Source organism: Acidaminococcus nyctereutis, assembly GCF_052216985.1.
GTDB lineage: Bacteria > Bacillota > Negativicutes > Acidaminococcales > Acidaminococcaceae > Acidaminococcus > Acidaminococcus fermentans_A.
On sequence record NZ_JBQOUY010000002.1, the window covers coordinates 1 to 57,166 of the forward strand.

The 57,166-nt window shown below is 54.3% G+C and carries 54 protein-coding genes, 1 tRNA gene, 1 pseudogene and 1 riboswitch (1 of these 57 cut by a window edge); of the genes and pseudogenes, 41 read left to right on the plus strand and 15 right to left on the minus strand.

Features of this window, described 5'->3' with window-relative positions; translation table 11 throughout:
• Positions 1–217: 217 nt before the first annotated feature.
• The 8 genes from ACTUHY_RS01440 to ACTUHY_RS01475 all read left to right on the plus strand — a co-directional run bounded on the left by ACTUHY_RS01440 (position 218) and on the right by ACTUHY_RS01475 (position 6,866).
• Complete coding sequence (locus tag ACTUHY_RS01440) at positions 218–1,351, plus strand: cation diffusion facilitator family transporter (protein WP_442826327.1); 1,134 nt, start codon at positions 218–220, stop codon at positions 1,349–1,351.
• 159 nt (positions 1,352–1,510) lie between these two features.
• Entirely contained in the window at positions 1,511–1,894 is a 384-nt protein-coding gene (locus tag ACTUHY_RS01445; RefSeq protein ID WP_442826328.1) for a metal-dependent transcriptional regulator, read from the plus strand.
• A gap of 68 nt (positions 1,895–1,962) precedes the next feature.
• Positions 1,963–2,382 carry a GNAT family N-acetyltransferase gene (locus ACTUHY_RS01450; protein ID WP_442826329.1) on the plus strand — a complete coding sequence of 140 codons (420 nt, stop codon included), beginning with the start codon at positions 1,963–1,965 and terminating at the stop codon, positions 2,380–2,382.
• Positions 2,383–2,457: 75 nt separating this feature from the next.
• Positions 2,458–2,532: transfer RNA gene (locus tag ACTUHY_RS01455), tRNA-Asn, on the plus strand.
• 94 nt (positions 2,533–2,626) lie between these two features.
• Positions 2,627–3,448, plus strand: coding sequence for a nitroreductase family protein (locus ACTUHY_RS01460; protein ID WP_442826330.1), 822 nt, complete (start codon positions 2,627–2,629; stop codon positions 3,446–3,448).
• A 15-nt stretch (positions 3,449–3,463) separates the two neighbouring features.
• Complete coding sequence (locus ACTUHY_RS01465) at positions 3,464–3,895, plus strand: Asp23/Gls24 family envelope stress response protein (RefSeq protein ID WP_442826331.1); 432 nt, start codon at positions 3,464–3,466, stop codon at positions 3,893–3,895.
• A 228-nt stretch (positions 3,896–4,123) separates the two neighbouring features.
• Positions 4,124–5,692, plus strand: coding sequence for an AbgT family transporter (locus ACTUHY_RS01470; RefSeq protein WP_442826332.1), 1,569 nt, complete (start codon positions 4,124–4,126; stop codon positions 5,690–5,692).
• A gap of 79 nt (positions 5,693–5,771) precedes the next feature.
• Positions 5,772–6,866, plus strand: coding sequence for an amidohydrolase family protein (locus tag ACTUHY_RS01475; protein ID WP_442826333.1), 1,095 nt, complete (start codon positions 5,772–5,774; stop codon positions 6,864–6,866).
• Between the two features lie 51 nt (positions 6,867–6,917).
• Here the strand turns inward: ACTUHY_RS01475 and ACTUHY_RS01480 are convergent, their stop codons facing one another.
• The 3 genes from ACTUHY_RS01480 to ACTUHY_RS01490 form a co-directional block, all read right to left on the minus strand.
• Positions 6,918–7,928: an oxidoreductase gene (locus ACTUHY_RS01480; protein ID WP_442826334.1), complete on the minus strand. Its 1,011-nt coding sequence runs from the start codon at positions 7,926–7,928 to the stop codon at positions 6,918–6,920.
• 101 nt (positions 7,929–8,029) lie between these two features.
• On the minus strand, positions 8,030–9,217 hold the full coding sequence (locus tag ACTUHY_RS01485) for a sodium/glutamate symporter (RefSeq protein WP_442826335.1): 1,188 nt from the start codon (positions 9,215–9,217) through the stop codon (positions 8,030–8,032).
• Positions 9,207–9,905 carry an RraA family protein gene (locus ACTUHY_RS01490; RefSeq protein ID WP_442826336.1) on the minus strand — a complete coding sequence of 233 codons (699 nt, stop codon included), beginning with the start codon at positions 9,903–9,905 and terminating at the stop codon, positions 9,207–9,209. The genes ACTUHY_RS01485 and ACTUHY_RS01490 overlap by 11 nt, the downstream gene beginning before the upstream one ends.
• A gap of 132 nt (positions 9,906–10,037) precedes the next feature.
• On the opposite strand from ACTUHY_RS01490, the gene ACTUHY_RS01495 reads away from it, so the two are divergent.
• The gene (locus ACTUHY_RS01495) at positions 10,038–10,958 is read left to right on the plus strand and encodes a LysR family transcriptional regulator (protein WP_442826337.1); all 921 of its coding nucleotides are present in this window, start codon (positions 10,038–10,040) and stop codon (positions 10,956–10,958) included.
• 90 nt (positions 10,959–11,048) lie between these two features.
• On the opposite strand, the gene ACTUHY_RS01500 is transcribed toward ACTUHY_RS01495, so the two are convergent.
• The 7 genes from ACTUHY_RS01500 to ACTUHY_RS01530 form a co-directional block, all read right to left on the minus strand.
• Positions 11,049–11,810: a sugar phosphate isomerase/epimerase family protein gene (locus tag ACTUHY_RS01500; protein WP_442826338.1), complete on the minus strand. Its 762-nt coding sequence runs from the start codon at positions 11,808–11,810 to the stop codon at positions 11,049–11,051.
• Entirely contained in the window at positions 11,807–12,379 is a 573-nt protein-coding gene (locus ACTUHY_RS01505) for an ABC transporter ATP-binding protein (RefSeq protein ID WP_442826339.1), read from the minus strand. The genes ACTUHY_RS01500 and ACTUHY_RS01505 overlap by 4 nt, the downstream gene beginning before the upstream one ends.
• Positions 12,380–12,383: 4 nt before the next feature.
• Positions 12,384–12,509, minus strand: a complete 126-nt coding sequence (locus ACTUHY_RS01510; protein WP_442826340.1) for an ATP-binding cassette domain-containing protein — start codon at positions 12,507–12,509, stop codon at positions 12,384–12,386.
• Entirely contained in the window at positions 12,482–12,874 is a 393-nt protein-coding gene (locus ACTUHY_RS01515; protein ID WP_442826341.1) for an ATP-binding cassette domain-containing protein, read from the minus strand. The genes ACTUHY_RS01510 and ACTUHY_RS01515 overlap by 28 nt, the downstream gene beginning before the upstream one ends.
• Before the next feature lie 12 nt (positions 12,875–12,886).
• A complete protein-coding gene (locus ACTUHY_RS01520; protein WP_442826342.1) occupies positions 12,887–13,726 on the minus strand; it encodes a carbohydrate ABC transporter permease in 840 nt (279 codons plus the stop codon).
• Between the two features lie 12 nt (positions 13,727–13,738).
• On the minus strand, positions 13,739–14,638 hold the full coding sequence (locus tag ACTUHY_RS01525) for a carbohydrate ABC transporter permease (protein ID WP_442826343.1): 900 nt from the start codon (positions 14,636–14,638) through the stop codon (positions 13,739–13,741).
• Positions 14,639–14,779: 141 nt separating this feature from the next.
• Positions 14,780–16,075 (minus strand): ABC transporter substrate-binding protein, encoded by a 1,296-nt coding sequence (locus ACTUHY_RS01530; protein WP_442826344.1) that lies wholly within the window; start codon positions 16,073–16,075, stop codon positions 14,780–14,782.
• A 340-nt stretch (positions 16,076–16,415) separates the two neighbouring features.
• Between ACTUHY_RS01530 and ACTUHY_RS01535 the strand changes: the two genes are divergently transcribed.
• Positions 16,416–17,882 (plus strand): C69 family dipeptidase, encoded by a 1,467-nt coding sequence (locus tag ACTUHY_RS01535; protein ID WP_442826345.1) that lies wholly within the window; start codon positions 16,416–16,418, stop codon positions 17,880–17,882.
• 153 nt (positions 17,883–18,035) lie between these two features.
• Entirely contained in the window at positions 18,036–18,422 is a 387-nt protein-coding gene (locus ACTUHY_RS01540; RefSeq protein ID WP_278674353.1) for an ArsR/SmtB family transcription factor, read from the plus strand.
• A 4-nt stretch (positions 18,423–18,426) separates the two neighbouring features.
• Here the strand turns inward: ACTUHY_RS01540 and ACTUHY_RS01545 are convergent, their stop codons facing one another.
• The gene (locus ACTUHY_RS01545) at positions 18,427–19,323 is read right to left on the minus strand and encodes an AraC family transcriptional regulator (RefSeq protein WP_442826346.1); all 897 of its coding nucleotides are present in this window, start codon (positions 19,321–19,323) and stop codon (positions 18,427–18,429) included.
• A 164-nt stretch (positions 19,324–19,487) separates the two neighbouring features.
• Between ACTUHY_RS01545 and ACTUHY_RS01550 the strand changes: the two genes are divergently transcribed.
• Genes ACTUHY_RS01550 through dpaL form a run of 4 tightly spaced genes read left to right on the plus strand, consistent with a single transcriptional unit; the run spans position 19,488 to position 24,509 of the window.
• Positions 19,488–20,708: a Zn-dependent hydrolase gene (locus ACTUHY_RS01550; protein ID WP_442826347.1), complete on the plus strand. Its 1,221-nt coding sequence runs from the start codon at positions 19,488–19,490 to the stop codon at positions 20,706–20,708.
• A gap of 18 nt (positions 20,709–20,726) precedes the next feature.
• Complete coding sequence (locus tag ACTUHY_RS01555; protein WP_442826348.1) at positions 20,727–22,127, plus strand: alanine/glycine:cation symporter family protein; 1,401 nt, start codon at positions 20,727–20,729, stop codon at positions 22,125–22,127.
• A 21-nt stretch (positions 22,128–22,148) separates the two neighbouring features.
• A complete protein-coding gene (locus ACTUHY_RS01560) occupies positions 22,149–23,297 on the plus strand; it encodes an amidohydrolase (protein ID WP_442826349.1) in 1,149 nt (382 codons plus the stop codon).
• Between the two features lie 15 nt (positions 23,298–23,312).
• Positions 23,313–24,509, plus strand: a complete 1,197-nt coding sequence (gene dpaL, locus ACTUHY_RS01565; protein ID WP_442826462.1) for a diaminopropionate ammonia-lyase — start codon at positions 23,313–23,315, stop codon at positions 24,507–24,509.
• Here the strand turns inward: dpaL and ACTUHY_RS01570 are convergent.
• Entirely contained in the window at positions 24,467–26,062 is a 1,596-nt protein-coding gene (locus ACTUHY_RS01570; RefSeq protein ID WP_442826350.1) for a hypothetical protein, read from the minus strand. The genes dpaL and ACTUHY_RS01570 overlap by 43 nt on opposite strands.
• Before the next feature lie 164 nt (positions 26,063–26,226).
• On the opposite strand from ACTUHY_RS01570, the gene ACTUHY_RS01575 reads away from it, so the two are divergent.
• On the plus strand, positions 26,227–27,024 hold the full coding sequence (locus ACTUHY_RS01575; protein WP_442826351.1) for a hypothetical protein: 798 nt from the start codon (positions 26,227–26,229) through the stop codon (positions 27,022–27,024).
• 133 nt (positions 27,025–27,157) lie between these two features.
• On the opposite strand, the gene ACTUHY_RS01580 is transcribed toward ACTUHY_RS01575, so the two are convergent.
• On the minus strand, positions 27,158–27,820 hold the full coding sequence (locus ACTUHY_RS01580) for a methionine ABC transporter permease (protein WP_278674345.1): 663 nt from the start codon (positions 27,818–27,820) through the stop codon (positions 27,158–27,160).
• Complete coding sequence (locus tag ACTUHY_RS01585; RefSeq protein WP_442826352.1) at positions 27,810–28,847, minus strand: methionine ABC transporter ATP-binding protein; 1,038 nt, start codon at positions 28,845–28,847, stop codon at positions 27,810–27,812. Before ACTUHY_RS01585 ends, ACTUHY_RS01580 begins: the two co-directional genes overlap by 11 nt.
• Before the next feature lie 71 nt (positions 28,848–28,918).
• Positions 28,919–29,028, minus strand: a riboswitch (SAM riboswitch).
• Between the two features lie 236 nt (positions 29,029–29,264).
• Here ACTUHY_RS01585 and ACTUHY_RS01590 point away from each other — a divergent pair.
• The 18 genes from ACTUHY_RS01590 (at position 29,265) to ACTUHY_RS01675 (ending at position 49,488) form a co-directional block, all read left to right on the plus strand.
• On the plus strand, positions 29,265–29,567 hold the full coding sequence (locus tag ACTUHY_RS01590) for a YerC/YecD family TrpR-related protein (RefSeq protein ID WP_075580470.1): 303 nt from the start codon (positions 29,265–29,267) through the stop codon (positions 29,565–29,567).
• Positions 29,564–30,739, plus strand: a complete 1,176-nt coding sequence (hisZ, locus tag ACTUHY_RS01595) for an ATP phosphoribosyltransferase regulatory subunit (protein ID WP_442826353.1) — start codon at positions 29,564–29,566, stop codon at positions 30,737–30,739. The genes ACTUHY_RS01590 and hisZ overlap by 4 nt, the downstream gene beginning before the upstream one ends.
• 13 nt (positions 30,740–30,752) lie before the next feature.
• The gene (hisG, locus tag ACTUHY_RS01600) at positions 30,753–31,403 is read left to right on the plus strand and encodes an ATP phosphoribosyltransferase (RefSeq protein ID WP_075580468.1); all 651 of its coding nucleotides are present in this window, start codon (positions 30,753–30,755) and stop codon (positions 31,401–31,403) included.
• Positions 31,400–32,749 carry a histidinol dehydrogenase gene (hisD, locus tag ACTUHY_RS01605; protein WP_442826354.1) on the plus strand — a complete coding sequence of 450 codons (1,350 nt, stop codon included), beginning with the start codon at positions 31,400–31,402 and terminating at the stop codon, positions 32,747–32,749. Before hisG ends, hisD begins: the two co-directional genes overlap by 4 nt.
• Positions 32,750–32,881: 132 nt before the next feature.
• Positions 32,882–34,033, plus strand: coding sequence for a pyridoxal phosphate-dependent aminotransferase (locus ACTUHY_RS01610; RefSeq protein ID WP_442826355.1), 1,152 nt, complete (start codon positions 32,882–32,884; stop codon positions 34,031–34,033).
• A gap of 19 nt (positions 34,034–34,052) precedes the next feature.
• Entirely contained in the window at positions 34,053–34,640 is a 588-nt protein-coding gene (gene hisB / locus ACTUHY_RS01615) for an imidazoleglycerol-phosphate dehydratase HisB (protein WP_442826356.1), read from the plus strand.
• 1 nt (position 34,641) lies between these two features.
• Positions 34,642–35,256, plus strand: coding sequence for an imidazole glycerol phosphate synthase subunit HisH (hisH, locus tag ACTUHY_RS01620; protein WP_442826357.1), 615 nt, complete (start codon positions 34,642–34,644; stop codon positions 35,254–35,256).
• The gene (hisA, locus tag ACTUHY_RS01625) at positions 35,253–35,981 is read left to right on the plus strand and encodes a 1-(5-phosphoribosyl)-5-[(5-phosphoribosylamino)methylideneamino]imidazole-4-carboxamide isomerase (RefSeq protein WP_442826358.1); all 729 of its coding nucleotides are present in this window, start codon (positions 35,253–35,255) and stop codon (positions 35,979–35,981) included. The genes hisH and hisA overlap by 4 nt, the downstream gene beginning before the upstream one ends.
• Positions 35,982–35,985: 4 nt before the next feature.
• Positions 35,986–36,744, plus strand: coding sequence for an imidazole glycerol phosphate synthase subunit HisF (hisF, locus tag ACTUHY_RS01630; protein ID WP_442826359.1), 759 nt, complete (start codon positions 35,986–35,988; stop codon positions 36,742–36,744).
• Entirely contained in the window at positions 36,741–37,391 is a 651-nt protein-coding gene (hisIE, locus tag ACTUHY_RS01635; RefSeq protein ID WP_442826360.1) for a bifunctional phosphoribosyl-AMP cyclohydrolase/phosphoribosyl-ATP diphosphatase HisIE, read from the plus strand. Before hisF ends, hisIE begins: the two co-directional genes overlap by 4 nt.
• A gap of 33 nt (positions 37,392–37,424) precedes the next feature.
• Positions 37,425–38,768, plus strand: a complete 1,344-nt coding sequence (gene glmM / locus ACTUHY_RS01640) for a phosphoglucosamine mutase (RefSeq protein ID WP_442826361.1) — start codon at positions 37,425–37,427, stop codon at positions 38,766–38,768.
• Positions 38,769–39,105: 337 nt separating this feature from the next.
• Positions 39,106–40,935 (plus strand): glutamine--fructose-6-phosphate transaminase (isomerizing), encoded by a 1,830-nt coding sequence (glmS, locus tag ACTUHY_RS01645; protein ID WP_442826362.1) that lies wholly within the window; start codon positions 39,106–39,108, stop codon positions 40,933–40,935.
• 240 nt (positions 40,936–41,175) lie between these two features.
• On the plus strand, positions 41,176–42,081 hold the full coding sequence (nadA, locus tag ACTUHY_RS01650) for a quinolinate synthase NadA (RefSeq protein WP_442826363.1): 906 nt from the start codon (positions 41,176–41,178) through the stop codon (positions 42,079–42,081).
• A gap of 157 nt (positions 42,082–42,238) precedes the next feature.
• Positions 42,239–43,858: an L-aspartate oxidase gene (gene nadB / locus ACTUHY_RS01655; protein WP_442826364.1), complete on the plus strand. Its 1,620-nt coding sequence runs from the start codon at positions 42,239–42,241 to the stop codon at positions 43,856–43,858.
• On the plus strand, positions 43,836–44,675 hold the full coding sequence (nadC, locus tag ACTUHY_RS01660; RefSeq protein WP_442826365.1) for a carboxylating nicotinate-nucleotide diphosphorylase: 840 nt from the start codon (positions 43,836–43,838) through the stop codon (positions 44,673–44,675). The genes nadB and nadC overlap by 23 nt, the downstream gene beginning before the upstream one ends.
• 122 nt (positions 44,676–44,797) lie before the next feature.
• Positions 44,798–45,967, plus strand: a complete 1,170-nt coding sequence (locus ACTUHY_RS01665) for a pyridoxal phosphate-dependent aminotransferase (RefSeq protein WP_442826366.1) — start codon at positions 44,798–44,800, stop codon at positions 45,965–45,967.
• Between the two features lie 130 nt (positions 45,968–46,097).
• Positions 46,098–47,858 carry an ABC transporter ATP-binding protein gene (locus ACTUHY_RS01670; protein WP_442826367.1) on the plus strand — a complete coding sequence of 587 codons (1,761 nt, stop codon included), beginning with the start codon at positions 46,098–46,100 and terminating at the stop codon, positions 47,856–47,858.
• Entirely contained in the window at positions 47,848–49,488 is a 1,641-nt protein-coding gene (locus ACTUHY_RS01675) for an ABC transporter ATP-binding protein (protein WP_442826368.1), read from the plus strand. Before ACTUHY_RS01670 ends, ACTUHY_RS01675 begins: the two co-directional genes overlap by 11 nt.
• Positions 49,489–49,673: 185 nt before the next feature.
• Here ACTUHY_RS01675 and ACTUHY_RS01680 read toward each other — a convergent pair whose 3' ends face one another.
• Positions 49,674–50,690 (minus strand): hypothetical protein, encoded by a 1,017-nt coding sequence (locus ACTUHY_RS01680; protein WP_442826369.1) that lies wholly within the window; start codon positions 50,688–50,690, stop codon positions 49,674–49,676.
• A 288-nt stretch (positions 50,691–50,978) separates the two neighbouring features.
• Here ACTUHY_RS01680 and wbaP point away from each other — a divergent pair, with 288 nt between their 5' ends.
• The 7 genes and pseudogenes from wbaP to ACTUHY_RS01715 form a co-directional block, all read left to right on the plus strand.
• A complete protein-coding gene (wbaP, locus tag ACTUHY_RS01685) occupies positions 50,979–52,430 on the plus strand; it encodes an undecaprenyl-phosphate galactose phosphotransferase WbaP (RefSeq protein ID WP_442826370.1) in 1,452 nt (483 codons plus the stop codon).
• Positions 52,431–52,660: 230 nt separating this feature from the next.
• Positions 52,661–53,782, plus strand: a complete 1,122-nt coding sequence (gene glf, locus ACTUHY_RS01690; protein WP_442826371.1) for a UDP-galactopyranose mutase — start codon at positions 52,661–52,663, stop codon at positions 53,780–53,782.
• 153 nt (positions 53,783–53,935) lie between these two features.
• A complete protein-coding gene (locus tag ACTUHY_RS01695) occupies positions 53,936–54,250 on the plus strand; it encodes a four helix bundle protein (RefSeq protein WP_442826372.1) in 315 nt (104 codons plus the stop codon).
• A gap of 143 nt (positions 54,251–54,393) precedes the next feature.
• The gene (locus ACTUHY_RS01700) at positions 54,394–55,164 is read left to right on the plus strand and encodes a DUF4422 domain-containing protein (protein ID WP_442826373.1); all 771 of its coding nucleotides are present in this window, start codon (positions 54,394–54,396) and stop codon (positions 55,162–55,164) included.
• A 175-nt stretch (positions 55,165–55,339) separates the two neighbouring features.
• Positions 55,340–55,876 carry a type IV toxin-antitoxin system AbiEi family antitoxin domain-containing protein gene (locus ACTUHY_RS01705; RefSeq protein ID WP_442826374.1) on the plus strand — a complete coding sequence of 179 codons (537 nt, stop codon included), beginning with the start codon at positions 55,340–55,342 and terminating at the stop codon, positions 55,874–55,876.
• Positions 55,877–56,366: 490 nt separating this feature from the next.
• Positions 56,367–56,657: pseudogene (locus tag ACTUHY_RS01710) on the plus strand (AlbA family DNA-binding domain-containing protein); the annotation flags it as partial.
• Between the two features lie 381 nt (positions 56,658–57,038).
• A protein-coding gene (locus ACTUHY_RS01715) for an ATP-binding protein (RefSeq protein WP_442826463.1) crosses the window boundary here: on the plus strand, positions 57,039–57,166 show its 5' end (the start). Its footprint extends 601 nt past the window's final position; 128 of the gene's 729 nt are visible here — the first part of the coding sequence; the start codon lies at positions 57,039–57,041; the stop codon falls past the right edge of the window.

The following is a 57,166-nucleotide window of genomic DNA, read 5'->3' on the forward strand; positions in this document are numbered from 1 at the left end:
AGCTTTTTTCGATAAAATGAAAGAAAGACATATCTATTCTCCTTTCAGTTCTTCGTGGTGGTTGAGGTGAAATGTAGCTTAGATATGTCTTTATTTTATCGTAAGACAAGGGGTCTTGTGAACAGGAATGTCCACAAGACCCCAACATTTATTATAGAACCTTTTTTTTCATTTTGTGCTATAATGGGGACAATTCTGTAGAAAGAGGCTGGTTCTTATGGGAACTTCATTGATAAATGGGCGGCGGGAATCCATCATCCTGCGGACCAGTTTCATTGGCATCGGGGTCAATATACTGCTGGCGGGATTCAAGGCGGTGGTGGGTTTTTCCACCAATTCCATTGCCATCCTGATGGATGCGGTGAACAACCTGTCCGATGTATTGTCTTCCATTATTACGGTGGCCGGAGCCAAACTGGCGGACCGGAACCCGGATTTCGAACATCCCTTCGGCCATGGCCGGTATGAATATCTGAGTGCCCTGGTGATCTCCATCATCATTTTCTATGCTGGAGTGACGGCGCTGGTGGAAAGCGTGAAAAAGATCCTGGAGCCGGAGATTCCGGAATACACCACGGTATCCCTGGTGCTCCTGGTGGTGGCAGTCATCGTCAAGATCATCCTGGGCCGGTACGTGAAACGCAAGGGAAAAGAGGCGGATTCCGGAGCACTGATCGGGTCTGGCTCCGATGCCCTGTTCGATGCCGTCCTTTCCTTTTCTGTGCTGGTGGCTGCCCTGATTTATCTGGGCTGCGGGGTCTCCCTGGAATCCTACGTAGGTACGGTGATCGCCTGTTTCATCCTGAAGAGTGGGTTCGGCATGCTCCGGGATACCCTGAACGAGATCCTGGGAGAGCGGCCGGATCCCCTTTTGGTCCGGCAGATCAAGAACCTGCTGGTGGAAGAACCGGAGATCCGTGGGGCCTACGACCTAATGATCAACAATTACGGTCCTGGACGGAACTATGCCTCCGTCCATATCGAACTGCCTGACGTGATGACGGTGGAACAGGTGGACAGGCTGACCCACCGGATCCACAAAAAGATTTTCCAGGCCACCGGTGTCCATTTGTCCGGGGTTACGGTCTACTCCTACAATACCCGGGATCCGGAAGCGGCCCAGATGCGGGAAACGGTGAATCAGCTGGTGATGAAGCATCCCTGGGCGCTCCAGGTCCATGGATTCTATGTGGACAGGACGAAGAAAACCATGCGCTTTGATGTGGTGGTCACCTTTGGACGGGACCGGGAGCCGCTCATTCAGGAGCTCCAGCAGGAAATCACCCGGCTGTATCCTGATTATCAGGTCTCCGTGGATATCGACCGGGATATTTCGGCTCTCCAAGGATAATCCATTTGCCTATGAGGAATGGTCATTTCCTGGCGGAATGAATAGGTCTTGGAAGGCCCGTTCTGCCAATTTGCACATTTCCTTTGCATAGTGTAGAATAGTATGTAAAGACTATCAAAATTCAGGCATCTTGGATGCTGCAGCAATAAGGTGAAAGCAATGGAATACCATGAATCTGAATCGACGGAAATGTACCTGGAAACCATCCTGGTGCTGAAAAATCGGCTGGGGCTGGTGCGCTCCATTGACATAGCCAATGAAATGGGCTATTCCAAACCCACCATCAGCGTGGCGATGAAGAAGTTCCGGGGAGAAGGGCTGGTCACTGTGGACGGATCCGGGTTCGTCAACTTAACGGAAGCGGGGCGGGATATTGCCGAACGGATTTACGAACGGCATCAGGTATTGACTCATATCCTTATGTCCCTGGGAGTATCTCGGGAACATGCAGAACATGATGCCTGTAAGATCGAGCACGATATCTGCGATGAGACCTTCGATGCGCTGAAAAAAGAATATATCAGGCTGCGTTCCAAAAAATGATTGGAGAAGGGGTGTTGTACGGAGAACGTGCAGCATCCCTTCATTCTCAATGAGGAGGGAAAGGAATCATGCATTTTACGGCGTATGATCAGCTGCCAGCGGAAGCCCGGGCCTTGCGGGAGGAAGTGTTCTGCCGGGAACAGGGGTTCCAGAAGGAATTCGATGCAATCGACAAGACCGCCCAGCATGGGCTGTTATGGGATGATAGGGACCAGCCCATTGGGGTCTGCCGGTTCTTTCCTGGGCCGGAACCTGGCACTTGGATCCTGGGGCGGGTCGCTGTCAAGAAATGCCAGCGGAACACCGGAGCTGGTTCAGCCTTGATCCGGGGAATGGAAGAAGCCGTCCGCCAATTGGGAGGCCGGGAAATCCGTCTCAGTGCCCAGGTACGGGCCCGGCATTTCTATGAGACCCTGGGTTATCAGGCCTACGGTCCGGAGGAGCCGGAAGAAGGCGTGCTCCATCAATGGATGAAGAAGACCCTGTAAGGGAAAAATCCGTTTTTTTTGGAATTTGTTGTTGACATCAAGGAAGATTTCGTGTAAAATAATCTTCGTTGAGATTCCCCGATAGCTCAATGGTAGAGCACTCGACTGTTAATCGAGTTGTTGTAAGTTCGAGTCTTACTCGGGGAGCCAATTGCAGATCATGCCGGACGGATGTCCGGCTTTTTTTAAATTATAAGGGGTTTGCCGTCTTATCCGGCAACGCAGCTGTCTAAGAGAATTTGAGGTGTTTTATTTGGTTGGAATTTTAACAGTCGATCAAGAGAAATGTGTAAAGTGTGGGATCTGCTCGAAAGTCTGTCCCAGCTGTATCATTGAGATGGGGGAAAATGGTCCTGTCTGCATCAATGATATGTCCTGCATGTCCTGTGGCCACTGCGTTTCCGTCTGTCCCACCGGTGCTCTTGACAACTCCCGCTGCCCTTATGCAGAAATGGATCCCATCCCCATGGATGTGCTGGATTCCAAGACGGCCTACAACTTCCTGCGGATGCGCCGGAGCATCCGGAATTTCACTCCAGAACTGGTCAGTGAAGAAAAGATGACCCAGCTGCTGGATATCGCCCGGTATGCTCCTACTGCTGCCAATTCCCAGGGGCTGTACTACATCGTGGTCTCTGACCGGGAACTGATCAAGAAGATCACCGATTGTGTGGCTGACTGGATGCAGGAAGAGATTGACAACGATTCTCCCCGGCGCCGGTATTTCCGGAAAGTCCTGGAAGTCTACCGGGACAGAGGGGTGGATATCATCGGGCGGAATGCCAGGCAGCTGGTGTTCGCCCTGGCCCGCCGGCTGAATGTCACCGGCGTCAGCAATTGCGAACAGGCCTGGGCCTATGTGGAGCTCTATGCTCCCACCCTTGGCCTGGGGACTACGATTATGGGCTTTATTGAAACCTGTGCTCGGGCCGATTATGCCCCGCTGCGGGAACTCTTGAAGGTGCCCCAGAAACAGGTCATCGTAGGGACTCTGCTGGTGGGGTATCCCAAATACAAATATAACCGACTGGTCAACCGGCAGCATTTGAAGGTGGAGTTCCGGTAAAAAGGAGCTGATTCCATGATCCAGGGAAAGACCATTATCTGTGAAGAAGTTTTCGTCCAGCTGGTCCGGCTGGCAGCCACCCGGGTAGAGAAAGTGACCCTCTGGGAACAGAGCGGAGGCGGGCTCATGTCTTTTGCCAAGGGGCTGGCGGGGAAAAATACCTCGGCGGTCGCTTTGGAAAAGTCGGACGCAGAAATCCAGGAAAACGGGACCGTCCAGAAAGGCCATGTGAGCTTCGTCCTGAAAGTGGCAGTGGATTATGCTGCTTCGGTTCCGGAAGCGGTGGAAGCCCTGCGGGAAGCCGTGGTGAAAGAAGTGGTCCGGATCACGGATTTCCAGGTGGACCGGGTGGATGTCATCGTGGTGCAGCTGGAGGGAGCGGAAGCGGCTCCCTTATCTGTGGAAGAGAAAAAAGAAAATAAGGCCGACGAAGGAATCGAGCCGTGAGGGAAGGGGCTGTTGCATGAGCAACAGCCTATTTTTTTGTCCACTGATAATATACAGAATTCTGTTCTTTTGTATGGATGATCACAGTATACAAGGGAAAAAGAAAATTTTTAGAAATTATCGTAAATTAATAAAATTCATACTAGACAGAAAAATTTCCATCTCTTATAATAAGTATATCGAAATCATTATAAGAGGTGATCCCATGGAAAAAGAAAAAAATCTCTCATGAACCGCTTCATCGATGTCATCGAAAAAGGCGGCAACAAACTCCCACATCCTTTCATCCTGTTTGGTATCCTTCTGGTAGTCATTCTGTTGTTATCCTTTGTCTTCAGCCAGATGGGGACCAGCATCACCTACTACAGTGCTTCCAAGACGGCGGGCGCTGCCGGGAAAGAAGTGACGGTCAAGGTGGTCAATCTGCTTTCCGCTGACAATCTCCGATACCTGATCACCAAGTATCCGGACATCTATGTAGGGTACACGCCCCTGAAGCTGACGCTGATCATGATGGCCACCACGGCTTTCATCGACAAGACTGGTTTCTTTGAGACCCTGATGAAAAAGTACCTGCTGAAAGCCCCCAAATCCCTGATTACGTTTGCGGTGGCGTTCATGGCCGTCAATGCCAATTTGATGAGCGACGCAGGGACCTACTTCTCCCTGGCCATCGGCGGGGTGATTTTCCATGCCATGGGCCGGAATCCGCTCATCGGCGTGATCCTGGGCTATGCTGGATGCAGCGGCGGTTTTACGGCCAACCTGTTCCTGGCCGGGACGGATGCGCTCCTGGCCGGCATCACAGAAAATATCGTGGAGCAGATGGGCCTGCCCGTGGCCATCAATCCGGCCATCAACTACTTCTTCATGGCGTCCGCTACCTTCTTCCTGGCGGTTGCCCTGACCCTGTTCACTGAAAAAGTCGTGTGCAGGATGGTGGGGGACGGGGAAGGCGTGGTGGACCGTTCCCTGCTGGACAAATACAAACCCACTCCTGAGCAGGAAAAAGGCCTCCGGTGGAGTGCCTGTGGTTTCCTCTTCTTCCTGGCCGTGATGGCGCTTTTGACTGTGCCCCAGGCTGCCATCCTGCGGAACAAGGCGGGCGGCTTCCCGCCCAAATCCCCGCTGTTCCAGGGCATCACCATGATCATCGCCTTCCTGTTCGTGAGTACCGGTCTGCCCTATGCCTGGGCCACCGGACAGATCAAGAAAGGCCGTGACCTGGCCAATATCCTCAATGCCGGGCTGAAAACAGCCATCCCTCTCATGACCACCACTTTCATGGCCTGTGTGTTCATCGATATGGTGAATAAATCCAATATCTTCAAGATCGTGGCCATTGCCGGTGCCGAAGTCCTGAAAGGAGCCAATGTAGGCGTCCTGCCTTTGTGTCTCCTGGTCATCTTCATCACCACCCTGGTGAACCCCTTCATGACCAGTGGGTCTTCCAAATGGCTGCTGATCGCCCCCATGGTGGTGCCCATGTTCGCCATCCTCCATGTGCATCCGGCCTATGCCCAGCTGGCCTACCGGATCGGGGATTCCTGCACCAACATCTGTTCCCCTCTCCATTCGGCACTGCCGGTGATCATCGGGCTTTTGGAGGAATACCAGAATGAAGGGCTGATCCCCCTGCGGCCGGGCGAAACGGAACAGCGGGAAATCGGGATGGGGACCATCTTCTCCCTGACCATTCCTTATTCCATGGTGCTCCTGGGGACCATGACCACCATGTTCATCATCTGGATGCTGCTGGGCCTGCCCATCGGACCTGGGGTGACCATGTATATCTGAGTGAAGAGTGAAGAGACCCCACTGGGGCAACGACCAACGATGAACGACCAACGAACCACGAAACAAAGGAGGCAATATTATGCTGATCCGCAATGCCAATCTGTTGAACCCCGGTACAGAACGGGGAATCTATGATATCATGATCCGGGAGAATAAGATCGTCCAGATCGCCTCTCATATCGAAGCGGAAGAAGAGGTGGAACTGGATGTCCAGGAAATGTATGTGACCCCCGGCCTGATAGACGCCCATACCCATCTGGGACTGAAGGCGGATTCCCAAGGGGAAGCCTATTCCGACCATAACGAGAAAAAGAGCATTCTGTCTCCGGAAATGCGGGCCATCGATGCCATCAATCCCCAGAATGTGACCTTTAAGGAGGCTAGAAAGGCCGGCATCACCACCTGCGCCAGCGGCCCGGGGTCCCTGAACGTGGTGGGGGGCCAGTATGCCTGCATCAAGACGGCGGGAGAGATCATCGATGATATGGTCCTGGATCCCTATTTCGCCATGAAATGCGCCTTGGGAGAAAATCCCAAGAAAGGGTATGAGACCACCCGCATGGGGATCGCGGCGACACTGCGGAACTTCCTGTTCCAGGCCAAAGCCTATGCGGAAGACCCTAACCACAAATTCGATATGAAACTGGAACCTATGGTACCGGTGATCCAGGGAGAGAAGGCTCTGAAGATCCATTGCCATGAAGGCATCGATATTGTGACGGCAGTGCGGATCTGTGATGAATTCCATCTGAAATTCACCCTGGACCATGTGACCTGCGGGACCGATGTGCTGGACTTCCTGCGGAAACGGCCGGAGATCCCCCTGCTGCTGGGCCCCAGCCTGGGACACCGGAGCAAAGTGGAACTCCATGGGAAAGGCTTCGAAAACGTGGTGAAACTGGCAGAAGGACGGGATGTGTGCCTGATCACCGACGCGCCGGTGATCCCCCTCCAGTATCTGCCCATCTGTGCGGGCTTGGCCATTTCCAAAGGGATGCCTTACGAACGGGCCCTGGAAGCGGTGACCATCAACCCGGCCCGGGTCATGGGCGTAGAAGACCGGGTAGGGAACCTGGCCCCCGGCAAAGACGCAGACCTGGTCATCTGGAAGGATAAACCCTTCGTGGTGATCCAGGATCCGGTGGCCGTGTTCATCGACGGGAAGAGGGTGTAAAAAAGGGGGATGTGAAAAAATGAAGAATCATTTTTTCACATCCTCTTTCTGTCATTCTTCCAATATTTTCCGGAACACCTGATGGTCTTTCAGGGTGGCCCGCCCCAGGCCGATCAGGTCGGCCTGACCGGTGGCTAGGAAGTGTTCTGCCTCTTTTCCCGTGGTGATGCCTCCTGTAAGGAGCACCGGGATCCGGGCCGTTTCTTTGGCAGCCTTGGAGAGTTCGGCAAAATAGCCGGCTTCCGGATGACCGGGACGGAAAAAGATGCACAGGCCGCCGGACAAGCTGATGCCGTCCAGGCCGGCCTGCTGCAGGATTTCCACGGCCTGAGGCAATTCTTCCGGCTGGGAGCCCCCTTTCATATAATCCCCGCCTCCCAGCCGCAGGGTCACCACAAAATCAGCTGGGACGGCGGCACGGACAGCCTGGATCACTTCAACCAGGAATCGGGTGCGGCCTTCCAGGGTGTTGCCGGTATAGGCGTCCGTCCGGCGGTTGGTGAGCGGGGAGTAGAACTGATCCAACAGATAGCCGTGGGCAGCGTGGATCTCCACTCCGTCGTAGCCGGCGTCCCGGGCCCGGAGGGCTGCTGCGGCGAAGGCATCCCGCACCCGGATGATGTCTCCTTCCGTCATGGGACGGGGCTGATCCGGCTGGCCATAGGCAGAAGCCGTCCGGGCTGGATTCAGGATGGCACTGGGGCCTATCGGTTCCAGCCCGGTCATGGCCTTGTGGGCAGCACTGCCGGCGTGGCTCAGCTGGGCCAGGATGGGGACCCGGTGCTGATGGACGGCAGAAGTAATCCGCTTCAGCCCTGCCAGATCCGCTGTCGCGTCAAAAGCGATCTGATGGGCGCTGGCTCGGCCTTCCGGGGAGACGAAACAGTGTTCCTGGATGATCAGGGCCGGTCCGCTCTTGGCCATATCACTATAGTAATCCACAAGAGCCAGAGTCACTTGGCCCTTGTCGGCCTTTTCCGTGGCCATGGGAGGCAGCACCAGACGGTTCTTCAACAGCAGGGAACCCAGCTGGATGGGCTGATGGAGCAAAGTATGGTTCATAAAAGATTTTCTCCTGTAACTATTTTAGATACAATTTATTATACAGGGGAGCTGGGAGAAATGCAAGATAGGGTCTGTTGCATGAGCAACAGACCCTTCTTTTATTTGCAAAGATTGATGAACAGGGTGATGATCAGCGGATTGCAGATATTGATGAATACCACGGTGATCACCGGAAGGATGAACCAGGCTTTGGGAGCCGGGCCTTTTGCCTCGATGATGGCCTGCATGTTGGCTACGGCATTGGGGGTCTGGCCCAGACCGACGCCGCAGTGACCGGCTGCCATGACGGCTGCGTCATAATCGCTGCCCATGGATTTGAAGGTGACAGCCGTAGCCCAGATAGCCATGACAACGGCCTGGACCAACAGGATCACGATCATCGGCCCTGCCAGAGAGATTAGTTTGGCCATGTTCAGGTTCATCAGCGCCAAAGAAAGGAAAAGGTTCAGGCTGCAGTTGCCGATCAGATCCACTTCTTTCATGTTCAAGTTCAGCTGATAATGATCCATGACATTGCGAAAGAGCATGCCGCCAAACAGGCAGCCCACATAATAGGGAAAGGTGACGCCGGTCAGCCGGGTCAGGATCAGGTAAATATAGGATCCGACAGCCGTAGCCCCAAGGACTTCCAGGACACTGATGAAGAAATGTTTATCGGAGATGGTTTGTACTGCAGTTTGGCTGCTGCTTTTTTTCCGGCTGTCCGTGAAGGTGCTTTTCAGATTGTATTTTTTAATGAGCCGTTCGGCTACAGGTCCCCCGACCAGGGAACCCATCAGGAGGCCGAAGGTGGCGGAAGCGACGCCGACCGTAGTCCCGCCGTCAGCACCCAGGGCTTCCAGGGTAGGACCGAAAGCGGCTCCCGAGCCAACACCGCCGCTCATGGAGATGGAACCCATGGCGATCCCCAGCAGTTTGTTGAGTCCAAAAAGGTCTGCCAGGGCCACACCCACTGCATTCTGTACAAAAAGGAAAAGGACGGCTCCCACAGCCAGGATGGCACCTTGTTTACCGCTTTTCTTGATGATGGAAAGACTGCAGGTGAAACCTGTTGTACAGAAAAAAAGGTTCATAAAGAAATTTTGGAGGGGATTGGTCATTTTGACCGTGAAGGTCTGGGTCTGTACACCCAGGAAAATCAGCACACTGAAAATCAGACCACCGATGACTGGGGCCGGAATGAAATATTTTTTCAGGACGGGGATATGGTTCCGGATGATCATCCCCAAGACATAAACAAGAACGGCAAGACCTACAGTTTGTACCAGATCGAATTTAATAACCATGCTGCATCTCCTCAATCATTTCACAGTGGGAATCTTGTAACTTTTTGTAAACCCAGTCAATGTCCAAATTTCCGGTTTGACGGATGGAATCCATCATGGCTGCTTCTTTTTTCATCACCTGGCGGGCTGCCGCAGCGACCTGTTCGGCTTCCTGGGGATGGATGGCAATGATCCCATCTCCATCTCCTACAAGGATATCACCCGGATATATGACTTTTCCGCCTGCATTGACCGGGACATTGATTTCACCTACACCGTTTTTATAAGGACCATTGGGATTGCTGTGGACGGCAAATACAGGAAAATCCATATGGGAAAGTTCATCGAAATCACGGATGGCGCCATCGATGACGAACCCGCCCAGATGACGGGCTTTGGCCCAGCTTGCCATGATTTCCCCGCAGAGGGCCCTGCTGGAAAAACCGCTGTTGGCCACCACGATCACATCCCCGGGCTGGGCATTGGCAATGGCATAATAGAACAAGAGATTGTCTCCTTCCGGACAGCTGATGGTGTAAGCTGGCCCTGTGAGACGCTTTCCGTTCAGGCTGTGGATCCCTCCGCCTAAAGAAGCGGTGCGGTTCATGCAGTCATCCAGATTGGGAACCGGAATCCCCTCAAAAAGGGATAGCAGCTCTGCATCCGGACGTTGGAAATTCTGATAGATACGATACCCTACATTCGACATTTTTCGATTGCCTCCAGTTCTATTGTATGGATTACTTTGATTTTTAAGAATATTATATAAACCGAGGAAATGGTTGTAAAACGATTTATCTTATTTTAAAATATTAGAGAATCTAATATTTGGAGTGATTCCATGACTTTGGAAGAAATTGAAACCTTTTTGGCTGTAGTGGAACAGGGGAATATCTCTGCTGCAGCACAGTATCTCTTTGTCACCCAGGGGACGGTCAGCAACCGGATCAAATCGCTGGAAAATGAATTGAATGATCGATTAGTCATTCGGCAAAAAGGACAGAAAAATATCGATCTGACACCTTTTGGAAGGGAATTCATTCCCATTGCCCAACAGTGGACCGCACTTTGGAAGGATACCCAGTTGCTCCATCAATCCGCCCAAAGACGCCATCTGCGGATCGGCAGCATCGATGTGATCAATAACTATACTTTTTTGCCTCTCTATCTGGAATTCATCCAAACACATCCTCAGATCCAGCTGTCTATCAATACCTTCCATTCCAATGAAATCCATTATCTGATGGAAAAAAGGCTGATCGACATGGGCTTCGTATTCAGCCAGGTCCATGCTCCCAATATCGTATCCATCCCCATTTATCGGGAAATCATGTATGTGGTCTGCCATAAGGACAGCGATTATCATGAAGGTCTCGCTCCGGATGAACTGCCTGCAGAAAAGGAAATCTTTCTGCGCTGGGGTGCAGATTATGAAATCTGGCACGATTCTTTTTGGCCGGGCAGGAAATTCAAACTGGAAGTCAACACGGGCTCCATGCTTGCCGGGTATCTGAGCAAACCAGGATATTGGGGCGTCGCTCCCATGTCCCTGGTTGCTATGCTGCGCCAGCACTATCCCGTAGCCTTTTATCGCCTGGAAACCCCGCCTCCTCCGCGGATCTGTTACCAGATTACCCATCAATTTCCCCGAGCCAGTCTGCGGGAACCTCTTGACTGCTTTTCGGATGAAGTGAAACGGTTCGTGAACCGGAACGATACCATCTGCACCTTCGAACCCTGGATGATGGAAACAAGAAAATAAAAGGAAATTAAAGTGGGTGTCGCACGTAAGGTGCAACACCCTGGTCTCGTGAGCTGCATCGCGGCTCGGTCTCGCGTCTCGAGACCCCCTTTATATCCCATATTTCTCCCGCAGACCGGTTATGTGTTTTGTCATCCCTTCCGTGGGCAGTTGGGCGTATTCCAGCACCAGCCGGGCTTCCGGGGCGGTTTCCTTCAGAGCCTCAAAGAAAGGGCTCCATTGGATGGTGCCGTTTCCGATGTACCGGTGCTGGTCGCCGGTGCCGTCGTTGTCGTGGAGGTGGCAGCCTTCCAGACGGGGCCCCAGGGCTTTTGCCGTATCGGGAAGATTCCAGCCGTTTACCTGGGCGTGGCCCACATCCAGCAGGAAGCCGGCTTCCGGGAAGAACTGGGGCAGTTCCAGGAACTGCTCCCGGTCGAAGAGCAGACTGCCGGCAGGCCGGAGTCCCACATTTTCAATAACGGGAGTGACACCCATTTCTTTTCCCAGTTGGAGCAGTAGTTCCAGTTTCCGGACTACTCGCCGGCGGAGCACAAAGGGATCCTCCTTCGGCAGGGCTTCGTTGGTGTGGACCACCACGAATTCCGCCCCGATTTTTTTTGCATAGCGGAAGGTGTCTAGGAATACTTCCAGGAATCGGACGTTTTCGTCCAGCGCCAGATTCACCTGGACGCAGGGACCATGGACGCTGACTCCGTTCTGCCGGTCCTTCAGCATTAGAGGCAGCACCGTATCCCAGTAGGCGGGAGTGCCGAATTCATAGAAAAATTCCAGTCCGCAGGTTTTGGGCAGTCCACAGAAATCGTGATACCGGAACCCAGCATAGGCCAGGTCGTTGATGGAAAGCTTCATAACAGTTCCTCCTTTGTTCCGTCAAAGAAACAGGCATTTTCCCAATCAAAGACGATGCCCTGGGCGTCTTCCGGCATGGGCGCAGGGCTGCTCACCTGGAGCTTTTCGCCGGTGGGCAGTTCCAAATAGGTGATCCAGTGGCTCCCCAGGTCTTCCGTGTAGATCTTTTGGGCCGGGATCATGGGCTGTTCAGAAAAACGGCATTTTTCTGGCCGGATCCCTAGGATTACCTTTTCCTGGAGACGGAGCTTTTCTTCCACAAAGGCTGGTACCGGCAGACGGTGGTCCCCCCACTGGAGGATGTCCGTATGGACTTGGGCCGGCAGCAGGTTCATGGCCGGAGTCCCGATGAACTGGGCCACAAAGGTGTTGGCTGGCCGATGGTAGACTTCCTCCGGGGTACCGATCTGCTGTAGGATTCCCTGGTTGATAATGGCAATACGGGTGGCAACGGTCATGGCTTCCACCTGGTCGTGGGTGACGTAAATCATGGTGGGTTTGTACAGTTCATGGATTTTTACCAGCTGGGTCCGGGCTTGCTGGCGCAGCTTGGCATCCAGGTTGGACAAGGGTTCATCCAGCAGGAAATAGGGGGGCTTTTTTCACAATGGACCGGGCTAGAGCCACCCGCTGTTTCTGGCCTCCGGACAATTCTTTGGGATACCTCTGGGTCAGTCCGTCCAATTGGAGGATTTCCATGCCTGGTTGGTCCGCCGGGCGATTTCTTTCGGATCCAGCTTCTGGATCTGGAGGCCGAAGGTGATGTTGTCCCATACGGTCATGTGGGGGTAGAGAGCATAGCTCTGGAATACCATGGCAATGTTCCTTTCTCCCGGAGGCATATCGTTGACCCGTTTGTCTCCCATGAACAGATCACCACTGGTGATGGATTCCAGGCCTGCAATCATCCGCAGGGTGGTGGTCTTGCCACAACCGGAAGGTCCCAGCAGGATCAGCCGTTCTCCCGGCTGGATGGAAAAATCCAGATCCCGGACTACCTGATTGGTTCCGTAGACTTTGGAAACATGATGGAAAGTAAGACCGTAAGAAGAGTGTTCTTGCATGGCGTTGTCCTTTCAGCCCTTCATGCCTGACTGCATGAAGGTATTGAGAATGAATTTTTGGGTGAACAGATACAAAATCAGAGGCGGCAGGGTGGTGAACATGGCCACGGCCATGGCGATGCCCCATTCACTGCCCCCTTCGGCACTGATGAACATCTGAAGAGCCAGAGGCAGGGTGTAGTTGTCCCGGTCCGACAGGATCAAGAGAGGCCAGAAGTATTCGTTCCAGGAATTGATGAAGAAAAAGATGCTGGTGGCAAAGACGGAAGGCTTCACCAGGGGCAGGATGATCTTCCGCAGAATGGTGAAGGGAGTGGCCCCGTCCAGCCGGGAGGCTTCCAGCAGGGCACGGGGAATGCTCCGCATGGTCTGACGCAGCAGAAAGATGCCCATGCCGTCAGCTAGTTCTGGCAGGATGACACCCCAGGGATTGTTCAGCAGGCCTATTTTGCTCATGAGCAGATAGTTGGGCATCACCAGAACCGTGGTAGGGATGAAAAAAGTCAGCAGCATGGCGGAAAATAGTTTTTCCTTTCCCTTGAATTCATAGTAGACAAAGACGAAGGCGGCCAGGAGGCCGGTCGTTAGTTTTCCCAAGGTCACGATGATCGAGATGTACAGGGTGTTCCCCAGATACTGGTAAAAGGGAAATTTTTCCAGAACCACTTCATAGTTAGCCATGGTGGGCGGCCAGGAGAAGGGGTTCAGGGAGGAATGGAAAATCTGGTTCATGTCCTTGAAAGAAGTGGAGAACATGAACAGCAGGGGATACAGCATAAGAAAAGCAGCTGCACCCATCAGGAGAATCCAGCCTTTTTCCCGGAAAGAAGAAGCAGGTTCAGGATTGTGCATGGTGGGACCTCCTTAATTTTCATAGTGGACCCGTTTGTCCAGGAAACGGGATTTCAAGAACAGGAAAATCACGTAGACAGCCATACAGAGCATGGCGAAAGCGGCGCTTTTCCCGGTCTGGAAGAATACCAGGGCGTACTGGTAGACGATATAGACGATGTTGGAACTTCCCTGATCCGGTCCGCCTTGGGTTAGCATGTTGGTGGGCACCAGCATGTACTGGAGGCCAAAGATGATGGTGATGGTAAAGACGTATAGGGCCGTAGGGGAAGTCATGGGGACAATGATCCTTCGGAAAATGGTCCAGTTGGAAGCGTTTTCCAGTTTCGCCGCTTCAATCAGTTCCCGGGGCACGGAAACCATGGCGGCAATCAGGACAATCATGTTGTAGCCAAAAGCCTTCCAGCCGATGATGGTGGACAGGGCAAAGATCACCAGCCCGCTTTCCTTGAACCAGCGGGGGCTTTCCAGACCAAAAGCTTTCAGTACCAGAGATACGGGTCCTGCCAGGGGATTATACATCCACAGGAAGATGATGCTGGCCACGGCCAGGGAAATGGTGCTGGGCAGGAAGAATGCAGAGCGGAACAGAGACTGGACTTTTTTGTTCCGGATCAGCTGGGTAAGTACAAAGGCAAAGCCGTAGGGCAGCAAAAAATTGAAAATCAGCAGCAGCAGGACCAGGAGACCGGTATTGCACAGGATTTTGAGAAACTCTTTACTGGCAAAGATCTGCTGATAGTTGGCCAGTCCTACGAATTTCATGGTGGGACTGATCATGTTCCACTGGAAAAAGCTCAGGTACGCATCTTCCAGCAGAGGACGGTAATAAAACACCGCAAAAATCAGGATGGCAGGAAGCAGATAGAGCCAAGCGCAGTTCTGACCTTCCCTGGATGAGGAACGGGACATAGGATACCTTCTTTCGTTATTAAAAGGGGCTGTTGCATATGCAACAGCCCTGTTAACGGTCAGCTGTCAGTTGTCAACGGCTGGATAAAGCCAACCCAGCTGGCTTTATCCAGCTGACCGGAACTGGGGAACCGCCCCTTTTCATTTCAGCAGCTCGTTCACTTTGGCTGCCGTTTCCTGGAGAGCCTGGGTGGCCGGTTCTTTGCCGCTCAGGATCACGTCCCGGACATCAATCAGAAGCTGTTCTGCCTTCAGGCCGTTCTGGCCGGGGAAGCTGGCCCATTTTACCAGGTTAGGCATGGTGGACAGGGCAGCCTGGATGTTCTTGTTGGAATCGATGACCTTTTTGAAGGCACCCTCTTTGTCCATACCTTTCCGGGGCGGCAGATAGCCGGTGCCGGTGGACCACTTGGTCAGGGCCTCATTGGATTCCAGATATTTGATGAATTCCCAGGCAGCTTTTTGTTTGGCCGGATCTTTGGAGAAGCACATCAGGAAGTTGCCGCCGGCAGGGACTTTCCGGGGTTTGCCCTGGAATACGGGGAAGGGAGCCGCCACCACTTTGAAATTGGCGCTCTTTTCGAAGTTGGCCCGTTTGCCGATGGTGGTGCAGACCATGCCCACTTTGCCGGACAGGTAAGCCTGGAATCCTTCTTCGTTGGTGGCGTGGAGACCACTGCCATCCTTTACCATATCCGCCAGCAGCTGATAAGCCTGGGCGGCTTCCGGGCTGTCGAAGGCGGCACGGACTTTGCCATTTTCCTTCTTCAGCATGGCTCCGCCATTGGATTCGATGAGTGCCTGCTGGGCCCAGTTGTCCGCATATTCCTGCATGAAGAATCCCGGGTTTCCGGTTTTGGTCTTGATGGCTTCCGCTGCTTTCTTTACTTCATCCCAGGTCTTGGGAGGGTTGTCCGGATCCAGACCGGCCTTTTTGAACAGATCCGGATTGATATAGAGAACTGGGACGGAGACAGAGTAGGGCAGGCCGATCTGTTTTCCGTCTTCCGTCTGGGCCAGGGCCAGCACGTTGGGCAGGAAGTTTTCTTTCAGGAAGTTCTTATCCTTGTCGTCCTGTTTGGCCAGATCATTCAGGTCGGTATATTTCAGATTGTCATTGGCATAGTTCAAATAACTGTAGCCCATCTGGACCACGTCCGGGTTCTTGCCGGAAGCCATGGCCGCCTGGAGATTCTGGGTCAGGCCTTTGTACATGTCCGGATTGTATTTAGCGGTGACTTCGATATCGGGATGGGTTTTGTTGAATTCATCCACCAGTTGTTTTACTGTGGCTCCCCCAAAGCTTTCAGAAGCCACATGCCAGTATTCAATTTTTACTTTTTTTCCGGCATTTTTGGAACCGGTACCGCCACATCCCAGTATCCCCAGGGACAGGACCCCTGCAAGGGCCAGCGCCATTGTCTTTTTCCAATTCATTCTGCTACCTCCCTATTTTTTATGATGATTTGTTTGGGACACGTCCAGTATAAGGAAATAAGGTAAAGATTCCATACTTCATAAGTAAAAATTATGTAATTTATTCTTCAGATTTGTAAAAAATGCAAGATTGCTTTCCCCTAGTTAGCTTGATATAATAAAAACAAACGGGCAGAGCTGGACCTGCAAGGAGGTGTGTTCCATGAAACAGCATAAATTCTGGGCCTGGGCCACGGTCTTTGCCTTTGCCATGACCATGTTTACCGGGATGAAGCGGAAATAAGAAAAGGGCTGCTGGGAGAACAGCAGCCCACTTTTGTAAACGAAAGGAGCCGAAACCATGCCTTGCACTACATTATTGGTAGGGAAAAACGCAACCGTTGATGGATCCACCATGATGGCCCGGAATGAGGATTCTCCTTCTGGAAAATTCACTTCCAAGAAGTTCATCGTGGTCCGGCCGGAAGAACAGCCCCGGCATTATAAAAGCATGATCTCAAAGGTGGAAATCGATCTGCCGGATAATCCTCTCCGGTATACGGCCATGCCCAATGCCCAGGCCACGGAAGGGATCTGGGGAGAGGCGGGGATCAATGCCTCCAATGTGGCTATGACAGAAACCGAGACCATCACTTCCAATCCCCGTGTCCTGGGCGCCGATCCCCTGGTGCCAGGAGGCATTGGCGAGGAGGATATGCTGACCCTGGTGCTGCCCTACATCCGATCTGCCCGGGAAGGGGTGCTGCGGTTGGGGAGCCTGCTGGAACAGTACGGGACCTATGAGATGAACGGCATCGGGTTCCAGGATGTGGAAGAAATCTGGTGGCTGGAAAGCATCGGCGGCCATCACTGGATCGCCAAACGAGTACCCGATGACGAGGTGGTGGTCATGCCCAACCAGCAGGGCATCGATTTCCTGGATCTGGCGGATGCCCTGGGGCCTGGGAAGGACAACCTGTGTTCCCGTGACCTGGCAGAATTCATCGAGGAAAACCATCTGGACCTGACCCTGGCGGAAGATAGGGAAGGCCCGGTGGCGGAAGATACGGCCTTTGACTGCCGGTCCGCCTTTGGCAGCCATGACGATGCGGACCATACCTACAATACCCCACGAGCCTGGTATATGCTCCGGTGCCTGGTTCCTTTCAGTGTGGAATGGGAAGGTCCAGAAGCGCCTTTCCATCCGGAAGATGACGACCTGCCATGGTCCGTGGAGCCGGACCGGAAGGTGACGGTGGAAGATGTGAAATACATCCTCAGTAGCCATTACCAAGGGACTCCTTACGACCCCTACGGCCACAAGGGGGATGGGAGCCTCCGGGGAAAATACCGGCCCATCGGCATCAACCGGACCAATTTCCTGGCGCTCACCCAGCTGCGTCCGGACCTGCCGGAAGACCGGCGGGCGGTGGAATGGATCGCCGAAGGGTGCAACGTGTTCAACGCCTTCGTGCCGTTCTACACCAATGTGGATAAGACTCCGGAGTATCTGGCGGTGACGGACGAAGAGCCGGATTCCAACCAGTTTTACTGGGCTAACCGGCTGATCGGAGCATTGGCCGATGCCCATTTCGGAGCCTGTGCCAACTTGATCGAACGGTATCAGAACAAGGTAGGGGCCCGGGCCCATGCCCTGCTGAAAGAAGGCGACCGGGGCGGAGCTGGAGAGGATGTCTGCCGATATCTGGAAGGACGGAACGAAAAAATGGCCGCCATGGCCAAAGAAGAGACCCAAAAAGTCCTGGGCCAAGTCCTCTACGCCGCCAGCAACGGCATGAAGAACGGATTTGCAAGGTCGGATGCGTGAGGGATGTGAAAAATATTTTCACACGGGCACTGGTCACTGGCCGACGACCCGAGACTCATAGCTCGAGACTCGAGACCTGAAAAAGGGGCTGTTGCGCAGGCAGCAGCCCCTTGTGTTATAATAAAACCAACAACGACTATTGGAGGGATTGTCATGGCTGGAGACCAACTGCCTCACAATCATGGAGAAAACATCAACTATATCCTGCAAGATCTGCCGGAGAACGCCAACTTTTCTGCGGTATCCGGGCTGTTCAGCAGCCTGGCGGACGCCAACCGGATCAAATTGTTCTGGTTCTTATGCCATATGGAAGAATGCGTCATCAACCTGTCGGCCCTGATGCACATGAGCAGCCCGGCTTTATCCCATCATTTGAAGATCCTCCGGGAAAACGGCCTCATCACCAGCCGCCGGGCCGGGAAAGAAATGTACTATAAAGCCGCCAATACCGAAGAAGTCCGTCTCCTCCACCACATGATCGAACTCCTCATCGACATCACCTGCCCGGAGCAGGAGACGGAAGCAAAGAGGGAAGAGTGAAGAGTCAAGTCCGCTTTTTTTTCCTGTACTGGAAGGGCGTACAGTGGAACTGCTGGCGGAAGGCTTCTATATAGTAGCTGGGGGAGCGGAACCCACAGCTTTCTCCAATTTCGCTGATGGACTGATCGGTGGAATCCAGTAGCCGGATGCTCTGTTCCAGGCGCAGTTCCCGGAGATAGGCAAAGATGGATTCCCCCGTGAACCGTTTGAAGATGCGGCAACATTCGCTTTCTGTATAGGAGGCATAAGCAGCTACTTGGGCCAAGGTGATTTTTTCCCCGTAATGGGCTGTCAGGTAGCTGAGGATCCGCTGGGCAACGGTATTGGCCCGGGACCATTTCCGTGTCTGGAACTCATCCGATGGCTGGTGGCAGAGGACAGCAGCAAAAATTTCATAGAGCCGGGCTGTGGCAAGAAGTTCCCAGCCCGGTCTTTTTGTTTCACTTTCCTGGTAGATCTCACGGATCTTCTGGAGTACGTCCGCCTGCCAAGGGTCTTTTTGATACAAGGGACGGGCCGTCAGTACAGGATCTGAGAGGGCCGGGAGCACATAGTCCTGTTCCAGTACGGAGCCGGGGAATCCGCAGAGCAGCCGGGGATGGATATCCAAGCAAATGTAGCCGGCATCCGGATTTCCCAGGGGACGGGCCATGTGGAGATAACCGCTGTTGATGAAGATACCGTCCCCGGTCTCAAGCTGCCAGCTGGCTTCATTGACGGAAAAGGTCACAGTACCTTGGACTACGGCACAGAACTGCAGTTCTTCATGCCAGTGGAGCCGGGTATAGCCCAATACATTGCGGCTTAGGATGGAATTGTAGACAGCCATGGGAAATCCATGGGTCCCGTGGCGGGTGGATTCCCGGTTTCTGGCATCCACTGGGATGTTGGTGACCTGCATGGAAAAACTCCTTTCGTCTGAAGAAGATGGATTTGGTTCCAGTATAACAGATTTTTCAAAAAACGCAATTTAGTGATATTTTTCATCAGGATTCGCATAGAATCCCTTCCGGGGATTTCTTATAATGAAACCATCAGGAAAGGGAGTCCAAGGAGGTATAAAGTATGGAAATCAATGGAAAGCGTCTGATGGAACATATCAATACTTTGGGAAAAATCGGCATTGGAGAGGATGGCAGGCGGATCCGGCTGGCGGCCAGTGATACCAATCGGCAGGGCCGGGATCAGGTAGCAGCATGGATGGAGGAAGCCGGTCTCCAGGTAGTGGTGGACCGGATCGGGAATATCTTCGGCATCTGGGAAATGCCGGAAAACAAGGGAGAAACTCCCATGATGGTGGGGTCCCACATCGATACGGTAATCAATGCCGGTCAGTATGACGGCTGTCTGGGGGTGCTGGCTGGCATCGAACTGTGCCAAACCCTCCAGGAACAAGGGGTCCGTCCCAAGCATCCTCTTGTAGTGGGAGTGTTCACCAACGAAGAAGGGGTCCGGTACTCGCCCGATATGATGGGCAGCCTGGTGTACGCAGGGGGACTTTCCTGCGAAGAAGCCCTGGCTTCTGTAGGCACGGATGGGACCATCCTGGGGGAAGAACTGAAGCGGATCGGATATGGGGGCACCGTGGAACCCGGGTTCCTGAAGCCCTTTGCCTTTCTGGAACTCCACATCGAACAGGGCCCCATCATGGATGTGGAAGGGTACGATATCGGAGCTGTAGAAAATCTCCAAGGCATCCACTGGCAGCAAGTGACCATCAAAGGAGCAGCCAACCATGCAGGGACTACGCCCACACGGCTCCGCCACGATGCGGGCCTGGTTGCGGCCAAAGTCAATGTGTTCTGTCGGCAAATGGTGGAAAAATCCGGCGGGGTGTGCACCATCGGCACCATGGCCTACCAGCCCAATGCAGTGAACGTGATCCCCAGTGAGGCGAAATTCACCATCGACCTGCGGAATCCGGACAAGGCCAGATTGGATGGAGATGAAGAGATCCTGGCTGCCTATCTGGAACAGCTGGCCCAGGAAGAGGGCGTGGAAATCACCGCCAAACGGATGACCTGTTTCGATCCAGTGCCCTTTGATGAAGGAATTTGTCAGAAAGTGGAAAAAGCCACTGCTGCCCGGAATTTGAAATGCTGCCGGATGGTGTCAGGAGCCGGTCAGGACGCCCAGATGATGGCTCGGATCTGTCCCACCGCCATGATCTTTGTACCCAGCGTCAAAGGCATCAGCCACAATCCGGCCGAATACACCCCGGACCAGGCCTGCATCAACGGGGCTAATGTGTTCTTGGATGTGGTGCGGGAAATGATCGGGGCATAAGAAAGGGGAGAATACTTTATGGAAATCATTCGCACAATGAACAATGTATTTTGGGGCTGGCTGGTAGCGGGCATCCTGCTCCTGACAGGGGTGTTTTTCACGCTGCGGCTGCATTTTCCCCAATTCCGCTACTTCACCCGGCTGTTTGGCAATCTGGCCTGCAGCATGAAAGGCAATGAAAAGGCCGAGGGAAGTGTGTCGGGATTCGGAGCTCTGTGTGCCGCTGTGGGAGGACAGGTAGGGACTGGATCCCTGGTGGGTGTGGCCACAGCCCTGGCTTCCGGCGGTCCGGGAGCTGTCTTCTGGATGTGGGTTACGGCCGTGCTGGGAATGCCCATCAGCTTTGCGGAAGCGGTGCTGGCCCAGCTGTTCCGGGTAAAGAATCCAGATGGGACCTATCGGGGCGGACCGGCTTATTATATGGAAAAAGGGCTTCACAGCAAGGCATTGTCCATCCTGTATTCTATCAGCATCTTGGTGGGCATTGGGTTCTTCTACTGCATGATCCAGAGCAATTCCATTTCTGTAGCTCTCACAGGGGTGGCACCGGTCTCTCCTCTGGCAGCCGGCATTCTGCTGCTGATCCTAGTAGCCTTGGTCATCTTCGGAGGCATCAAGCGGCTGTCAGAAGTGGCATCCTACATCGTGCCCTTTATGGCTCTGGGATACCTGCTTATGGCCATCTGGGTGATGGTGGTCCATGCTTCCATGCTTCCGGAAATGCTCCGGCAGATTTTTACAGGGGCCTTTTCCGGCCAGGCAGTTGCAGGAGGTGTGGCTGGCTATTCAGTGCAGCAGGCTTTTCGGTACGGAGTGGCCCGGGGATTATTTTCCAATGATGCAGGCAACGGTACAGCATCTACCATGCATGCTACAGCTGTAGTGCCCCATCCGGTGAACCAAGGCTTTGCCGCCATGTTGGGGACTTTCATTACCACCATCATCATCTGCAGCTGTACAGCTTTCTGTATCCTGCTTTCCAATCAGCTGGGTACGGGGGAAACGGGAATTGCGCTGACCCAGCTGGCCTTTGAAAGCAATCTGGGAAGCATAGGCCGGTGGGTTGTGTTCCTAGCTATGTTCTTGTTCGGTTTCACCACTCTGCTGGCAGATATTTATTATGGAGAAGTGAATTTGATGATCCTAGTGAAGAAGCCCCAAGCTGTCACAATCTATCGGGTGCTGTGCTGCGCCCTCATCATTGCTGGTGCGGTGGCTCCAGTTCCTATGGTGTGGGATCTGGTGGATTTTGCTAGCGCCTTCATGGTATTCTTCAATGTGATTGCATTGCTGAGACTTTCCAGATATGTGGTCTTGGCACTGAAAGACTATGCCGGACAATGGAGTGCCAAAAAAGAAGCTGGCGCTCGGCCGGTGTGGGATTTTACCCATCAAGTGGATGAAGAAGATCTTGACTGACAAAGAAAGGATGGGATTGAAATGGATTTCAAAGAACAGCTGACGGCTTGGCGTCATTATCTCCATCAGCATCCGGAAACAGCCTTTGAGGAGAAAACGGCTCCCCAGCTGGCTGCAGAACAGATGCGGGCCTGGGGGATCCAGGTCGAAGAAGGCATCGGCAGGACCGGAGTGGTAGGCACTCTTCGGTGCGGGAATGGCGGAGGCTGTATCGGCATCCGGGCGGATATGGATGCTCTGGATATCACAGAACGGAGCCGCCATGACCATATTTCCCTGTGTCCGGGGAAAATGCATGGCTGCGGTCATGACGGCCATACGGTGATGCTGTTGGGAGCGGCCAAACTGCTGGCGGATCGGAAAAATTTCAATGGCACGGTACGCTTTATCTTTCAGCCGGCAGAAGAACCGGGCCGGGGTGCCCAGGCCATGATCGATGACGGGCTGTTCGAACGGTTCCCCATGGATGAAATCTATGGCCTCCACAATGCGCCTTTTCTGCCGGCCGGGACCCTTTCCACCCGGGTGGGGGGCATGGCTGCCAGCGAAGATGATTTTTCCTTCACCATCACTGGAAAAGGGGGCCATGCTTCTTCTCCCCACGAAGGAAATGACCCACTGGCCTCTTTTGCAGAAATTTATCTGGCACTTCAGACCATCGTCAGCCGGAATGCGCCACCCATGCGTCCAGTGGTGGTCTCCTGCACGGAAATCGAGACAGATGGGGCTCACAATGCCATCCCCACCACCGTGACGGTACGGGGAGATGCCCGGACTACCACGCCGGAAGACCAGCAGCTGGTGGAAAATCGGATGCGGGATATTGTGGAGGGAATCTGTCGGATGAACCACGCCCAGTGCAGCTTTGCCTACACCCATGAGTTTTTCCCCACGGTCAATGACGCCGGATGCGTCCAATATGCGGTGCGGGCTGCCCAGGCGGTGGTGGGAGAAAACCGTACTTTTGGAGACTGTGAGCCATGGATGGCGTCGGAAGACTTTGCCGCTTTCCTGAAACATGTGCCTGGCTGTTTCCTGCTTCTGGGAACCGGAAAAGAGAAAAGCGGCAATGTCTCTCTTCATCAGAATATCTATGACTTCAATGATGATGTATTGGCAACGGGAGCAGAATTTTGGGCCGAGCTGGTAAGACTCCGGCTGTCAGCATAAGAAGGGAGCATGACGATGGAGAACGAAATCAAGATCGTGACCCGGAAACCCAGCGGGAAATGTCAATGGGACGGGCTTTTTACCCGACAGGCAGCAGAAACGGCCCGGAACTTCCATCGGACCATCCCAGGATATGCGCCCACGCCCCTGGTGGATTTGAAGGGATTGGCAAAACACTTGGGGCTGGAGGCGTTCTATGTGAAAGATGAAAGCTTCCGGTTCGGCCTCAATGCCTTCAAGGGACTGGGAGGCAGTTTCTGCGTGGCCCAAGTACTGGGAGAGAAACTGGGGATCCCCATAACAGAATTGACCTTTGCCCGGCTCCAAGATCCTGCAGTCCATGCCAAGATCAAAGACCTGTGTTTTGTGACGGCCACTGACGGGAACCACGGCCGAGGCATTGCTTGGACCGCCCACTGCCTGGGAGTGAAGAGCCGGGTATTCATGCCCAAAGGAAGTTCCCAGGAAAGACTGGAAAATATCCGGGCCCTGGGCAGCGATGCCTGTATCACGGAATTCAATTATGATGATACGGTGCGCCATGCTGCCCAGGTAGCGGAAGAAAATGGCGGAGTATTGGTCCAGGATACGGCTTGGGAAGGATACGAAACCATTCCCGGGTGGATCATGGAAGGGTACACCACCCTGGCCCTGGAAGCGGCAGAGGCTCTATCCCAGCCACCCACACACATTTTCCTCCAGGCGGGAGTGGGGGCCATGAGTGGGGCCCTCACCGGTTTCTTCGCTGCTTATTACGGCAGCCAGAAGCCCGTGATCACCATCGTGGAACCCAATCGGGCGGACTGCATCTTCCGTACTGCTGCTGCCGGGGATGGGAAGCTCCACACTGTGACTGGGGCATTGGACACCATTATGGCCGGATTGGCCTGCGGGGAACCCTGTACCTTGGGCTGGGGGGAACTGGCAGCTCATGCCGAGCATTTCGCTTCTGTTCCTGATTGGGTGGCGGCCCAAGGCATGCGGATCCTGGGCGCACCGGTCCTCGGGGACCCCAGGGTGATTTCCGGAGAAAGCGGAGCGGCGACCAGCGGCTTTGTCTGTGAACTGTACCGGAACAAAGAGCAGAAACTCCTGAGAGAGGAGCTGGGCCTGGACAAAGATTCCCGGGTCCTGTGCATCAGCACCGAAGGCGCTACGGATCGGGAAAGCTACCGGAGCATCGTCTGGGATGGAACCTGGGCAAGAGGCTGAGTTTCCCCTGGCTGTGCAATAATTTTGGGAGCAGTTTCTGCATTTCCCAGGTCCTCTGTATCAGCACAGAAGGGGATACGGACTGGACCCAGAAAGACAAATTCTCTGGGAACGATACTGGGCAAGAAGCTGAGCTCCACCGTCCGTGGTCCAATTCCATACTTGCTTCCTTCATCAGATATCGATTTGGGGCGGAAGCTGTAGCTGATTCCCCCCAACACTGCGTAAATTTCATATCTGTTTTCGGGTTCGCGGATCATCCGGTTGAGGTCCAATTTCAGCCGGATGATTCTTTGCATCTTTTCGGTCAGAGACTGTGCCTGTTCCAGTGCGGCCAGAAAGGGATCCCTGGCATCAGCAGGATCGATCCATTGATTCTCCCAAAATTCTCTATAGTCATTAGCATCCAAGCCATATTTCTCTAATTCCGCCATCAAGTCGATAGCCGGACTGAGCAGCTGAGAAACACATTCCTTGTAACGGACATCTGCATTCAGGTTTATTTTTTCTTTCTCTCGGATGTCATTTATCTCATGTTTGATCCTTTCGGCACGATGGGCAAGGAGATAATAGGCGGCTGCGAGCTCCTTCCGGTCCTGGAGACCATAAAGCCGAGAAGAATACAGCTTTTCCTTTCCCTCTTTTCCCATGATCATTTTTAATCGATCGTGGAGAATCTCTGCAGGATCATAGATGATCAACGTATCTGGCGATGGGGTGTTTTTATAATCCAGGATGGCTTTCGTCAGTGGCCAATATCCGTATTTGATGGCTTTATACAGCTTCCGATGCAGGAGATTGTACCAGCGGCTACGGAGTTCAGGGCTTATATTTTCCCAGTGTGACACGTCTGCCAGCAGGTCTTCTTCCCACAGATAAAAGCCGGGGTGCCGGGGATCGTTGGGGGCAGCAGGGACCAAGGAAAGGCCGCCCTCAAAGAAGCCCTTTACAATCCAGGCATCCAGGGCTTCCCGGCTGGGGAACTCCAGGAGCTCCTGGGCTTTTTCCGGGGTGTAGAGCTGCTGGAGGATGATTTGGAGATAATCATATTTCTTTTTGCCCAGGAAGGACCAGTCCTCCTGATGCCACCGAAGGGACGCTTCTTTGTGGTTGGTGGATATTTCACCGGCCTTTATCTTGTAAAAATATCCCACATACAGCTGGGCCAGCCGGTTGGCATCATATAAATCCTTGTGTTTTTCTGTGGGAATCTTTTTTCGGAAACTGTCCTGGTAGGGGGACAGGAATTTCGCTAAGGTATTGCTTTCGCTATTGTTGTTATTGATAAAATGTCTCCTAAAGAATCCCTTCACGTTCGGATCTTGGTAAATATCCAAAGGATTTTCAGGAGGGTCCTGTCCTTCCAGCTTGTCTTCGGGACAAAGATCCTGCAGATATTTTTCTCGAGCCTTCCGCAGTTTGCCAAGATTCTCATATGTTGGATATTCCATGAAACCGGTGTACAGCCAGGGATGGACAGCCGGGCCACAGAATTTTTTCATCAAATCTTCCAGAGGCAGCCAGCATTCGTTGACTGCAGATGGGAGGGTCATAATGTCCTTATCTGGATCAGTAGAGTCGATAACGTCTTTCCTTGTCTGTTTCATAGTCACGATGTTCACCTCAGAAAAAATAAGAAAAATAACAATTTTACCTTTGTCTGGAAGGATCCGGCCGTGTATAGTGGAGACAGCGATAACAAAGGAGTTGATTCAATATGGACAAAGATCTTCTAAACTACATGAGGCTCTTCAATGGCACCCAGCACCCGATCCGTCTTTTTCGGTACCGGGAGCGTCCGTCTTACAGCCGAGGCCTGAAGGGGTATGGGATTGCCTGGTATCTGGCAGAGTATCAGAGGGATCCGGAAGTGGATAGGGAAATCCCCGAGGATCATCCTCTTAGTGTATCCAGGGGGAAGCATTCTTTTATGGACGGAGAGTATCATATGGCATTGCCCAATGGGATGGATGCCGACATGCAAATCGACTATCCGGATCGGCCGTACGACATTGTCATTATCAGCAGCCGGTATGCCCAGGTTGCAGGAAATGAGAAGGGCGGTATCGATCCCTTTTACCTCGATAGCCTCTACCTGGCTGAACCTTTGTACAAGGGCAATCCAGATGAAGACCCCTTTGCGGAGAGGATAGGTACTGCCTTTTTCCGCAAATTCAGGTATCCGCTGCTGCCTGCTGCTTATCTTCAGCGGCTGGATCCTGATTCCGCACTGCTCCGGTCTCCTTTTGGGGGAAATGAACAGCAGTTAGGCCAACAGCTGGCTTCCTATTGGAAGGATCCTTTGAAGGCAGGAGTTTCGCTGGCAGGGATGATTGCCAGCTTGAGAGTGTATGATCCCCAACGGGATCCTCGACAGAGCAGCAGCTGGCAGGAGAGCCGGAACTGGTGGATGCTCGCCGGTGCAGTCGACCAGTTCCTGGAGTATCGAGAAATGGAACAGCAAAGGACCTTCATGCAGCAGGCCTTCGTCTATGGTGACCAGGCGGGAATCTAAAAAAGTCAAAGAATTAAAAAAAGATCCATGATTAAAGATTATTAAGCAGAGGGCAGGGCAGTTTAGGAATCCTGCAAAACTATTATACACGAAAGGAAGGGGCCGTTGTACGTTCTGTGCAACAGCCCCTATCCTATTTGATTTTCGTCTTATTCAATTTAGCCGAGATCCGGTTCCCGATGGTCTGGACCACTTGGACCAGGACAATCAGCACGATCACCGTGGCCACCATGGTATCTGCCTGGAACCGCTGATAGCCGTACCGGATGGCCAAGTCTCCCAGGCCACCGCCACCCAGGGCGCCGGCCATGGCACTGGAACCGATCAGGCTGATCACCGCCAAGGTGATGCCCAGCACGATGGAATGCATGGCTTCCGGCAGCAGTACTTTCCAGATGATCTGCATGGGACTGGCCCCCATGCTCTGGGCTGCCTCGATGACCCCCGGATCCACTTCCAGGAGGGACGATTCGATGATCCGGGAAATGAACGGGGTGCAGGAAATGGTCAACGGGACGATGGCAGCGGTGGTCCCGATGGAAGAACCCACGATCAGCCGGGTCAGGGGGATGATGGCCACCATGAGGATGATGAAGGGCACGGAACGGAGAGCGTTGACGATGGAGCCCAGGGTCTTGTGGAGAGCAGCATTCTCTTTGATGTGGCCTTTTCCGGTAATGGTCAGGATCACCCCCAGGGGGATGCCGAACAGGGATGCAATGGCAGCAGACAGGGCCACCATATAGAGGGTTTCCCCCAGGGCCTTGACCAGCAGATGGATCATATTAGGAGACATAACCGATCACCTCATCTTTCACTTGTCTTTCATGGAGGTAATCCAGGGCCTTTTTCAGGTGGTCCTCGTCGCCTTCTACTTCAATGAGCAGGGTCCCGAAGGGGGTATCCTGCAGGGTTTCGATATTGGCCGTGAGGATGTTCACGTTGGTATCGTATTCTTTGATCAGCACGGAGACGATGGGCTCCCCGGCGCTGTCCCCGATGAAGCTCAGGCTCACCAGGGCCTTGTCTCCGGGACGGTATTCCTTGTGGATGTCCAGCTTCTTGACGAAATCCGGCAGGTCATTGTGCTGGATGCTGGCTACGAATTCTTTGGTAGTGGCTTTCTGGGGATTGGTGAAGATATCCACCATGGAGCCCTGTTCGATGATCTCCCCGTTTTCGATGACGGCCACTCGGTCGCAGATCTCTTTCACCACGTTCATCTGGTGGGTGATCATGACGATGGTGATGTGGAGCCGTTTGTTGATGTCCCGGAGCAGGGAGAGGATGCTTTCCGTGGTCTGGGGATCCAGGGCAGAAGTGGCTTCATCGCACAGGAGCACCTTGGGGTCGCTGGCCAGGGCCCGGGCGATGCCTACCCGCTGTTTCTGCCCGCCGGAAAGCTGGCTGGGGTAGTGGTCGGCACGGTCGCTGAGTCCCACCAGGTCCAGCAGGGGAGCCACCTTCTTTTGGATGGCAGCTTTGTCCATGCCCTGGATTTCCAGGGGGAAAGCGATGTTGCCGTAGACCGTGCGGCTGGAGAGCAGATTGAAATGCTGGAAGATCATGCCGATGTTCTGCCGGGCCTTCCGCAGCTGTTCCTCGCCCAGTGCGGTCATCTCCTGGCCGTCCACGATTACTTTGCCGCTGGTGGGCTTTTCCAGCATGTTGATGCACCGGACCAGGGTGCTCTTGCCGGCCCCGGATAGGCCGATGATCCCGAAGATCTCGCCTTCATCGATGGTCAGATTGATATCCTTCAGGGCATGCAGATCCCCTGAAGCTGTATGATAGATCTTTTCGATATGCTGCAGTTCTATCATGGGGGTTCACCTCCGTAGAAATAAAAAAACCTCTTCATCTGATGTGAAGAGGAATCAGTTAGGCTTACTCATCTTCATCTTTCAGGCACTGCCTGGTGGACTTAGCACCGTTCAGCCGGCTGAGCCGCTGATGGTTGCCGTAACTTCATTGGGCCAGTCCCTCCGTTACTCTCGATGAAATCAATGCGAATTAAATGATACCGTATAAAGTACAGTTTGTCAATGGGGATTGAAGGAAGAAACACTCAACTACCTATCCACTTAACCACTTTATCCCATCCCTCAAAAAATTTTCACAAATTCCCAAAAACTACTTGCATTTATCGCGTCATCGTAGTAAAGTAATAAATCAGTAAAGCAAATATTCCGGAAGCGACCGGAACAGTAAGGAATCTGGAAGAGAAAGGGGTTACGATCATGGTAGCCGGATTGAATGAACGGGAACTGAAACAGTTGGCCAAAGCCTTTACCCTGCTGCAGGATGTGGACGGCAGCCTGGCCTTCCTGGAAGATATCTGCACCCCCAATGAGCTGAAGGCACTGAGCCAGCGGCTGGAAGTGGCGGTGCGTCTTCATCGCGGCGAAAACTATGCCAAGATTGTCAAGGATACGGGCGCCAGCAGCACCACCGTATCCCGGGTCAATCGTTGTCTGAACTATGGAGCGGGAGGGTATCGCACCCTGATCCCCATCTTGACTGAAGGAGCTAACGAGAAATGAGCAACAGTACTGTACTGCGGATCCCTTACGGGACCAAAGATATCCTGCCGGGGGATGCCCGGATGAAACGGGAACTGGAAGACCGGATCGCCGGGAATTTCCTTTCTTGGGGGTATGATGAAGCCATCACCCCGACCATTGAATACGCCGACACCTTTGCCCTGAGCGGGGCCGGCATCAGCGATGAAAGCATGCGGTTCATGGACCGGAACAACCGGACGGTGATGCTCCGGAGCGAAATGACCACCCCTCTGGCCCGGATGGTGGCCACCCGGCTGAAGAACGATAGGGGTGTGAAGCGGCTGTTCTACATCGCCAATGTGTTCCGTCACGAACAGACCCAGGCCGGCCGCCAGTGCGAATTCTCCCAGGCGGGGATCGAGATGATCGGAGCCGAAGCTCCCATGGCGGATGCAGAAGTCCTGGCCCTGGCCGTCAGCAGCCTGCAGGCCGCCGGACTCCAGGATTTCCTCATCAGCATCGGTCACAGCGCTTTCCTGGCGGGGCTCATGGAAGAAGCCAAGCTGACGGACAAGCAGGCGGACTTCGTCAAGACCATGATCCTGAGCCACAATGCAGTAGGCCTGGAAGAGGCAGCCGATCGGTTCATCCCCAAGGAACTGAAGGACCTGTTCCGGGATCTGCTCTATCTCCAAGGCGGCCGGGACCTGCTGGATACCTTGGAAACCCGGGTGAAGAATCCTAAGAGCCTGGATGCCCTGAAGAACCTGAAAGCCATCTATAAACTGGCAGAATCCTACGGGGTGGACCAGTACCTGTCCTTCGACTTGTCCTTGATCCGGAACTTCGATTATTACACCGGCATGGTGTTCGAAGCCTATGCCCCCCAGATCGGGTTCAATATCTGCGGTGGCGGCCGGTACGACCATATGATGGAAGCCTTCGGAGATCCGGAACCGGCTACGGGGTTTGCCATGGGCATCGACCGGATCATCCTGTCCCTGCGCCGGGACGGCCGGTTCAACCGGGAATCTAAATGGGATATCTACGTTGCTTGGGCTCCTGGCTGCCAGGACAAAGCCATCCAGAAGGCCATCGAGCTGCGCAAGGGCGGCAAGAACGTGAAAGTGGCCACCAATGCCCTGACCCCGGAAGAAGCAGCCAAAGCCTGTGCGGCCAACCGGTGTGAAGCCGTAGCATATGTAGGATAGGAGAGAAAACGGAATGGATTATTTGACAATTGCCCTGCCTAAGGGAAAACTTTTTGCAAAATCTGTGGAACTCCTTGCCAAGGTCGGTTATGCGGCGGAAAACGTGGTGGAAGATTCCCGGAAGCTGGTCATCACCAATGAAGAGACCAAGGTGAAGTTCATCATCGTGAAGACGGTGGACCTGCCCACCTATGTGGAATACGGAGCGGCGGATATCGGCATCATCGGCAAGGATGTGCTCAATGAAGAGCGGAAGGACATCTACGAACTGCTGGATATGGGCTATGGCGGCTGCCATCTGATGATGGCGGTGCCGGAAGCCAAAGTACTGCCTGAGATCACCGATTACGCCCATATGCGGGTGGCCACCAAATATCCCAAATGCGCGGCGGATTTCTTCGACAAGCTAGGGATGCAGATGGAAATCATTAAACTGAATGGTTCTATCGAACTGGGGCCCATCGTAGGGCTCAGCGAAATGATCGTGGATATCGTCCAGACAGGCCGGACCTTGCGGGAAAACCATCTGAAGGAAGTAGCTACGGTGTTCCCGTCCACCGCCCGTCTCATTGCCAATAAAGTCAGCTTCAAGATGCAGTACGACCGGATCCGGAAGCTGGTAGAAGATCTGAAAGTGGTCCTGAAGGAGGAAAAACCAGAATGAAAGTCTATGATGAAAGAAAGAGCACGGCAGAAGAAATCAGCCGTCTTTTGGAAAAGAAATCCTTTGATGAAGTAAAACTGTCCCCGAAAGTGGCGGCAGCCGTAGAAAAAATGTTCGGCCGGCCTCTCACCGCAGCGGAAGAAGTAGACATCATCGTCAATGATATCCGTGCCAAAGGGGATGAAGCCCTCTTCGAATATACCAAGAAGCTGGATGGAGCGGATCTGACTCCCGCCACCATCCGGGTGACGGAAGAGGAATTTGCGGAAGCGGAAAAGGCCGTGGATGAAAAGACCATGGGCGCTATCCGCCGGGCCATCGCCAATGTGCGGAAGTTCCATGAGGAACAGCTGCCCAAGACCTGGCTCACTCCCCGGGCTTATGGGTCCTTCCTGGGCCAGAAGATGACCCCGGTGGACAGCGTGGGGATCTACGTCCCCGGCGGCACCGCAGCTTATCCTTCCAGCGTGATCATGAATGCAGTGCCTGCCAAAGTAGCGGGAGTGCCCCGGATCGCCATGGCAGCTCCTGCCGGCCGGGATGGGAAGATGAACCCCTATGTGCTGGCTACGGCCAAAGAAATCGGCATAACGGAAATCTATAAGATGGGCGGGGCCCAAGCCGTGGCTGCCCTGGCATTCGGGACGGAAACCATCCCCAAAGTGGAAAAGATCACCGGCCCAGGGAACATTTTCGTGACCCTGGCCAAGAAGGCGGTCTACGGACATGTGGATATCGATATGCTGGCCGGCCCCAGCGAGATCCTCATCGTAGCGGATAAAACCGCAGATTATCAGTACCTGGCGGCAGACCTGCTGAGCCAGGCGGAACACGATCCTCTGGCCTGCGCCATCCTGATCACCGACGATGAAGAACTGGCAGGGAAAGTGGCGGACGAAGTGGAAGTCCAGCTCCAGAAGCTGCCCCGGAAGGAAATCGCTGCCCAGTCCCTGGCGGTACAGGGGAAGATCATCCTGGCCAAGGATATGGATACGGTGGTAGAAATGGCCAACATCTCTGCTCCGGAACACATGGAGATCAACACCAAAGAGCCTTTTGCCCTGGTGCCCAAGATCCGCAACGCCGGCGCCATCTTCCTGGGAGCCTATTCTCCGGAACCTCTGGGGGACTATTACGCCGGGCCCAACCACATCCTGCCCACCGGTGGCACGGCCCGGTTCTATTCCGTACTGAATGTGGAGACCTTCATGAAGAAGACCAGCATCATCTCCTATACCAAAGAAGCCCTGGCGGAAGCAGCGGACGACATCATCGCCATGGCCGAAGCGGAAGGGCTCCAGGCACACGCCAATGCCATCCGGATCCGGAAGGAGAAACAGCTGTAAAAATTGTCACTGGTCACTTGTCACTAGTCACTGGCGGTGGGAGAGGAACCGTGGCTGCGGTTCCTTTTCAACCCAGATGGCAGTCCTTGCGGATCAGAGTTTATCATCCTAGCCAATGAGGGGGACGTTGTTATGAGTAACATCCTTGCCCGGGAAAGTCTCTCCCGGATCGAAGACTATCAGGTGGAGACCGTACCTGATGCAGATATTATCGTCAATGCCAATGAAACCAACTGGGATATGACCCCGGAAATCCGGCTGGAACTGGGGACCCGCCTGGCGGAACATGCCTTCAACCGGTATCCCTCCATGCACGGGGAGGACCTGTGCCAGGCCATTGCGGACAAGCTGGGGTTCGACCCGTCCCAGGTGGCCATCGGGAACGGATCCAGCGAGCTGCTGGAAAAAGCCTGCTATGCCTTCGGGGGGGCAGGCCGGAAAATCGCTTCTGCCACGCCGTCCTTTTCCATGTATCAGACCTACGCCATCCTGGCGGACAGCGAACCGGTGCTGTTCCCACTGACGGCGGACGGGTTCGTGGATCCAGAGGGGGTCATCGCCTTCTGTGAAGAAGAAAAACCGGCCCTCTTGATCATCTGCAACCCCAACAATCCCACGGGGAATTTCAATCCCAGAGCCGCTATGGAAAAAATCATCCGGAATGTAGACTGCCCGGTGATCATGGACGAAGCCTATCTGGATTTTGCCGTGGAAGAGGGAAAGGTGGAAGAACTGTCCACCCTGGACCTGGTCCATGAAGTGGACAACCTGCTGGTGCTGAAGACCTTCTCCAAAGCTTACGGCCTGGCTAATCTCCGGATCGGTTATGGAGTGGGCAGCACAGCCGTGATGCAGGTCCTGAAAAAGGTGCTGCTGCCCTATACGGTGAACGGGGTCTCCATCCTGGCAGCAGAACTGCTGTTCAGCAAGCCGGAAGTCCTCCGGGAACGGGTGGAAGCGGTGGTCAGTGGCCGGAAATACCTGCGGGAGCATCTGGAAGCCCTGGGCTTCCGGGTCCTGCCCAGCGCCACCAACTTCCTGCTGGCCCTGCCGGCGGGGAAGGCATTGGACCGACTGGCAGAAAAAGCCGGGGCAGCGGATCTGCCCAGTGGAGAGAAGGCCATGGCGGCCGGCGGATACCTGTTCAAGGAACTGCTGGTTCGGAAAGTGCTGGTACGGAACTATTCCCAGAATCCCCGGCTGCCCGGGGGCCTGCGGATCACCGTAGGTACGGCGGCAGAAAATCCCCTGATCATCGGAGCCATCAGGGACATCATCCTGTAAACAAGGGAGGCCATTGGTTATGCGGCAAGGGAAAGTGGAACGGAATACGAAAGAGACCCAGATCCTGGTGGAACTGGACCTGGACGGTACCGGCAAGGCGGACATCGCTACCGGAGTGGGCTTCCTGGACCATATGCTGACCCTCCTGGCGGTCCATTCCTTCATGGATCTGAAAGTGCGGGCCAAAGGGGATTTGGAAGTGGACTGCCATCATACGGTGGAAGATGTGGGAATCGCCCTGGGCCAGGCCATTGCCCAGGCTCTGGGAGACAAAAAGGGCATCCATCGGTACGGGAGTTTCCTGCTGCCCATGGATGAAGCCCTGGCGGAAATCGCCCTGGACTTTTCCGGCCGGCCCTACCTGGTGTGGAATGCAGAACTCATCCCCCGGGTGACTTTGGGGAATTTCGATACGGAAATGGGCGAGGATTTCTTCCGGGCCCTGGCCATGAACTGCGGTCTGACCCTCCACATCAACGTACCCTACGGGAAGAACACCCACCATATGCTGGAAGCCATCTTCAAAGGGGTGGCTCGGGCTATGAGCCAGGCAGTGGCCATGGATCCCCGGGTACACGGGGTCATGAGCAGCAAGGGGGCGCTGTAAGATGGATAAGGACACCATTGTGATCATCGATTATGGACGGGGCAATCTCCATTCCGTCTACAACGGCCTGCTGAAGATCGGGGCCAGCCCGGTGGTCTCCGGGGACCCCAAGGTCATCGCAGCCGCTCCCAAAGTGATTCTGCCAGGGGTGGGCTCCTTCGGGGACTGTATGGATACCATGCGCAGCCGGGGCCTGGAAGAAGCAGTCCAGGAAGCCCTCCACAGCGGCAAGCCTTTCCTGGGAATCTGCCTGGGCGAACAGCTGCTCTTTGAAGGCAGCGAGGAAGCACCGGGAGTGAAGGGCCTGGGGTATTTCAAGGGCCAGGTGAAGAAAATCGTCACAGGGTACAAGATCCCCCATATGGGGTGGAACCGGATCTCTACGGTGAACCCTTCCCCTTTGCTGCAGGAAGCAGACGGGAAGTATGTGTATTTCGTCCACAGCTTCCATGCGGTGCCGGAAGATCCGTCCATCATCACATCGGTCTGCGATTACGGGACCCAGATTACGGCCAGCGTGGGCCAGGGCAGCGTCCAGGGCTTCCAGTTCCATCCGGAGAAGTCCTCTTTCGCCGGTCTGGCCATGCTGCAAGCCTTCAAGGAGTGGAAACTATGAACATCTATCCAGCCATCGACCTGCGGGGAGGCAACTGCGTCCGCCTGGTGAAGGGCGATTTTTCCAAAGAGACAGTCTATAGCACCGATCCCGGTGCCATGGCCAGGAAGTGGGCCGATGAGGGGGCCAGCTGCATCCATGTGGTGGATCTGGACGGAGCGGTAGCCGGGGAAAGCCGGAACCTCCAGTCCATCGACGCCATCCTGAAACAGGGGAACATCCCCATTGAAGTGGGGGGCGGTATCCGGAATATGGAACACATTGCCCGTCTGCTGGACCGGGGAGTCCACCAGGTGATCCTGGGGTCCGCCGCGGTGAAGGATCCGGATCTGGTGAAGGCAGCCTGTGAAAAGTATCCTGGCCGGATCGTGGTAGGCATCGATGCCAAGAACGGAGACGTGGCAGTGGAAGGCTGGGAAGCCAGCGGCCACATCCAGGCAGACGAACTGGCCCGGAAAATGGCGGAAGCCGGCGTACAGCGGATCATCTTCACGGATATCGCCCGGGACGGCATGCTCAGCGGGGTGAACGTAGAAGCCACGGTGAAGGTGGCCCAGGCTTCCGGCCTGGCGGTGACAGCCAGCGGCGGGGTGGCCAGCCTGGAAGATTTGAAAATTTTGAAAAAAAGAGAAACAGATGGCATAGAAGGGTGTATTATAGGTAAGGCGCTGTATACCGGCGCCATCGACCTTCGCCAGGCTGTTGCGATTGCGAAGGAGGCGTAGAGCCATGCTGGCAAAACGGATCATTCCCTGTCTGGACGTAAAGGACGGACGGGTGGTGAAGGGGACCAATTTCGTCAGCCTCCGGGATGCCGGAGACCCGGTGGAACTGGCTTCCCTCTACGAAAAGGAACAGGCCGATGAGCTGGTGTTCCTGGATATCACCGCTTCCCTGGAAAAACGGAAATCCATGGTGGAGACCATCGAACGGACGGCCCGGGAAGTCTTCATGCCCCTGACCGTGGGCGGCGGCATCTCTTCCATCGAGGATATGCGGGCCGTGCTCCTGGCCGGGGCGGATAAGACCAGCCTCAACACGGCAGCGGTCAAGGATCCCAGCCTGATCAGCCGGGGCGCGGAAGCCTTCGGGAACCAGTGCGTGGTCCTGGCCGTAGATGCCAAACGCCGGGGAGAAGATTACTGGGAAGTGTACATCAACGGGGGACATACGCCCACCGGCCTGGATGCCCTGGAATGGGTGAAGAAAGCCGTATCCCTGGGGGCAGGGGAGATCCTCCTGACCAGTATGGATGCGGACGGCACCAAGGATGGTTTCGACATCCCCCTTACCCGGAAAGTGGCCGAAGCGGTCCCTGTGCCTGTGATCGCTTCCGGGGGAGCTGGTTCCTTGGAAGATTTCTACGAAGTCCTTACAGCAGGGAAAGCTGATGCGGCGCTGGCCGCCTCCGTATTCCATTACAGGAAATTCACGATCCGCCAGGTGAAGGAATATTTGCGGAGCAAAGGAGTGGACGTACGGTTATGAAAATCGATATCAGCAAGCTGAAGTTCGATGACAGAGGACTGATCCCTGCCATCGTCCAGGATGTGAAGACGGACAAGGTGCTGATGCTGGCTTACATGAACGGCACCAGTCTGGCCCGCACGGTGGAAACCGGCTATACCTGGTTCTGGAGCCGGAGCCGCCAGGAACTGTGGAACAAGGGAGCCACCAGCGGACACACCCAGAAGGTGTACAGCATCACCTATGACTGCGACGGAGACGCGCTCCTGGTAAAGGTGGAGCAGAAGGGCGCCGCCTGCCATACCGGGAACTATTCCTGCTTCTTCAATCCCCTGTGGAACAGCGCCTCTGGGGAAAGCCTGCCTGTGGCCGATAACCGGCTGCCCCAGGTGATCAACGAACTGTACAAGCAGATCGTCTGCTATCAGGAAAAGCAGAAAGAGACCCAGAAGCTGCTGCCGGCCCCCAGCCAGGACAATCTCTTGACGGAACTGGGCGCCAACACTACCCGGACCATCCTGGCTTCCAAGAACAGCGATGCGGACCAGGTTGTTTACGAGATGGGGGATTTATGGTATCATTGCTTAGTGCTGTTGGCTTACCATAATATCACCCCTGGCGAAATGCTGGTGGAAATGGCAGGCCGGAAAGTAGAAGAAGAAAAATAAGCAGCAAATACCTATGCAAGTTGGAGGGTTCTGATGGCTAGAATGTTTGGAACGGACGGCGTCCGCGGCGTCGCCAATGGTCCTGTACTCAATGCGGAACTGGCATATAAGCTGGGCCGTGCGGCGGCTCAGTATTTCGGACGGGAGGTGAAATCTCCCAAGATCCTGATTGGACGGGATACCCGTCTTTCCGGCACCATGCTGGAAAGCGCTCTGGCTGCTGGCATCTGCAGCGCCGGGGGCAATGCCCATCTCTTAGGGGTCATCCCCACACCGGCGGTTTCCTATCTGACAGAAAAGCTGGAAGCCAATGCAGGGGTGGTGATTTCCGCCTCCCACAACCCCTTTGAGGACAACGGGATCAAGTTCTTTGCCCGGACCGGCTATAAACTGCCGGATGCCGTGGAAGACGAGATCGAAGCCATCGTGAACCAGCCGGTGGATTATACCCAGACGGTGACCGGATCCAACCTGGGACGGGTGATCCAGGAACCGGATATGGGCATGCTGTATGTGAAGCATATCGTGGACAGTGCCGATGTGAAGCTGAACGGCCTGAAGGTGGTCATGGACTGTTCCAACGGGGCCAACAGTGAGATCGCTCCGGCCATCCTCCGGACCCTGGGGGCCCATGTGATCCCCATCTTCCATGAACCCAACGGGATCAACATCAACAACGGCTGCGGTTCCACCCATCTGGAAGCTCTCCAGGCTAAGGTGAAGGAAGTGGGGGCCGACTGCGGCCTGGCCAACGACGGGGATGCGGACCGGCTGCTGGCTGTGGATGAAAACGGTGAAGTGCTGGACGGAGACCAGATCATGCTGATCTGCGCCCTGGATCTGCTGCGGGCCGGGAAGCTGAAGGACAATGTGCTGGTCACCACGGTGATGAGCAACGTAGGCCTGGCCAAGGCCATGAAGGAACATGGCGGTACTACGGTGAAGACCTCCGTAGGGGACCGGTATGTGCTGGAAGAGATGCTGAAGCATGACTACAAATTGGGGGGCGAACAGTCCGGCCACATCATCTTTGGAGACCTGGTGCGCACCGGGGACGGGATGATGACCGGGGTGAAGCTCCTGGGCAGCCTGGTGCGCCACAACCAGACCATGTCCCAGCTGGGGGCCCTGATGGTGAAATATCCCCAGACCCTGCTCAATGTCCGGGTGAAGGACAAGAACGGCTGGCAGGAGAACCAGGCCATCGCCCAGGTGGTCCGGAAATATACGGAAGAACTGGGAGACGACGGGCAGGTGCTGGTCCGGGCCAGCGGTACGGAACCCTTGATCCGGATCATGGCCCAGGGCCCCAACCAGGTGGAACTGGACAATATCACCGAAGCCATCGCGGAAGTGGTACGGAAAGAGTTGGCATAAAAAAAGGGGGTGTGAATTCTTTCACACCCCCTTTTCTTGACCCCATGCCCAAAACATAGTATCATAAAGTATCTGCAGGAACATGCTCTCCGGGCATACCGGACTGGGGAGCCGCTCGTTTTTGAGGGGGAACGGGCTGAAGGGATTTCTGCAAATCTTAGAGCGCAGGTGCCAGGCTCCGGCCTGGCCGACGAGGAAGAGGTCCATCGAGCCGTCAGCGGATGCCTCTCGGTAAGCTGCAGACCGTAAGCTGTCTTACAAACCCCTCTGGTAACAGGGGGATACAGAAGGGACGGCGGCAGACGGTAACTACAAAGAATCGCAGGAGGGCACAACTATGTGCGGAATCGTAGGATATATCGGACGCCATCAGGCGACTCCCTTTTTGATGGAAGGCCTGAGCAAATTAGAATACAGAGGGTATGACTCTGCCGGCATCGCCGTCTACAACGATGGGAAGATCGACGTGGAAAAATGCGTAGGCCGGCTGGATGCCTTGCGGCAGAAAATCGTAGGCCATGAACCGGCGGGCACGGTGGGCATCGGCCATACCCGCTGGGCCACCCATGGGAAACCCAGCGATATCAACGCCCATCCCCATACGGATGAAAGCGGACAGTTTGCCGTGGTCCACAACGGCATCATCGAAAATTATATGCCCCTGAAGCAGGCCCTGCTGAAGAAAGGCCATCACTTCCGTTCCGAAACCGATACAGAAATCGTAGCCCATCTCATGGCAGATCTGTGGGACGGGGATTTTGAAAGCACCGTCCGGAAGGTGCTCCACACCATCAAAGGGTCCTATTCCCTGGTGTTCCTCTGCGCCAAGGATCCCAGCAAGCTGATCTGCGCCAAGAAGAATAACCCGCTGGTCATCGGCCTGGGCAAGGGCGAGAACTATATCGCTTCCGACATCCCGGCCATCATTAGCAAGACCCGGGATACCTATATCCTCAGCGATGGGGAAATGGCCATCGTAGAACCGGATCGGGTCACTGTCAAAGACCTGGAAGGAAAGAAACTCGACAAAAAAGTCTTCCGTGTTACCTGGAATGCAGAAGCAGCAGAAAAAGGCGGCTTCGAACATTTCATGCTGAAAGAGATCTACGAACAGCCCAAGGCCGTCCGGGATACCCTCCGGGGCCGGGTGGATAAAGATAGCGACAAAGTGGTGTTCAGTGAACTGAACTGGACCGCGGAGACCCTGAAAGATATCCGGAAGATCTTCATCGTGGCCTGCGGCACGGCCTACCATGCAGGCATCGTGGGCAAATACTATATCGAGAAGATGGCCCGGATCCCGGTGGAAGTGGATATCGCTTCGGAATTCCGGTATCGGGATCCCATCATCAATGAAAGCTGCCTGTGCATCGTGATCAGCCAGTCCGGGGAAACCAGCGATACCCTGGAAGCCCTGAAAGAAGCCAAGCGCCGGGGAGCTAAGACCATGGCTGTCACCAATGTAGTAGGGTCTTCCATCGCCCGGGAAGCCGACCAGGTGGTCTACACCTATGCGGGACCGGAAATCGCCGTAGCTTCCACCAAAGCCTACACCACCCAGCTGATCGTCATGCTGCTGCTGAGCATGTATGTGTCCCACATCAAAGGGAAGATCAGCGATGAACGGCTCCATGAACTGATCCAGAGCGTCTTGGCGGTGCCGGAACAGATGCACGATATCCTGGACCATGTGGACCAGATCAAAGTCTATGCCACCAATTATGCCAACCGGGAAGACGCCTTCTTCCTGGGCCGGAGCCTGGATTATGCAGTAGCTCTAGAAGGGGCACTGAAGCTGAAGGAAATCTCCTACATCCATGCGGAAGCTTATGCTGCGGGAGAACTGAAGCACGGGACCCTGGCGCTTATTACGGAAGGGGTGCCGGTAATCGTCCTGGCTACCCAGTCCAACATCTATGACAAGACCATCAGCAACCTCCAGGAAGTGAAGACCCGGGGAGCTATCGTGATCGGCATCGGTATGGAAGGGGATACGGAATTGGCCAAACATGCCAACAATGTAATCATCATTCCCAAAGCCGATGAAGATCTGGCGCCCATCCTGGCTGTCATCCCTCTGCAGCTGCTGGCTTATTACGCGGCCCTGGCCAGAGGCTGCGACGTGGATAAACCTCGGAACCTGGCCAAGAGCGTGACGGTGGAATAAGTTCATAAGGATAAAATGCTCCCTCCAGGGAGCATTTTTTAATGGAAAAGGTCACAGGTCGTGAGTCGCGACTCGCGATATCCTTGCACTTTCTCCGGAAAACAGCTACAATGGATTCATTGCATTATCTATTGACATCTGTTGACATGACAATAAAGGAAAAATCGTGTATAATGTACCCAATACTTCGGAGCGGTGCCTTGCTGCGGCATCCTTCGTTTCTCAAAGGAGACCTGACCCATGGAAGACTTGTTCGATGCCATCACCCGTTTGAAAAAAGAACGGAATGCTGTGATCCTGGCCCATGTATACCAGCCGGAGGAAATCCAGGAAATCGCGGATTTCTGCGGTGATTCTTTTGCCCTGTCCCAGCAGGCCGCCCAGACCGATGCGGATGTGATCGTTTTCTGCGGGGTCCGGTTCATGGCAGAGACGGCCAACATCCTTTCCCCGGAGAAAATCACCCTGCTGCCGGCCATCGACGCGGGCTGCCGGATGTTCGACGATACCTTGGAAGCGCGGGTAAAGGCTTTTCTGTCAGACTATCCGGAATACAAAGTGGTTTCCTACGTGAATACCCCGGCCAGCGTCAAGGCCCTCAGTGAAATTTGCTGCACATCCTCCAATGCGGTGAAAGTGATCGAAAGCCTGCCGGCAGAGCAGCCCATCCTTTTCGTCCCGGATCAGAACTTGGCTACTTTTACGGCGGAAAAGACCCATCACACCATCCTGCCCTGGCGGGGAGCCTGCCCCACCCATCATGCGCTCAGCGTGGAGGAAGTGGAAGCGGTCAAAAAAGAGCATCCGACAGCCAAAATACTCATGCATCCGGAATGCCGGCCGGAAGTCCGGGCCCTGGCGGATTATGTGGGCAGCACCATGGGAATCGTCCATTATGCGGAACAGAGCCCTGATCAGGAATTCATCATCGCTACAGAATGCGGGGTGCTGACCCAGCTGGCGTGGAGATGCCCTCATAAGAAGTTCTACATGGCCGGCGGCAACCTGCTGTGTCCCAACATGAAAAAGACCACCCTGGAACTGGTGAAAAAATCCCTGGAGACGCTGGAACCTCGGATCGTGGTACCAGAAGAGATCCGGACAAAGGCAAGGATAGCCTTGGAACGGATGCTGGCAGTGAAGTGATACTGGCTGTTAATGGTGAATTATCAATTGCCGAAGGAAGCCTGCTCCGCAGGCAATGAAGGGAACCCATCAATCGATTCCTTCCATTGGCGTATGCCCTATGACGTATGACAGGCTGCTGCCCCATTGGCAGCCCCTTATCAAAGGAGGATTCCTCATGGAAACCTATTGGACGAATTTTGACACGGCGGATACGCCGGTGATACAGACGGATATCCTGGTAATCGGGTCCGGAGCTGCCGGGCTGCAGACCGCCTGGTCCTTGGCTGAAGCGGGCCGGGAAGTGCTGGTGGCGGTCCGGGATGAGCTACGGGACAGCAATACGGCCAAAGCCCAGGGCGGCATCGCAGCGGCTCTGGGCAAAGACGATGATCCCCGTCTCCATTATCAGGATACCCTGGTGGCAGGAGCCGGGCTCACCGATGAAACCATGGCGAAGATCGTGGTGACGGAAGGGCCCCAGGCGGTGCTGGATCTGGTCCACCATGGAGCCCAGTTCGATAAAAATCCCGATGGCACCCTCTCTTTGGGCCGGGAAGGCTGCCACAGCCGGAACCGGATCGTCCATGCTAATGGGGACAGCACCGGAGCGGAAGTCTCCCGGGCCCTCCGGGCGATCACCGGCCGGGAAAAACGGATCCGCAGCCTGGAGCACTGCTATGTGACGGATCTTTTGATGCAGGACGGCATCTGCAAGGGTGCCATGGCCCTCCATCAGGGGAAAATGGTCCATATCCAGGCTCGGGGCACGGTACTGGCTACCGGCGGGGTGGGCCGTCTCTTTGCCCATACCACCAACCCCGAAGGGGCAGTGGGCAGCGGACTGGCCCTGGCCTACCGGGCTGGGGCTGAATTGATGGATATGGAATTCGTCCAGTTCCATCCTACGGCCCTGGCTCTTCCCGGCTGCCCCAGCTTCCTGGTCTCGGAGGCGGTCCGGGGAGCCGGAGCCCTTTTGTACAATACCAAGGGAGAACGGTTCATGCCGGAGTACCATCCTATGAAGGAGCTGGCGCCCCGGGATGTGGTGGCCCGGGCCATCGCCACGGAGATGAAGCGCTGCGGCAGTGACCATGTGCTGCTGGATGCCACGGGGATCGATAAAGTAGAAGAGAAGTTCCCCATGATCTTCCAGACCCTGGGGGAATATGGAGTGGATATGCGGAAGGAACGGATCCCCATCGCGCCGGCGGCCCATTATATGATGGGGGGCATCCGCACCGATGCCTGGGGCCATACTAGCATCGCCCATCTGTATGCCTGCGGGGAAGCGGCCTGTACCGGTCTCCAGGGAGCCAACCGTCTGGCCAGCAATTCCCTGCTGGAAGGACTGGTGTTCGGCCGGAGAGTGGCCCAAGCCCTGTGCCGGGATCTTCCGGCAGATGAGCCGTCCAGCGCAGAAGGGAACTGGAAGTCCCGGTTCCAGCCCTGGAACGTTTCACCGGAAATCTTGGCTGCAGACCGGAAAGCCCTCCAGGACATCATGAGCCGCCAGTTGGGCATCGCCCGGGACCGGGACTCTATCGAAAAGGCTCTGGACGCTATGGAGGCAATCGGCCGAAAATATAGAGGCACAGCCGCCATCGACAGCGATCAGCTGGATATGAAAGCCCAGATCTTGGTTTCCCAGCTCATTGCCCAGGCGGCCCTCCGGCGGGAAGAGAGCCGAGGCGCTCATTACCGTCTGGATTTTCCGGAACCCCGGGATTGTTGGAAGCATCACAGCATCGAAGAAAACGAAGGAGGCCGTATCCATGTACAGCAGAATGTTGGCTAAGCAGCTGGAGGAATGGCTGGCGGAAGATATCGGCAGCGGGGATCTGACCAGCGAAGCACTGCTTCCTCCAGATGCGGTGACTACGGGAATCATCCATGCCAAAGATACAGGGATCCTGTGCGGGGTGGAGGTGGCCCGGCAGGTATTCCAGGTGCTGGATCCTAGCTTGACCTTTGAAGCCCTGGCCCAGGACGGGGATGCGCTGGAACCGGGGACCCTCATCGCCAGGATCACCGGCTGCGCCCGGAGCGTGCTGATCGGGGAGCGCCTGGCCCTGAACCTGCTCCAGCATCTGTCCGGCATCGCCACCCGGACCCATAGACTGGCGGAACTGGCCCGTCCCTACGGCACCCGGGTGGTGGATACCCGGAAGACCACGCCGGGGCTGCGGCTCCTGGAAAAATATGCAGTGCGTACCGGGGGTGGCCATAACCATCGGCTGGGCCTCTATGACGCCATCCTGATCAAGGACAACCATATCGCCGTAGCCGGCGGGGTGAAGGAAGCCCTGGCCCGGGCCCAAGCCTACGCCAGCCATATGACCAAGATCGAGATCGAAGTGGAAAGCCTGGCCCAGGCCAGGGAGGCAGTGGAAGGGGGCGCCGACGTGATCATGCTGGACAACATGGCACCGGAAGCCATGAAGGAATGTGTGGAAATGATCCAGCACCGGGCTGTAGTGGAGGCGTCCGGGGGCATCAACGAGCATAACCTGGAAGCCGCTGCAGCCGCCGGAGTGGACGTGATCAGCATCGGAGCCCTGACCCACAGCGTAAAGGCCCTGGATATCAGCCTGGATGTAGGGGAAATCAAATAAGTCCTGTCAGAGAGCACCGATTCCCTGGATGTGTCTTCCAACCCCATTGACTCCTTTTTCCTGGGGGAGTATACTAAATATCACTACATAACTAGGAATTAAACCAGGGAAGGACGATAGATATGGCTGATTTATCTTTACGGACGGCGACTTTTACGGATTCAGTGATCCGCCGGATGACCCGGATCTCTTTGCAGTACCAGGCGGTGAACCTGAGCCAGGGGTTCCCGGATTGGGATCCTCCGAAGGAAATGGAGGAACGGCTGAGCCAGGTGGCTTTCACAGGACCTCATCAATATGCGGTGACCTGGGGAGCCCCGAATTTCCGTCAGGCCCTGGCGGCCAAACAGAAGCATTTTACTGGGCTGGACATCGACCCGGAAACGGAGATCGTCACCACCTGCGGCAGCACGGAAGCCATGATGGTGGCGGTGATGACGGTGACGGATCCGGGGGACAAGGTGATCGTATTTTCCCCCTTCTATGAAAACTACGGGGCTGATGCCATCCTCAGCGGGGCAGAGCCCATTTATGTACCGCTGGTGCCCCCGGACTACCGGTTCGACCCGGAAGTACTGGAGGCGGCCTTCCGGCAGCATCCCAAGGCACTGATCCTCTGCAACCCCTCCAACCCCTGCGGCAAGGTATTCACCCGGCAGGAGCTCCAGACCATCGCGGACCTGGCGGAAAAATACGATGTGTGGGTGATCACCGATGAAGTGTACGAACACATTGTCTACAAACCCTATGAGCACATCTATTTTTCTACGCTGCCCCGGATGTGGGAGCGGACCCTGTCCTGTAGTTCCCTGTCCAAGACCTATTCCATTACCGGTTGGCGGCTGGGGTATATCATCGCTCCGCCGAAGGTCATCGAAGAAGCCCGGAAAGTCCATGATTACTTGACAGTGGGAGCGGCATCCCCTCTCCAGGAAGCGGCGGTGACCGGGCTCCGGTTCGGGGATGGGTATTACACCTGGCTCCGGGACCTGTACACGGACCGGCGGGATCTGATGCTCAAGGGACTCCGGGATATCGGCCTGCGGCACACGGAACCCCAGGGGGCCTATTACATCATGGTGGATATTTCGGATTTCGGCTACGCCAGCGATACGGAATTCTGCGAGGATCTGGCCAAATATGTGGGAGTGGGGGCTGTCCCCGGGTCGGCTTTCTTCCATGAAAACATCACCCAGTATATGCGGCTCCACTTCGCCAAGAACTGGGAGACCCTGGAAGAAGCCCTGGAACGGCTCCAGGGTATCTATAAGAAGATGCCGGTGAGGAAGTAAAAGTCAGACACGGCCCTGACGGGCCTTAAGATGTCAGATTTGCACAGCGCTATTTTTAAAAAGTTTAACTTTTCCTGCTCTCCCGTACTGTATACTAATAGAGAGAATACAGCACGGGGGGCATTTTTTTATGTTTGAAGGCAGAATCCGGGAGGTGGGACGGCCGGACCATGTCCTTTCCTATTTTAGAGAGGAGAAGGCCGTGCTGGTGGCGGTGACGGTCACCGGCATCCTCTATAACTTGGGGATGGGAGTGGGGCCCTATTTCGAAGGGCAGCTGGCCCAGTGTCTCTACGACATTACCCAGGGCAGGGCTGCGGCCGTGGATATGGCCCGTCTAGCGGTGCTCTATGTGGGGGTGATCTTCCTGGTCCAGCTTTCCCGGGCGGGGAAGCGGTACAGCGTGCGGCTGTTTGCCAACCGAGTGAGCCGGACCATGCGCCACACCTTGTACCACAGCCTGGTGCGTCTGGATGCCCATGCCCTCCAGCAGGAGAACCTGGGGAACTTGATGACGAAAGCCATGGGGGACGTGGACGCCTGTGCGGAAGGGATGCAGAAATTCACCACGGAAGTCTTCGACACCGGGGTGGTGATGGTGGTGTACCTGTCCCTATTGCTGGCTTACGACTGGCGGCTGACCCTTTTGGCTTCCCTGTTCACTCCGGCAGCCTATTGGATCGCCGATCGGCTGAAAAAACAGGTGGCCCAGGCCAACGGGGTCTACAAGGCTGCGGAAGCTCGGCTGAACACATTGACCCTGGACCGGGTGAGCCATGCTCTCACCTATCGGATCTACGGCCAGGAAAAGGTCCGGGACGCCGACTACGAAAACCAGCTCACCGCCTACGAAAAAGCCAGTGCCAGGGCCAATATCTTTGAAGGGTCCCTGGGGCCTTTGTACGATGCCATTGCTATGGCGGGCACGGGGATGATCTTCTGGTTCGGCGCGAAAAACGTCCAGGGCACTGGCTGGGAAATGTGGAATATCGCCAGTTTCACGACCTTCCTGGCCTGTTTCACCAAACTGGCAGTGAAGACCAGCCATGCGGCCAAGCTGTTCAATGCGGTCCAAAAGGCCCAGGTTTCCTGGCAGCGGATCAAGCCTCTGCTCCAGCAGGCGGCGCCGGAAGGGACGGATCAGCCTCTGGGACCTGTGGACCCGGTGGAACTGGAAGTCCGTGATCTGGCCTGCCGCTACTCGGGCCAGGAGAAGGGCCTTGCCGGGATTTCCTTTGCTGCCCGTCCCGGGGATATCATCGGCATCACAGGCCCGGTGGCCTGCGGGAAGAGTCTTTTTGGGAAGGTGTTCCTGGACGAGGTGTCCTGGACCGGCTCCGTCCGGTGCAATGGAGAGGATTTTGCCGCCCTGGACCGGCACCAGCGCCGGAGCCTGATCTCCTACCTGGGCCATGATCCAGAGCTGTTGAGTACCTCCATCGGAGAAAACATCCGGATGGGGGACCCAGTGGAGGTGGATCGACTCCTGGCCATGACCAACCTGAAGGAAGAAGTGGACGCCATGCCCCAGGGAGCGGATACCCCGGTCGGGAGTGGCGGCACTCAGCTTTCCGGCGGTCAGCAGGCCCGGATCGCCCTGGCCCGGACCCTGGCCCATGCCCGGTCCGTGTTAGTACTGGATGATCCCTTTGCGGCGGTGGACCGGAAGGGAGAGACGAAGATCCTGGAAGCCATGAGGAAGACTTTTCCGGACCGGGTGATCCTGCTGATTTCCCACCGGCTCACCCATTTCCCGGAATTCACCGGGGTATTGTTCCTGGAAAACGGCCGGGGACGGTTCGGCACCCATGAGCAGCTGCTGCAGGAAGAACCTGGCTATGCCCGGCTGGTGCAGCTGCAGCAGGAAGGAGTGGACCTAGATGAACAGTGAAAACCCTGTATGGAAAAGTGTGAAGAGCACCTTTCAGGCTCATCCCCGGACCGGTACCTTGGTGGCCGTTTTGGTGGTCCTTTCGGTGATGACCTCTCTTTTGCCGCCCCTGGTACTGGAGCGGGCGGTGGACGACCTGACTGAAGGCCGGGGGATCTCCTGGCAGCTGGGGCTGCTGTATATCGGGCTCATCGCGCTGGCGGACTGCTGCGAAACGGCCCAGAACGGGGCCATCACTCTGTTCGGCCAAAAGGTGACCCACGGACTCCGGTCCATCCTGTGCGCCAAATTGGATCGGCTGCCGGCCCAGTATTTCACCAGCCATCCCAGCGGGCAGACCACCTCGGTGTTCGTCAACGATGGAGATACCATCGACGCTCTGTATTCTGACGGGATCGTGGGGATGCTGGCCGATGCCTGCAAGCTGCTGGGGATCCTGGGCATCCTATGGAGCCGGAGCCGGGGACTGTTCGGCCTCCTGTGCCTGCTGCTGCCCCTCTTGTTCGTACTCACCCGGCATTTCCAGAAGGGGACCTTGGCAGCCCAGCGGGAAAACCGGCGGGCCGTCGGCCGGGTGAACAGCCATGTGCCGGAAACCATCCGGAATATCCGGACCATCCACACCCTGGGGAAGGAACGGTATATGGAGGAACGGTACGATTCCCTGATCACCGACAGCTTCCGGTCCATCAACCGGGCCAATGTGTTCGACGGGATCTATTCTCCCATCATCCTGGTGACCCAGGCAGCGGTGGTGGGGGTGATCATGACGGGAGCCTCCCTGGGACCGGCCTGGGCGGATCTGTTCGGCCTTTCCGTAGGGTCCGCTGTGGCGATGATCGCCTATGTGGGGAAGATCTTCGGTCCCCTGGAAAGCATCGGCATGGAGATCCAGAGCATCCAGAGTGCTATGGCCGGGATCCAGCATATCGGGGAATTCCTGGGAGAAACGGAACAGGAACCGGCCTCTCTGGAGCCTGTGCCGGACGCCGTGCAGGACAAGGTGGTGGTCTTTTCCCATGTGACCTTCGGGTATGATCCGTCCCGACCCATTTTGCAGGACTTTTCCTGCAGCCTGGCACCGGGGGAACAAGCCATCCTGATGGGGCCCAGCGGCTGCGGGAAGAGCACCTTGTTCAAGCTGCTGCTGGGGATGTATACCCCTTGGCAGGGGACCGTGAGCCTGTTAGGACGGCGGGCGGGGACCATCCCGGACCTGGAGAAACGGAGCCTGTACGGCTGTGTGGAGCAGGAATTCTCGGCTGTACCCGGCACGGTAGGGGACCAGGTGACCCTGGGGGACCCTTCGGTGACTCCCGCGCAGGTGGACCGGGCCCTGGAACTGGTGCAGCTGAAAGAAACGGTGGAACGGCTGCCTCAGGGGAAGGAGACTCCCATGAGGGAAGGGTTCTTTTCCCAAGGGGAGCTCCAGCTGCTGAACATTGCCCGGGCGGTAGCAAAGGAACCCCAGCTGCTGTTATTGGATGAAATCACCGCCAACCTGGACAGCCACACGGAAGAAGTGGTGCTGGAGGCCCTGGAACGGGCCAGCCAGGGACGTACCGTACTGAGCATCTCCCACCGGTTTTCCCGGATGATGGAAGGGCAGAGGATTGTGAGAATGGGGTAAAAGATCGTCATACGTCATACGCCGGTGGAAGCCAGCCTTGCTGGCTCCTAAGTTAAGAATGCCCGTAGAATCCGATCCCAGGTTTTTAAATTTCAAAATCAATTTGATAAGATAAATTGATTTCCAATGGCCAGTGACTATGGACATGTGACCAGTGACAAAAAAGGTGCCCGCAGGCACCTTTTTTAATATCCCAACTTCTTCTTCAATTCTTCCATATCCTTTTCTGATAGGAAGGGCCGGATCACATCCAGATAATACTCCGCTTCCTGTTCTCTTCCCGCCTGGTGGCAGGCCTGGGCTCCGCCGGCAGCCAGCCGGAGGATCTCCATATTCGGTCCCAGGGGGATCCCTTCTTTTGCAGCAAAGGCCGTCAATTCTTCTCGAGAGGCGGGAGCCAGGTCTTTTCCTAGATGCTGGGCAATGGTTTCCAGCTGGGCTGTCACCGTTTCTGTTTCCCCATAGTTCAAGCTCAACAGGAAGGCATACCGGGCCCCCTGCCAATCTTCTCCCTGGAGCAGTCGGGTCCCTTCATTTTGGTAGCACAGGGCCAGATCAGCAGGGCGGAAGGCCATGCGGAAGCTCTCCCGGTTCACTCGGCCGAAGCTTTCCCAATCCTCTCCGGCTTTCAGCACTGCCAGATAACAGGCTCGTACCGGAGCACTGACCGGGTCCCATTTCAGTCCTTTTTCCAAAGCTTTTTGGGCAGCCTTCCTCCGGTTTTGGGCCAGTTCCAGTTCCCCCAAAGTCAAGTGCAGCAGATGGAAGGGGAAAGGCGCCTGCTGGACCGTCTTTTTGGGCTGGCAGAACTGCTGGTACAGTACCCTTTCCATGGGCTCCGCAAAGGAACGGAATTCTACTTCCGAATCAGGCTGGAAAAGAGCCGAATGTTCTGCTTCCTGGAGATGGGGTTCCAAGAATTTCCGGGCTCCCTCGAAATCCTGGGCAGCCGTGCACTTCCGGGCTCCCTCCAGGTCTGCCCGGAATTTTTCAAATGCCTGGCTGAACATATCGGCGAAATGCTGCCGGCTTTCTTCCGGCAGCAGCTTGTACAGCAGCTGGCTGCAGGCACGGCTGATCTCCCGGTGCAGGGGATGGTCCCGGTACAGCTCGATGCAGCCTTGGAGATATTTGATATCCTTCTGGGAGTCTCCTGACAGATTGTCCCTGATCGATTTGATGATGGTATCCAGTTCTTCCATGATTCACAGCCTCCGATTTTTCCTGACTCTATTTTTTCTATTATACAGGAAAGTGGGAAAAAAGGCGAGGGCAGCCCTTCAGCAGATGCTGTCTCTCACTCCCTGTAGACATTTCCTCACCGTATGGTAAAGGCTTCCTATTTCCTCTACAGATTTTCCCGGTTACAGGGTGTGGCTGGGATAGGCTTCTGCCATTTCCTTAATGGAGCTTCAATTTGTCCTTATTTTACAGTATAATAAAACAATATATGAAATACTGTGATTCATCGCGATTAGAGGAGTTTATCCATGGCCAATACTGTTTTCCGAGAATCCCATCCCGATTCCTTTATCCATCATCATCTGAACTATTTCCTGCCCACCATCTATACCATTACCGACTGGCTGATGATCCTGCTTGCGGAATTCTTTGCGTACCATCTGCGGGGAGCTCTAACCGGGAATGCCCATTTCCACATGCCCTGGCTCAACTTGTGTGTGGCATTCCCTCTGCTCTTCCTGCTGTTTTTCCGGCAGGGAGGCATCTATACGAAACACATGGGCTATTGGAAGCTCATGGAATGCATCTGCCGAGGCTGTACCTATGCCATCGGCGCCATAGTGGTCTTTGTCTATCTGTCCCACATTTCCGCCAGCACTTCCCGGCTCTTTGTGGGCCTGTTATGGATCTTTGCCCTTGTCTTGGTGACCCTTTCCCGGTATATCATCGCCCATATCCTGAACTGGGCCGGGGTGGGGAGCGTACCCGTCCTTCTGGTGGGAGCTGGGAAAACAGCCAATCTTGTGCTCCAGGGTATCCGGGACGATGTGGGCTTGAACTTCAATATCATCGGCTATGTGGATGATGCCGGGCCTCAGAAAGAAAACGTGGGGAATCTGCCCTATCTGGGGACCTTTGCCCAGGCGGTGGACGTGATCGAAAAGACCCAGGTCCAAGATGTCTGCATCGCAGCCCCCGGCCTTTCCCCGGAAAAATTGAACCGGCTGATTCATACCATCCAGCCCCATGTGCGGAACCTGGCCTTTGTGCCCGATCTGATCGGTCTGCCGGTGAACGGCATCGAAGTGGAATCCCTGTTCAATGAACGGCTGATGTTCATGAGCCTGAAGAACAACCTGGCCCGGCCCTACAACCGGTTCATCAAGCGGGTATTCGACCTAGTGCTGACCACTATCGGTGTCATCGTCTTGAGCCCTATCTTTCTGCTCCTGGCCGTCCTGATCAAACTGGATTCCCGGGGCCCGGTGATCTTCGCCCACCAGCGGATCGGCAAGGACGGGAAACTGTTCCCCTGCCTGAAATTCCGCACCATGTGCGTGGACGCGGACAAAAAACTGAAAGAATATCTGGCGGCAAATCCCGAAGCCAGGAAGGAATGGGAAGCCGAATTCAAACTGAAGGACGATCCCCGGGTGACCCGGGTGGGGAAGGTGCTGCGGAAAACCAGCCTGGACGAACTGCCCCAGCTGTTCAATGTGCTCATCGGCCAGATGAGCCTAGTGGGGCCCCGGCCCATTGTCACCGCCGAAATCCCCAAATACGGACCGTATATCAAAGATTTCTACATGGTCCATCCTGGCATCACCGGCATGTGGCAGGTGAACGGCCGCAGCGACACTACCTACGACGAACGGGTCCAGATGGATTCCTGGTACGTCCGCAACTGGGGCGTCTGGCTGGATATCATGCTGCTATGGAGGACCATCGGAGTGGTCCTGCAGCATAAAGGGGCCTACTGAGGGGCGGCGGTCTGGAAGAAGTCAGACACAGCCCCTTAGCGGGGCCTTGAGACGTCAGATGCCAGTTTTGTACGGGTTAAGATGAAGGACCGATTTGCTTATAGCCAACAAGCTGACGTCTGACATCTGAAAGGCCCGAAGGGCCGGTCTTAAGGCGAGAGACATTAAGCGTGAGACGAGAGGCGTTACCAAGACCGGCGCAGCCGGCAATCGAAAAGGAGCTTAAAACCATGATTCAGTACAATTACTTGATCGTTGGTGCCGGTCTGTACGGTGCCGTTTTTGCCCAAAAAGCCAAAGCTGCTGGGAAAAAAGTCCTGGTCATCGATAAACGGGACCACATCGCCGGGAACATTTATACCAAAACCGTGGAAGGCATCCATGTGCACCAGTATGGCGCCCACATTTTCCACACCAACAACCGGGAAGTCTGGGACTACGTGAACCGCTTTGCCGTGTTCAACCGGTTCACCAATTCCCCGGTGGCCAATTACCGAGGAGAACTGTATTCCCTGCCCTTCAACATGTACACCTTCAACAAAATGTGGGGTGTGGTGACCCCGGAAGAAGCCACCGCCAAAATCGAAGAACAGAAAAAAGCGGCCTGTATCTCCAATCCCCGGAATTTGGAAGAACAGGCCATTTCCCTAGTGGGGACGGATATCTATGAAAAACTCATCAAGGGATATACGGAAAAACAGTGGGGGCGCCCCTGCACCGAGCTGCCGGCTTTTATCATCAAACGCCTCCCCGTGCGCCTCACTTTCGACAATAACTACTTCAACGCCCTGTATCAGGGAATCCCTGTGGGAGGCTATACCAAGCTGGTGGCCAATCTGCTGGACGGCATCGAAGTGCGGCTGAACACAGATTATCTGGCCAATCAGGCAGAACTAGATGCCCTGGCCGAGAAAGTCGTTTATACCGGGCCCATCGATGCCTATTTTGACTACAAATTGGGACCCCTGGAATACCGCAGCGTCCGGTTCGAAACGGAACTCCTGGACAAACCCAATTACCAAGGCGTGGCTGCCATGAACTACACCGACCGGGAGACCCCTTGGACCCGGATCATCGAACACAAATGGTTCCAGTTCGGCAAAGATGATGCAGGCAATGACCTGCCCAAGACCGTCATCAGCCGGGAATACAGCTCTGAATGGAAAGTAGGGGACGAACCCTACTACCCGGTGAACGATGCCAAAAACAGCACCCGGTATCAAGAATACAAAGCCCTGGCCGATCAGGAAAGCAACGTCATCTTTGGAGGCCGTTTGGGAGAATACAAGTATTATGATATGGATGCGGTGATCGCCCGTGCCTTGGAAGTGGCGGATAGGGAAAAGCTGTAAACCGCTTTTTAGTCTCACGCCTGGGGCAGTCACTAGTCTCTAGTCACTAGTCAGCAGCCGAAGGAAGCCAACATTCTGTTGGCTTTTAACCAATTTAAGATTTGCAGTAGATTCAGCATTCAATCACTTTACTTTTTTTGAAGGAGCAGAACCATGGAATATTCTCATAAAAAGTTGACTGTTTGGCAGCGAGCAATGGAATTGACAGATTTTGTACTGGATCTTACCGAAAAATTTCCTCTGAAAGAAAAATATCGACTGGTAGACCAAATGTGCCGGGCAGTGGTATCCATTCCCAGTAATATAGCAGAAGGCCGCGCAAAAGGCAGCGATAAAGATTTTATTCGCTATTTGCTGATTGCCAGGGTTCTGCCTGTGAACTGGATACCCAGTTGCTCATTAGTGAAAAGAGAAATTATATCCAATCGGCTGACGCCCATAAAGCATGTGCTATGTGCTATGAAATAACTTCCATGCTGACAGCTCTTATCCAAAAACTGGATAAAGACATTCAATGGAAAAGGTAAATATATTCCAAGCCAACGAAGTTGGCCTCATTCGGCTAGTGACTAGAGACTAGTGACTGTAAAAAGGAAAGGACAATAACCATCGTGCAAACAAAAATCCTCATCGCCATCCACAAACCTTACTGGGTCCCATCGGATCCTGTTTACTTCCCTCTCCAGGTTGGGGCGGAGGGGAAGGATTCTCTGGGGTTTACGGGAGATAATAGGGGGGACAATATTTCCTCCAAGAACCCCAATTATTGTGAACTGACCGGGCTGTATTGGGCCTGGAAGAATATGGACTGTGACTGCATCGGACTGTGCCATTATCGGCGGTATTTTGGACACCGAGTCCGGTCCAATAACCTGGAAGACAAAAAGAAAGCCATCTTCACCCAGGCAGACTACGACAGACTCTTGAGCCAGTACGATGTGATCCTGCCCGTGAAGCGGAACTACTACATCGAAACGGTCCGAAGCCAGTACGAACACGCCCATTACAAAAAAGACCTGGATGAAGTGGAAAAAATCATCGCCGAAAAATACCCAGAATACAGCCAGGCCTTCACCACCGTCATGAATCGGCGGAAGCTCCACATCCTGAACATGTTCGCCATGAAAAAGACTCTGTTCGATCAATACTGCAGCTGGCTGTTCGACATCCTTTTTACGCTGGAAAGCCGCATCGATATCAGCAGCTACAGTCCTTACGAAGCACGGATCTATGGCTTTCTCTCCGAACGCCTCTTCAACGTATGGCTGGAAAAACAGCACCTGAAAGAAGTGGAAGTTCCGGTAATATTTTTGGAACAGGTGGACTGGCCTAAGAAAATCCGGGAGTTCCTGGCACGGAAGTTTTTGGGGAAGAAACAATAAGTGCAGAGTGAAGAGTGCAGAGCAGGGACGGCGAAAATCGGCTGACACATTTCGAATCCGTATACTTAACATTCATGCTCATAAATTTTAAAATATAAGCGCGTATAGAAAGGAAAAACTGTGGACAAGCAAAGTATCCTTTATCAATTAACAGAAGAAAACAGCGGGTATCTGCTTGTGCGGGAAGCAGTTTCACTGGGTATTTCTCGGCCAACTATCGCATCATTCATTAAAAAAATCTATGCAGAAGATTGCTTCCGGCATCTATAAGACAGAAGAGGCTTGGGATGATATCTGGTTTGTATTGCAGAGCCAATATCAGGAAACTGTCTTTTCTGGGGCTACTGCACTTTATTTTCATGGGCATTTAGACCGGGAACCCAGCATGATTACCGTTACCGTTAAAAAAGGATATAATACTTTATCTTTACATAAAAAAAAGATTAAAACCTACTATACGGATCCGCAACTGTTATCTTTGGGTATGATTTCTATGGAAACGCCTTTTTCTCATTACGTGAATGTTTATGATATGGATCGTTCCATCTGCGATCTGATCCAGCATAAAAATGACTTTGATATCCAAGATTTCCAAACAGCGTTGAAAGAATATTTTTATAGTCCTTCAAAAAACATTCATCAATTGATGAAATATGCGTCGAAACTGAAAATTGAACAGAAAATCCGGCATTATACGGAGGTTTTGCTATGATCCAATCTTCTGTTCAACTAAAAGATAAAATTAGAAACTTGTTTAAAGGTGATGGTTGGCAAGAGCAGTCACTAGTTAGTAACTGAAGGAGGGAATCTGCTGAGGCGGATTCCAGGAATAGAGCGACTTATCGCTGGATAGTTTCTGATTATAGATTAACCAGTGATTGAATCAGTCCATGTAGGGCGACGGCTGTACGGCCAGCCTGCTTGCTGCAAGATCATATGCATCTTATGTCAAAGGATTTAGGGAAAGATGCTCTTGATGGTGAACAGGCAGGCGTATCCAGACCGCTCAAAGGGCAGAAAAACTGTATAGATTAGTTTTGGCGAGAAGTTGAATTTTGATAAAAGGAGAGAGATAGATGAACCAGATACCAGAAAATATGGAAAAATTAAAAAATTTCCTTATTTCTATCCATGAAAAGGAGTACGTTGAATTAAAAAGTTCATCTCAATTACCGAAATCTTTTTAGGAGACATACTCTTCATTTTCCAATACGATGGGTGGTTTGATAGTATTGGGAATCAAGGAAGGCAAACCTAAGAATGAAATAATAGGAGTAGATTCTTCAGAAAAAATAATGACAGATCTTTGGAATCTCCTATCGAATGGTAATAAGGTCAGTTATCGTACTATTGAGAACGAGGACGTCAGTATAATTTCTTTTGATTCAAAAACAGTAATTTTAATCAATGTGCGTGAAGCACCTTACAACAAGAAGCCCGTATATCTTAATGGAAAAATCGAAAACTCCTATATACGAACCGGTGATGGAGACAGAAAAGCAAATTTAGATGAAATTAAAGCCATGATACGTAATGCGGCACCAGGGCTAGATTCTACTGTTGCCGAAAATTATACATTTGATGACTTGGATATGAATTCAATTGTTTCTTTTAAGGAACGTGTGACCATACGCTATCCATCAATGCATTTTGAAACAACTTCACCTAAAGATTTTCTCTTAAAAATTGGTGCTGTTACGAGAAACAGGAAAGACGATAAAATTAAAATCAAGAAAGGAACACTTTTATTCCTTGGCAAATATAATTCAATCCGAGATATGTATCCTCATTTTCATTTAGATTTTTTCAACCGAAGAGGGGATAATCCTCGGTGGTCTGACAGGGTTGCATCAGATGATTTGAATGATGTGGAAATGAATATTTTCAATTTTTATCAAATTGTTTTAGCAAAACTCAGAAACTTGGAAGAAAATTCTTTTCAACTGGGACAGAATCAAATACGGAATCCCCAAAAGACGATAGATACATCTTTAAGAGAAGC

What these genes read in the sequence shown, in the direction of transcription:
- ACTUHY_RS01440 (WP_442826327.1), top strand. Translation starts at nt 218, where the DNA reads ATGGGAACTTCATTGATAAATGGGCGGCGGGAATCCATCATCCTGCGG.
- ACTUHY_RS01445 (WP_442826328.1), top strand. Translation starts at nt 1,511, where the DNA reads ATGGAATACCATGAATCTGAATCGACGGAAATGTACCTGGAAACCATC.
- ACTUHY_RS01450 (WP_442826329.1), top strand. Translation starts at nt 1,963, where the DNA reads ATGCATTTTACGGCGTATGATCAGCTGCCAGCGGAAGCCCGGGCCTTG.
- ACTUHY_RS01465 (WP_442826331.1), top strand. Translation starts at nt 3,464, where the DNA reads ATGATCCAGGGAAAGACCATTATCTGTGAAGAAGTTTTCGTCCAGCTG.
- ACTUHY_RS01470 (WP_442826332.1), top strand. Translation starts at nt 4,124, where the DNA reads ATGAACCGCTTCATCGATGTCATCGAAAAAGGCGGCAACAAACTCCCA.
- ACTUHY_RS01475 (WP_442826333.1), top strand. Translation starts at nt 5,772, where the DNA reads ATGCTGATCCGCAATGCCAATCTGTTGAACCCCGGTACAGAACGGGGA.
- ACTUHY_RS01480 (WP_442826334.1), bottom strand. Translation starts at nt 7,928, where the DNA reads ATGAACCATACTTTGCTCCATCAGCCCATCCAGCTGGGTTCCCTGCTG.
- ACTUHY_RS01485 (WP_442826335.1), bottom strand. Translation starts at nt 9,217, where the DNA reads ATGGTTATTAAATTCGATCTGGTACAAACTGTAGGTCTTGCCGTTCTT.
- ACTUHY_RS01490 (WP_442826336.1), bottom strand. Translation starts at nt 9,905, where the DNA reads ATGTCGAATGTAGGGTATCGTATCTATCAGAATTTCCAACGTCCGGAT.
- ACTUHY_RS01495 (WP_442826337.1), top strand. Translation starts at nt 10,038, where the DNA reads ATGACTTTGGAAGAAATTGAAACCTTTTTGGCTGTAGTGGAACAGGGG.
- ACTUHY_RS01500 (WP_442826338.1), bottom strand. Translation starts at nt 11,810, where the DNA reads ATGAAGCTTTCCATCAACGACCTGGCCTATGCTGGGTTCCGGTATCAC.
- ACTUHY_RS01510 (WP_442826340.1), bottom strand. Translation starts at nt 12,509, where the DNA reads ATGGAAATCCTCCAATTGGACGGACTGACCCAGAGGTATCCCAAAGAA.
- ACTUHY_RS01515 (WP_442826341.1), bottom strand. Translation starts at nt 12,874, where the DNA reads ATGCAAGAACACTCTTCTTACGGTCTTACTTTCCATCATGTTTCCAAA.
- ACTUHY_RS01520 (WP_442826342.1), bottom strand. Translation starts at nt 13,726, where the DNA reads ATGCACAATCCTGAACCTGCTTCTTCTTTCCGGGAAAAAGGCTGGATT.
- ACTUHY_RS01525 (WP_442826343.1), bottom strand. Translation starts at nt 14,638, where the DNA reads ATGTCCCGTTCCTCATCCAGGGAAGGTCAGAACTGCGCTTGGCTCTAT.
- ACTUHY_RS01530 (WP_442826344.1), bottom strand. Translation starts at nt 16,075, where the DNA reads ATGAATTGGAAAAAGACAATGGCGCTGGCCCTTGCAGGGGTCCTGTCC.
- ACTUHY_RS01535 (WP_442826345.1), top strand. Translation starts at nt 16,416, where the DNA reads ATGCCTTGCACTACATTATTGGTAGGGAAAAACGCAACCGTTGATGGA.
- ACTUHY_RS01540 (WP_278674353.1), top strand. Translation starts at nt 18,036, where the DNA reads ATGGCTGGAGACCAACTGCCTCACAATCATGGAGAAAACATCAACTAT.
- ACTUHY_RS01545 (WP_442826346.1), bottom strand. Translation starts at nt 19,323, where the DNA reads ATGCAGGTCACCAACATCCCAGTGGATGCCAGAAACCGGGAATCCACC.
- ACTUHY_RS01550 (WP_442826347.1), top strand. Translation starts at nt 19,488, where the DNA reads ATGGAAATCAATGGAAAGCGTCTGATGGAACATATCAATACTTTGGGA.
- ACTUHY_RS01555 (WP_442826348.1), top strand. Translation starts at nt 20,727, where the DNA reads ATGGAAATCATTCGCACAATGAACAATGTATTTTGGGGCTGGCTGGTA.
- ACTUHY_RS01560 (WP_442826349.1), top strand. Translation starts at nt 22,149, where the DNA reads ATGGATTTCAAAGAACAGCTGACGGCTTGGCGTCATTATCTCCATCAG.
- dpaL (WP_442826462.1), top strand. Translation starts at nt 23,313, where the DNA reads ATGGAGAACGAAATCAAGATCGTGACCCGGAAACCCAGCGGGAAATGT.
- ACTUHY_RS01570 (WP_442826350.1), bottom strand. Translation starts at nt 26,062, where the DNA reads ATGACCCTCCCATCTGCAGTCAACGAATGCTGGCTGCCTCTGGAAGAT.
- ACTUHY_RS01575 (WP_442826351.1), top strand. Translation starts at nt 26,227, where the DNA reads ATGGACAAAGATCTTCTAAACTACATGAGGCTCTTCAATGGCACCCAG.
- ACTUHY_RS01580 (WP_278674345.1), bottom strand. Translation starts at nt 27,820, where the DNA reads ATGTCTCCTAATATGATCCATCTGCTGGTCAAGGCCCTGGGGGAAACC.
- ACTUHY_RS01585 (WP_442826352.1), bottom strand. Translation starts at nt 28,847, where the DNA reads ATGATAGAACTGCAGCATATCGAAAAGATCTATCATACAGCTTCAGGG.
- ACTUHY_RS01590 (WP_075580470.1), top strand. Translation starts at nt 29,265, where the DNA reads ATGGTAGCCGGATTGAATGAACGGGAACTGAAACAGTTGGCCAAAGCC.
- hisZ (WP_442826353.1), top strand. Translation starts at nt 29,564, where the DNA reads ATGAGCAACAGTACTGTACTGCGGATCCCTTACGGGACCAAAGATATC.
- hisG (WP_075580468.1), top strand. Translation starts at nt 30,753, where the DNA reads ATGGATTATTTGACAATTGCCCTGCCTAAGGGAAAACTTTTTGCAAAA.
- hisD (WP_442826354.1), top strand. Translation starts at nt 31,400, where the DNA reads ATGAAAGTCTATGATGAAAGAAAGAGCACGGCAGAAGAAATCAGCCGT.
- ACTUHY_RS01610 (WP_442826355.1), top strand. Translation starts at nt 32,882, where the DNA reads ATGAGTAACATCCTTGCCCGGGAAAGTCTCTCCCGGATCGAAGACTAT.
- hisB (WP_442826356.1), top strand. Translation starts at nt 34,053, where the DNA reads ATGCGGCAAGGGAAAGTGGAACGGAATACGAAAGAGACCCAGATCCTG.
- hisH (WP_442826357.1), top strand. Translation starts at nt 34,642, where the DNA reads ATGGATAAGGACACCATTGTGATCATCGATTATGGACGGGGCAATCTC.
- hisA (WP_442826358.1), top strand. Translation starts at nt 35,253, where the DNA reads ATGAACATCTATCCAGCCATCGACCTGCGGGGAGGCAACTGCGTCCGC.
- hisF (WP_442826359.1), top strand. Translation starts at nt 35,986, where the DNA reads ATGCTGGCAAAACGGATCATTCCCTGTCTGGACGTAAAGGACGGACGG.
- hisIE (WP_442826360.1), top strand. Translation starts at nt 36,741, where the DNA reads ATGAAAATCGATATCAGCAAGCTGAAGTTCGATGACAGAGGACTGATC.
- glmM (WP_442826361.1), top strand. Translation starts at nt 37,425, where the DNA reads ATGGCTAGAATGTTTGGAACGGACGGCGTCCGCGGCGTCGCCAATGGT.
- glmS (WP_442826362.1), top strand. Translation starts at nt 39,106, where the DNA reads ATGTGCGGAATCGTAGGATATATCGGACGCCATCAGGCGACTCCCTTT.
- nadA (WP_442826363.1), top strand. Translation starts at nt 41,176, where the DNA reads ATGGAAGACTTGTTCGATGCCATCACCCGTTTGAAAAAAGAACGGAAT.
- nadB (WP_442826364.1), top strand. Translation starts at nt 42,239, where the DNA reads ATGGAAACCTATTGGACGAATTTTGACACGGCGGATACGCCGGTGATA.
- nadC (WP_442826365.1), top strand. Translation starts at nt 43,836, where the DNA reads ATGTACAGCAGAATGTTGGCTAAGCAGCTGGAGGAATGGCTGGCGGAA.
- ACTUHY_RS01665 (WP_442826366.1), top strand. Translation starts at nt 44,798, where the DNA reads ATGGCTGATTTATCTTTACGGACGGCGACTTTTACGGATTCAGTGATC.
- ACTUHY_RS01670 (WP_442826367.1), top strand. Translation starts at nt 46,098, where the DNA reads ATGTTTGAAGGCAGAATCCGGGAGGTGGGACGGCCGGACCATGTCCTT.
- ACTUHY_RS01675 (WP_442826368.1), top strand. Translation starts at nt 47,848, where the DNA reads ATGAACAGTGAAAACCCTGTATGGAAAAGTGTGAAGAGCACCTTTCAG.
- ACTUHY_RS01680 (WP_442826369.1), bottom strand. Translation starts at nt 50,690, where the DNA reads ATGGAAGAACTGGATACCATCATCAAATCGATCAGGGACAATCTGTCA.
- wbaP (WP_442826370.1), top strand. Translation starts at nt 50,979, where the DNA reads ATGGCCAATACTGTTTTCCGAGAATCCCATCCCGATTCCTTTATCCAT.
- glf (WP_442826371.1), top strand. Translation starts at nt 52,661, where the DNA reads ATGATTCAGTACAATTACTTGATCGTTGGTGCCGGTCTGTACGGTGCC.
- ACTUHY_RS01695 (WP_442826372.1), top strand. Translation starts at nt 53,936, where the DNA reads ATGGAATATTCTCATAAAAAGTTGACTGTTTGGCAGCGAGCAATGGAA.